Below are 57671 nucleotides of genomic sequence, written 5' to 3'. Positions count from 1 at the left end.
GCCTTGCTGCGCACGCCCGAGCATGTCCTCCCGTTTGACGATCGCATCCTCCGCTCCTTCTTGCGCAAGACGCTTCTTCTGCTGGATGAACACGCGGCGATAGTGAGGCGCCTCCGTCGCTTTGACGCCGTAGGGCATTGTGCGCTGGACCTGGACAAGCCACTTCATGACCACCTCGTGCTCCTCGGGCGAGATCATGTCCTTCTCCATCCCCCGGCCGGTCGGCACCAGGAAGAAGACGCTCCACAGAACGGCGCCCAGTTGCTTAACCTTCTCCGCGGTCGCTGCGAGATCGTGAAGGTTGTACCTCGACACCGTCGTATTGATCTGGATCGGAATGCCGTGCTCCTTCAAATATTCGATTCCCCGCATCGTCAGATCGAAGGACCCCTTCGTTCCGCGAAAATAATCGTGGATGTCCGCACAGGAGCCGTCGAGGCTGAACGCCCAGCGGGACAGCCCGGCGTCCTTCGCCTGTCCGACCGCCGCCCTCGTCACCCGGGGAGTCGCGCTTGGCGTCATCGACACCGACAGCCCCTTCTGCCGCACCGCATACCTCGCCAGCTCGAACAGGTCCGGCCGCATAAGCGGGTCCCCTCCCGTGAACACGAACAGCGGATTGTCCATCTCCGCAATGCTGTCGATCAGCCGGCATCCTTCCTCGAACGTTAGCTGCCGCGGATCGGCGCGATACTGGGCTTCGGCGCGGCAGTGAAGACACTTCAGGGCACAGGCGCGCGTCACCTCCCAGATCACAATAAACGGATTGACCCGATAATCTCTCTCCATCGCCGTTGGTCTCACTATTATCCCTCTCTTCTGCGAATCGGCCTTTTTTGTCGGAACGATGACATTATCGCGGCTGTGTCCCCCGTCACAATGGCCGCCGCCGCATTGCCGTATCTTAAACCTAATCCTAATTGAATCGATGGGGGGCTTATGCCATGCCGTTGCATCCATGGAAGTTCGCTGTTCTGTTAGCCGCCGCTTTGTCGTTAGCCGCTTGCCGCAGCGATGCCGGAACGGAAGCGGAGGGCGCATCCGCGGCACCCTCCGCGCAGGTTATCGACCAGGCTCCGGTAGAGCCGATCGTCACGCGCGAGGGCGATGTCGTTCATATCGAATTGACCGCTCAGGTAACGAACGTCGAGATTGCCGAGGACGAGTACTACCGGGCGTGGACGTTCAACGGAACCGTCCCCGGACCCGTTCTTCGCGTGCGCGAGGGCGACACGATCCAGCTCACCCTGCGCAATCTCGATCCGAACATGCCGCATTCGATGGATCTCCATGCCGTCCAAGCCTCCCCGAGCGGCAAGTTCGTCGACATCATGCCCGATGAGCAAGGCACCTTCACCTACACGGCGGACTCGCCCGGCGTCTTCATGTACCATTGCGGGACGAAGCCGGTTCTGCTGCATATCGGCAACGGCATGTACGGCATGATTATCGTGGAGCCGAAGAACGGCTATTCGACCGACGCCGGCGTCGATCGCGAATATATGCTTGTCCAGAGCGAGTGGTATGCGGACAACAGCATCGACGCGATGCTGCACGGAGAGTCGAAGTACGTCGTGTTCAACGGCAACGATTACGCGCTTAACGAACAGCCGCTGCTGGCGAAGGTCGGAGACCGAATCCGGCTCTATGTCGTGAACGCGGGGCCGAACGAGGTGTCCTCCTTCCACGTCGTCGGCGCGATCTTCGACCGCGTGTACGAGAGCGGCAATCCCGCCAACGTGCAGCGGGGCATCCAGACGACACTTATTCCCGCGGGAGGCGGCAGCGTCGTCGAGTTCACCGTGCAGGAAGCCGGCGATTATCCGATCGTCAGCCACCAATTCGATCAGGCCACCAAGGGAGCCGTTGCCACTCTCCGCGTGACGGAGGACGGACGCGACAACGGCGAGCCGGCGATGGGGCATTAGGCACGAGGCATTGGAAAAGACGGGGCATTGGAGCTAGAGCAGCCTGATCTCGTATTCGCAGCGTTCGTCCCCGTTCACGTTGCAGCGAATCTCCTTCACGCTGACTTTGCGCTCCAATATTCGGGACAAGGCGCCTTCCATGATAGCTCCTTCGAGGTCGCACACCAGCTTCTCTTCCATGACGGGAAGGCCCTTGCAGAAGCAATCCTCGATCGCTACCCGCAGCAACCGTTCCTCTTGATGAACGATCTCGGGCAGCCCGATCCTCAGGTCGCGGAACAGTTGGAACAGCTCCAGCGGAACCTGATCGCCCAGTTGCTCTCTCTTGATCTGCTTCATGTCTTCGAATGTAAATTCTTGCATGGCGGACCGCCTCCTTGAATTGCCCTTTGCTTTGCTGTCCAGCCCATCGTACCACCGAAGCCCGGGCCGAATTGTGAGGCCTGTCACAGTTCGCCGGCCGAAATCGCTGTAGAGTTAGAGACGACACAACAATGAGCAGAGGAATGAAGGAGGATCACCCATGATCGTTAAAGTGGATACGGATCTGATCAAGGAGAAAATGCAGGAGCTTTGCACCGAGCTGTTGCAGCAGGAGTCCTATCAGACCATGAGAAACTCGATCGACCGATTCGCCGAGGACGAACGTTCCGTTGAACAATACGACAGCTTTATGGCGAAGCACCGCGCCCTGGAACAGATGGAGACGCGCAACGAAGAGCCGACCGACGACGAGATGAACGAATACGAGCAAGCCGAGCAGGCGTTGTACGAGAACGAGGTCATCCGCAAGTTCCTGTATGCCCAGAGGGAGTTTAACCAGTTGCACGATCTGGTCAGCCAATACTTCCGGTTAACCGTTCAACTGAACCGCCTTCCGGAGTCGAGCGAGCTCCCGAAGGGAGGCTGCGGCTGCGGCGGAAGCTGCGGCGGGCATGGGCATTGACCCGAACACTAACTAACCATCGCCGCTTGCCGCCACCCCTCCCCAGTCCGATTTTATGCGAAATTTCACATTCATCACGTCGTCATTGACGCCTTTCAGCCGGTTTTATGTGATTTTTCGCATTCATCGCGATGTATCGGCGCCTTCCGGCTCCATTTTATGTGAAATTTCATATTTATCGCGTCATACGGGGCCTTTCAGCTCGTTTTTATGTGAAATTTCACATTAATCGCGTCGTGCGGGCGCGAAACTCCAACAACGAGGCTCGAGCGAGGCTGATGGTGTGCCGGTGACGGGTTGGAGGTTTGTGTCTTGCGGTTTGAGTGTTGCGATTTGTGTGTTGCGATTTGTGTGTTGCGGTTTGTGATACGGAGGCAGTGATACGGAGCCTAGTGCTTAGAGGTTTGTAAGTGAGGTTAGCGGCGCCGCTCCTGCAGCGGTGCCCGAACGCAGGAACGGCGATGCCCGGGAGAGTCTCCCTGCACCGCCGTTCCCGCGTTATCGCCGCTTCGCGCCCTAAGGCTTCTGCGCAAGCAGATTCGCCTGCACCCACTTGGCCAATCCGTCTGCATCCGCAAGCGGGAAAACAGGAAGCTCCCCGCCGCCCCCCGCTCCAGGGAACCAGGAGACGACAGCCCTCACATTCGTCAGGCGGTGCAGCAGCTCCTCGTCCTCCTGCGTCCGGAGCATGACGATCTTGGCGTAGTTGTCCTGCTTGAACCCTTCGACAACGACCGCATCCATATCGGTCATTCGGCGCACAATCTCCTCCAGGGGGACCGGCCGCTCCTCCATGAACGCCGTCCGGCAATCGCTCGTGATCGCCGTCATGCAAGCTCCCGCCTCGCGGTGGCGGAACGTATCCGTGCCCTCGCGGTCGACATCGAAGCGGTGCGCGTCATGCTTCACCGTTCCGACAGCAAGCCCCGCCGCGGTCAGCGTCCGCACCAGATGCTCGACCAGCGTTGTTTTGCCGCTGTTCTTGTAGCCTACCACTTGAATGACGTCCGTCAGCTTCGCCCTCTTCCCGATTGGTTCCCTCAAGCATACATCGGAAGCAGGAATACCGCCAGCAGCACGAACTGCACGGAGCCTGCGATCTCGATGATCCCGACCTTCATCGGCCTCACCAGCTTGCCGGCGAGGGAGAACGCGCGAGCGGCGGAGAACAGATAAGCCGCGCTCATCCAAGGGTATCCGAGCGCCAGCGGCAAGGCAAGCAGCAGCGCATGATACACGTACGAGCAGACGGCCCAACGCTTGTTTTTCCTCTCGCGGAATACCGACTTCACGAAGAAGACGCTGCCCGTGAAGTACAGGAAGCTGAACGCGACAACCGCGGCCATCGTGCGGTCCCAATCGCCGTCTCCCAGCAGGTACGCGGCGGCGCCGCCGATGGCGAAGGTCAGAATGGCGCATAAGTCGTTCACCAGCGCTCTCTCGGAACGGCGCTTGGCGTGCCACAGATTGACCGCCAGCAGCGCCAGCAGCGGAATCCCGAACAGGAACAGGCGCGGCATCGCGATAAGCGGCGGAATGAGGCAGACGACGGCGACCGCTCCGTACAGCACGCCCCAACGCACCCAATGGCTCCTGTTCGAGCTTCGTTTGACGGCTTGCAGCAGCGGATATGAAGATAAGTACAGGAAGAACCAACCCAGGAACAGCGGAATGTGCCACACATTCGGAGCGCCGGCAACCGTCCCGATCAGGAACGGAACGGTCACCATCGCCCAGCCTCCGTGCTCGTGCGGGATGACGATTTTCTTCGCCTTCATGGAACGATAACCCCTCCCAACCGGATGGCCTTCACCAATTCCCCCCGCCTGATGCCCGACTTCGTCGGGGGAATGACGATCAGGCAATTGGCATCCTTGATCGACAGAACCGCGCTCGACTGGTCCAGGCCGATCGGCCTCGCTTCGACCCGGCCCTCGCGAAGCTCCGCCCGGCCGCGGACGTAACGGGCGTACGCGTTCACCTTCAAGTAATCCTCCGCCAGATAGGCGGCGAACTCCCAATCGGCGGCAGCGTACGACCTCTGCATCGCCAGCAGCGCCGGCCGCACGAACAGCTCGAAGCCGACGAAGCACGCCGACGGGTTGCCGGAGAGGCCGAACAGCAGCTTCTCCTTCCAGACGCCGGCCGTTGTCGGGCTGCCCGGCCTCATCGCGACCTTGTTGAACAGCGTCGTCCCTTCCCATCTCAGGAAGTAGTCGGCCATAATGTCGTAATCGCCGACGGACACCCCGCCCGTCGCCACAACCGCGTCGGCATCCGACGCCAGCAGCTCGCCCAGCAGGCGCTCCGCCCGGTCGCAGTCGTCGGGCACCGTGCCGGCCGGCACGGCTTCGCCGCCCGCCGACGCGATCAACGCGGCGAGCATATAGGCGTTGCTGTTGCGCACTTTGCCCGGCTCGAGCGGAGCCGCGACATCGAGCAATTCCGTGCCGGTCGACAGAATCGCAACTCTCGGCTTCCGGAACACCTTCACCCGGGAGCTTCCCAGCGTCGCAAGATCAGCCATCTCGCCCGCGCCGATAAGCTGCCCGGCGCGAAGCAGAATCGTCCCTTCCGCGGCTTCTTCCCCGATCGGCGTAAGATGAGTGCCGCGCGGGTCCGCCTTCCGGATTCGGACATATTCGCGGCCGTGCCCGCACGCCGCCTCGGCCATCTCCTGCATCACGACGGCGTCCGCGCCTTCGGGCACCATCCCGCCCGTCATAATTCTCGCGGCTTGGCCCCGCTCGAGCTTGCGCAAGGGCACCGCTCCGCACGGAATATGCTCGACGATCTCCAGCTCGCACGGCTCCTCGGAAGAAGCCGCCGCGACATCCTCGAGACGCACGGCGTAGCCGTCCATTCCCGCCCTCCGGAAGTGCGGGATCGGCTCCTTCGTTGTCGCATCGACAGCGAGACGGCGTCCGATCGCTTCGGCAAGCGGAACCTCCTCGAAGCCGGTTCGGGGACGAACGCACGCCAGCAAGCGGTCCGTTGCCTCCGCGGGCGTCAGCGTCCTACGGTTCCATTTATCATTGATTGTGCCGTTTTGCCGCATCTGAGCTTCCAACGGTCAGCCCCTCTTCCCTTTGCCGATCCAGCAGCAGCGATCGCTCGTATTCGTTCGGCGTATTGACATTGAGCACGAATTGCGGGTCGATTCCTTCGCTCAGGAAGGTTCGCTCGGTTATCCATTCGCAGCGAACCGATTCCAGGAATTCATTGGCCTTCAGCCGCCCCGTCTCGAGCCATATCGCGATTCTCTCGGCGCAATTCTTGTCATAGATCGCATGCAGCGGATGAGGCCGCCCATCGATGCAAGGAACGACCGCATCGGCGGCCGTCGCCGTCTTATGCTTATCCATCAGCAATGCGGCGCGCGGCGAGAGGAACGGCATGTCGCACCCTACAACCCACGCCTTCGATTCGCGTGCCAAGGACAACGCCGCATGAATTCCTGCCAGCGGACCTTGCCCGGGATAGAAATCCGTGACGATCCGAACCCGGCTGCCCAGAATGGGCAGATAGAGCCGCGGCTCGTTCGTTACGAGAATAACCTCCGAGCAGACCGTCCGCAACTTGCGAATCTGGCGATGAACCAGCTTCTCATGACGATAAGAGAGCAGTGCCTTGGGCGAACGGCCCATTCTCCGATTCTGGCCTCCGGCCAGGATAACTCCCGATAAGCCGATTCGCTCATCGCTCGGCAGCGGCTTCACCATATCCAGCATCGTAAGCCTCCATAACCTCAGTTTAATCGCTGTTGCTTTTACCAGTATCGTCTTCGCCGGGAGGCCGCTCAGTGATATCGCTCACAGCACGAACGCACCTGATGCCATTATTTTAAATATAGAGAATCTTCGGCTCTTCAAACTTCGGATCTTCAACTTCGAATCATGGAGGATTGCTATGACTGCCGATAAAATTGCCGAATTCCTGCGTCAGGCCCCCTTGTTCCACGACCTGAACGAGCGGGAGCTGCAGCGGATCGAAGAGATTACCGTCTCCCGGTCCCTGCCCAGGAGAGCGACCATCTTCATCGAAGGCAGCGAGAAGGAAGCCGTCTACTTCATTCGCAATGGACTGGTCAAGACGTATAAGACGGACGAGAACGGACACGAGCAGATCGTCTCCTTCCTGAAGAGCGGGGATATGTTCCCTCACACCGGTTTTTTTAATCAGAACCCGTACCCGGCAACGGCCGAGACGATCGCCGAGACGAATCTGCTGGCCATCCCCGTCCGGCAGTTCGAGCACCTGATGACGAGCACCCCGTCGATCGCGATCAAGATGATGCGCGTGATGGGGGACAAGATTCGGGAATTGCAGGAGCGGCTCCAGGTGCTGTCCGGACAGGACGTCAAGCACCGGGTGCTGATCTTCCTGCTTCAGCTCGCCGACCATCACGGGGTGTGGAGAGGCAGCAAAATCACGATCAATCTGCCCATGACCCACCAAGAGCTCGCCAATTCGATCGGAACGACCCGGGAGACGATCAATCGCCTGCTTAATCAGATGCACAAGGACGGGATTCTCGAGGTCCACCGCAACCGCATCGTCATTATCGACCTGGAGTCGCTGAAGCAGATGAGGGATCTGAAGTAATCCTCGGGAACAAAATATTGTTCTCCAGATGAACATGCTCGAACATATCCGACTCCAGCTCCTCCAGCTTGCGGAAGGCCAAGGTGTAGGTCTTGCAGGCTTCGGGCGGCAGCTTGAAGTCATTCGTAATCATGCGGATCGCCTTCAGGTATTCCCCGACGGAGCTGTGATCCGCTTCCAGCTCGCGCAGTCCCTGCACAGCCCGGACATGAACCTCGGCCGCAGGCTCGGACTCGTATTGCTTAAACAGGGGGAACAGCGTCTCCTCCTCCTCGATGAGATGCTGGTCCAGCTCGAGCTTCATCTGGTGGAAAATCTTATGAACGGCAGCCAGCTCGGGGTGGCCGCCGCCGTGGACCCGGAGGATCTTCGTGACGAATCCGCTCAGCAGCGGCAGCTCCTTCCGCAGATAGCCGTGATGCCGCTGAACGATGTAGTCGATCAGAGTCGCGATCTTCTCTTCTTGCCAATTCCGCTCCGGCTCCCCGGCTCTCGACCGGATAGCCTCGTAGCTGGCGTTAAGCCGGCTCAGCACCTCCCGCTCGTCCAGCTTCCGACTGCGGACGGCCTCCAGCAGACTTCGATCCCCGCCGCAGCAGAAGTCAATCCGATATTCCTTGAGCAGGTTGCTCGCACCCGGGAAGTCGGACACGATCGCCCCGATCCGTTCCTCGCCCGTGAATCGCTGTTCCATGACGCTTCATCCTCTCCTTGTAGGCTCCCCTTAGTATAAAAACGTCGGCCGAGACTAACTGTGACGGAGCACACAGTTCGCAAGAATGCCTTTATAAGGGTGAGTATAATCACAATTCCGCCTCCTTCGCTCTGCTATACTGGCCTCAACGCCATGGAGGTGGCCCTTATGTCCCTTATATCCAGCATTGCTAAACAGCCGAAGCCCCGCTCGCTGCGCAACTCGTTCTGCTTCTCGGAAGACAATCTGGAGCGCTTGCGGCAGATCATGTACTTCAGCGCGGCGGAGGCCGGCAGCTATCTGTTCCGGGAAGGCGAACGCTCGAATCGCCTGCTCTACGTTCAATCGGGCAATGTGAAGGCGACGAAGCTGATGGAGAGCGGCAAGGAATATATTTTCGGCCTCTCCCGCGCCGGAGACTTCATCGGGCAGCTCGATCCCCTGCAGGAATCGAGGCATTTCTATACCGCGCAGACGATGGATGCGTGCGAGATCGGCGTCATCCAGAACCAGGATCTGGAGGTTCTTCTCTGGCAGCACGGCGACCTGGCCGTCGAATTCGCCGCGTGGATGGGCTACATGCACCGGCTGACCCAGACGAAGCTGCGGGATCTTCTGATGCTGAGCAAGCCCGGCGCACTCTGCTCCACGATCCTCCGGCTGGCCAATACGTACGGAGTCGAAGGCAATGACGGAACCCGCATTGCGTTCAGGCTGACCAACTCCGAGCTGGCCGATTACATAGGCTGTGCGAGAGAGAGCGTCAACCGCATGCTCGCCGACTTGAGAAGGGCCGGCGCCATCTCCATCCATGACAATCTCATCACGATCCTGGACAAAGCCTACCTTCGGCACATATCCCGATGCGAGCTGTGCCCGGCCGAGCTGTGCCGCCTATAGCGCTCCCGCAGATTCGCCGCCGTACGCTTATCCGCTCTTCATGGCGGCGTGGCTCGCCTTGCTGATGTCGCTGAACATGCCGGCGTAATACTTCACTTCGCCGGCATCGTTGCGAATCGCCGTGATGTTGAGCCATTCGAGGTACACTTCCCCGTTCTTGCGCCTGTTCCAGATCTCGCCTTGCCAGTAGCCCTTCTCCCGGATGGATTGCCACATCTCCGCATAGAAGTCCTTGCCCTGCCTGCCGGATTTAAGCACGCTCGGCTTCTTGCCGACCACTTCCTCCGGCGAGTAGCCGGTTACCGCCGTGAAGGCGGGATTGACGGAGCGGATGACGCTGTTCGCATCCGTGATCAGAATCGCTTCGATCGTGCTCTCGATAATCGTGGACGAGAGGCGCAGCTTCTCCTGATAGAACGTCCAGATCACCAGCACGAAGCTGACGAGGGCGAATTCGGAGAGCGCCATGAAGCCGATCGCGTAATGGCCGGTCATCTGCATCAGCGCCGTCAGCACAAGCGGCGGGAAGAAGCCGCCCAGGCCGCCCATCGCGGAGACGATGCCGTTCACGATGCCCCCCTGCTTGGAGAAGTACAGCGGCACCATCTTGAAGACCGCCCCGTTCCCGAGGCCCGCGCAGAGCGCGACGAGCAGCACGCCGACCGTGAACTGGCCGAACGACAGGGAGAACGAGAGGAAGACGCCGGACAACGTCAACCCTCCGAAGACGAACATCAGCACGATGAAGGCGTTCCAACGGTCGGACAGCCAGCCGCCGATCGGGCGGGCCAGCGTCGCCAGGGCGATGAAGCCGGCCGTGCGCAGGCCGGCATCCGCCTTGGTCAAGTCGAAGTTCGAGACGAGGAAGTTCGGCAGATAGACGGTGAACGCAACGAACGAGCCGAACGTGATGAAGTAGAACAGGCTGAGCAGCCACAGCTTGTCATTGCGATAGACGGCGCCGATCTGCGTCTTGAACGAGACCTTCGCCCGATTCTCCTTCTTGTCGCCCAGCAGAAGGTTCGCTGCCGCCACGGCGACCAGCAGGACGAGGTAGAGCTGGACCGTCGATTGCCAGCCGATCCGGTCCGCGACGACCGGGGCCGCGAACGCGGTGATCGCCGTCCCGACGTTGCCCATGCCGTATATCCCGTTGATCACGCCGTGCTTCTGCTTCGGATAATACTTGGGCAGCGAGGTGACCCCGATCGAGAAGGTGGCGCCGCTGAGGCCCAGGAGGAAGCCTCCGAGGATCAGATCCGCGAACGAGTCGGCGATGCTGATGAAGGACACCGGAGCCAGAAGGGCCAGGAAGCTGACCGCGAAGTTCCATCTGGCCCCGAACCGGTTCGTCCAGAAGCCGAGCGGAATTCGCAGAATGGACCCCAGAATGACCGGCACGGCCGTCACCCATGTCGATTGCTGCTGCGTCAGCGAGATGTCCTCCTTGATATAAGGCAGCAAGGAAGACAGAATTACCCATGACATGAATCCTGCTACCAAGCTTAGCGTCTGCAGCGGAAGCTGCATTCTGCCGCTGTTTCTCATCCTAAACAGCTCCTCTCCGCCCATTCTTCCGAGAATAAACGTTGCCGCCTCTGCGGCGGTAAACGACGTAGCTGCGCTTCAAGTAACCGAGCGGCAAGCTGAAAATATGAACGAGACGCGTAAACGGAATAACGAGGTACAGGACGAAGGTGGTCGTGATGTGGATCTTGAAGCCGAGCGGGATGTCCTGCATAAGCTCGGGCTGCGGACGGAAGACGAACAGGTTGCGCAGCCACGGATTGATCGTGGTCCGGTAATCGAATTCGGAGTGGCCCGCGGCGTTCATCGAGGTGGCCAGCAAGCCGGTGAACAGGACAACCGTCAGCACGACCAGCGCCAGCCGGTCGCCGAAGCTGCTCGTCGCGCGAATCCGCGCCGATGCGAAGCGGCGGTAGCACAGAATCAGGATTCCGACGAAGGTCACGACGCCCGCCGGCAGCCCGCCGGCGACGGCCGCGATATGGTAAGCCTCGTCGCTTACCCCGAGCGAGCGGTACACCGACACCGGAACGAGCAAGCCGGCGACGTGGCCGCCGAAGACGGCGATGATGCCGAAGTGGAACATCAGGCTGCCCCATCGCAAGATCCGCTTCTCCAGCAGCTCGCTCGACTTCGACGTCCAGCCGAACGGATTCGTCTTGTAGCGCAGCACAATCGCCGTCAGGAACACGGCAACGACGATGTAGGGCACGACTGCCCACAGGAACCATTCCGCCTTGTTCATCGCTGCCCGCCTCCCATCGAGGCTTCCGCCGGCTCGGGCTCGGCCGGTCTGTCCGGAACAAGCCGCAGCAGCAAGCCGACCGGAGGCGCGTACGGGCTGTTTGTTCCCGCCAGCTCGTTATGGATGGACCCGATCGCGGGCTTCACGCCGGACAGCGCGCCTACTGCCGCGCCCCAAGGGGCCGCCGAAGCGAATTCCAGCATAAGCGGCAAGTAATCCGGAAGCTCGGTCGTCTCCAATTCGAAGCCGGCTTCCTGGTAAAGTCTCTTCAAGCTCAGCAGCGCCGTCCCCCGCTCCCGGTCCTCTCCATGCTCGGAGTAGGTCGCGTACAGATTGGATTTTTTGCCGAAGTCGAACGTGCGAACGTAACGATCCTGCCATTCCCGCTCCTCCGTCCGTTCCGCCAAGTCCAGGAAGTCCGTTATCGTCTCCCGGTCTTCCGCGTCGGCAAGCTCCTCCGCTTCCTCCCGCAGGTCGGACAGCCGGCGCCTCCATTCCTCATCCGGATATTGGAGCAGAACGGACACAATCCCGTATAAACGCTGTATGGTTGCGATATCCAATCGAATTCCTCCTCGCTCAGAATACGCCGCAAGCGCCCGGTCCGCCGGCGAAGATCAGCCCGCAGGAGCCTTGCTCGTTGTACAGATCGGCCACTTGCTCGCGATGCGCGGCGGGAATAACGAAGCGATCGTTGTACTTGGCGATGGCCAGCAGCCGGTACATGTCCTCGACCGTCCGTTCGTCCATGCCGATCGCCTCGATCAGCGACGGATCGCCGGCGCGTCCGGTCTGCTTGTTCCGCATGTGAATCCGCATGACCGCCATCTTGCGAAGCACCTCCCGAATGTGCCCGGTATCGCCCGCGGTCAGCAGATTGGCGAGATACTCCACCGGAATTCGCATCCGGTCGATCGCCGGGAAGATATCCATCGGGTCCAGCGAGCTGCCTTGCCCCTCGACCCGGTTCGTGATCGGGCTAAGCGGCGGCACGTACCAGACCATCGGCAGCGTCCGGTATTCCGGATGGAGCGGGAGCGCGATGCGCCAGTCCATGACCATCTTGTAGATCGGCGATCGCTGCGCGGCTTCGATCCAGTCCTCCGGGATGCCCTCCTTGCGCGCTTCCCTGATCACCTCCGGGTCGTGCGGATCGAGGAAGACGCCGAGCTGCGCCTCGTACAGATCGCGTTCGTCCGGAGTCGAAGCGGCTTCCTTCACCTTGTCGGCGTCGTAGAACATCAACCCGAGGTAGCGGATGCGGCCGACGCACGTCTCCGAGCAGATCGTCGGCAGCCCGGCTTCGATGCGCGGGAAGCACAGCGTGCACTTCTCCGCCTTGTTCGTCTGCCAGTTGAAGTACACCTTCTTGTACGGACAGCTCGACACGCAGAACCGCCACGCCCGGCAAGCGTTCTGGTCGACCAGCACGATGCCGTCCTCGTCCCGCTTGTACATCGCTCCGGACGGGCAGGAGGAGACGCAGGAAGGGTTGATGCAGTGCTCGCAGATGCGCGGCAGATACATCATGAACACCTGCTCGAAGTCCATCTTGATCGCATCCTCGATGCCCCGCATGTTCGGGTCTTCCCGTCCGGTCACGTGCGCCCCGGCCAGGTCGTCCTCCCAGTTTGGTCCCCAGTCGATCTCCATGTACCGGCCGGTAATCTGGGACTTGGGCCTGGCGACCGGTTGGTGCTTCCGCTGAGGACTGTTCGTCAGCTTCTCGTACTCGTAGGTCCAGGGCTCGAAGTAATCGTCGAGCGTCGGCTGGTCCGGGTTGTGGAAGATGTTCAGCAGCCGGTTCGCCCGGGCGCCGGACTTCAGCTCGAGCTTGCCGTTCCTCAGCACCCAGCCGCCGCGGTACCGCTCCTGGTCCTCCCATTGCTTCGGGTAGCCGATGCCGGGCTTCGTCTCGACGTTGTTGAAGTACATGTATTCCGCTCCGGGGCGGTTCGTCCACGTGTTCTTGCAAGTGACGCTGCACGTATGGCAGCCGATGCACTTGTCGAGGTTCATGACCATGCCGACCTGCGCTTTAATCTTCAAGCCAATCGACCTCCTGAAGCTTGCGAATGATGACGTGCAGATCCCGCTGGTTGCCGGTCGGCCCGTAGTAATTGAACCCGTAGCTCAATTGCGCGTAGCCGCCGATCATGTGCGTCGGCTTGACGTGAATGCGCGTCGGGCTGTTGTGCGTGCCGCCCCGCGTCTCGGAGATCGGCGAGCCCGGCACGTTGATGTGGCGGTCCTGCGCATGGTGCATGAACGCCATGCCGCGCGGAATGCGGTGCGAGACGACCGCCCGGGCGACGACGACGCCGTTGCGGTTGAAGCACTCGATCCAGTCGTTGTCGGCAAGCCCCGCTTCTTCCGCGTCCTCGTTGTTGATCCACACCGTCGGCCCGCCGCGGAACAGCGTCAGCATCGGCAGCGAGTCGAAGTACATGCTGTGGATGGACCACTTGTTATGCGGCGTCAGGTAGTTGAGCACGATCTCCTTGCCGCCTTCGACGGGGCGCCTGCTCTTCGGATGGAACGGAGCGGTCTTGAGCGTCGGCTTGAACGTCGCCAGCGTCTCGCCGAACTCGCGGAGCATCTCGTGATCGACATAGAACTGCTGTCGGCCTGTCAGCGTCCGCCATGGAATGAGCCGCTCCACGTTCGTCGTGAACGGGGAATACCGGCGTCCTCCCTGCTCCGACCCGCTGAACGCGGGCGAGGTGATGACCGTCTTCGGCTTCGACGTAATGTCGTCGAACGTGAACAGCTCCTCCGCCCGCTCTTCCGCCAGATCCTTCAGGTGAAGATGGGTTTTCTTCTCCAGCGATTCCCAGGCGCGAACGGCCATGTGGCCGTTCGTCGTCGTAGAGAGCGTCAGAATCGCTTCTGCGACGTTGCGGTCCGTGCTGATGTCCGGACAGCCCTCCGAGAGGCCCGGCCTTCTGGAGACGCCCAGAACGCGCCTGAGCTTCTCGTATTCCGGCGCCGCCGACCAGGAGATGCCCTTCGTGCCGATCGGCTTCTCCTTCACATTCGGCCCGAGCGAGATCATCTTCTCGTAGACGGCGGCATAATCCCGTTCGACGACTTGAATGTGCGGCATCGTCCGGCCGGGAATCGGCTCGCACTCTCCCTTGCTCCAATCGCGGATCAAGCCGAACGGCTGCGCCAGCTCGTCGGGCGAATCGTGCAGCAGCGGCGTCGCCACGATCTCCTTCTGCAGACCGCTGAACTGACCTGCCGCCATATCCGAGAAGGAATGAGCCAGCTCCTTGAAAATATCCCAGTCCGAACGGGATTCCCACTGAGGCGGAACGGCCGGGTTGAACGGATGCACGAACGGATGCATGTCCGTGCTGCTCAGATCGCTCTTCTCGTACCAGGTGGCCGCCGGAAGGACGATGTCCGAGTAGAGGGCGTTGCCGGCCATCCGGAAGTCCATCGCGATCATCAGGTCCAGCTTGCCTTCGGCCGCCTTCTCCTGCCAATCGACCTCTTCGGGCCGCAGGCTTGGCTCGTCCTCGTTGAGCAGCCCGTTCGAAGCGCCGAGCAGATGCTTCAGGAAGTATTCGTGCCCCTTGCCGGAGCTCGAGATCAGATTCGATCTCCAGACGAACAGGACACGCGGGTAGTTGGCCGGATCGTCCGGCGCTTCGATGGAGAACCGCAGGCTTCGGTCCTTCAGCTTCCCGGCGACGAACGCTCCGATCTCCTCCTTGGTCGACGCTCCCGCCTGCACGGCATCCTTGTAGAGCTCCAGCGAATTGCGGTCGAACTGCGGATAGGAAGGCAGCCAGCCGAGCCTTGCCGCCATCACATTGTAGTCGGCCGCATGCCGGAACCTCGCCTGCCCCGCGAGCGGCGAGATCAGGTTGTCGACCGGCGTCTCCTCGTACCGCCATTGATCCGTCGCGAAGTAGAAGAACGAGGTGCCGTTCTGCAGGCGCGCCGGTCCCGTCCAGTCTCGCGCGAAGGCGATCGTCTGCCAGCCCTCGGCCGGGCGAAGCTTCTCCTGCCCGACATAGTGGGCCCAGCCGCCGCCGTTGACGCCTTCGCAGCCGCACATCAGGACCAGATTCAGAATCGCCCGATAGATGACGTCCGAGTTGTACCAGTGATTGATGCCCGCTCCCATGATGATCATGGACCGGCCCTTCGTATCGATCGCATTCCGCGCGAACTCGCGGGCGATCTGCACGGCCGTCTCGGCGGGGACGCCGGTGAACTTCTCCTGCCATTCGGCGGAGAACGGCCGGTCGGCCGGATCGTCGGAGATATGGACGTCTCCCAGGCCGCGATCGACGCCGTACTTCGCGAGCACCAGGTCGTACACGGTGGCGACGATCATCGTCTTGCCGCCGCAGACGAGCCGCTTCACGGGAAGGGCACGCTCCATCACATGGCCGCCATCGTCGTCGAAGTACGGAAGCCTCACCTTCACCACGTCGCTGTGCACGCCGAGCAGCGACAGCCGCGGATCGATCGGCCGGCTCTCCTCCGCCGTCTCCATGCGCAGGTTCCAGGTTCCCTCTTCTCCCCAGCGGAAGCCGAGGCTGCCCTTCGGGACGGCGAACGCGCCGGTATTGTCGTCGTACACGACCGTCTTCCACTGCATGTTGTTGCCTTCGGCTCCGAGGTCTTCGGCCAGCAGGAACCGTCCCGCCGTGCAGCCGCCTTCCCCTTCTTCGATCAGGAGCAGGTTCGGGAAGTCCGTATACTGCTTGGCGTACCGAACGAAGTAGTCCGTCTCGTTGCCGACGTAGAACTCCTTCAGGATGACCTGGCCCATCGCCATCGCGAGCGCGGCGTCCGTGCCTTGCTTCACCGACAGCCACGTGTCGGCGAACTTGACGAATTCGGCGTAATCCGGGCTGACGGAGACGACCTTCGTGCCGCGGTAGCGGACTTCGGCGAGGAAGTGAGCATCCGGCGTCCGAGTCATCGGCAGGTTGGAGCCCCACACCACGATATAGCCGGAGTTGTACCAGTCGCTGCTCTCCGGCACGTCGGTCTGGTCGCCCCAGATCTGCGGGGAAGCGGGCGGCAGATCCGCATACCAGTCGTAGAAGCTGAGCAGCGGCGAGCCGATCAACGACAGGAAGCGCGAGCCGGCGGCATAGCTGACCATCGACATGGCCGGGATCGGCGAGAAGCCGATGATGCGGTCCGGCCCGTATTGCTTGATCGTATGGATCATCGAGGCCGAGATCAGTTGCTTCACCTCGTCCCAGGAGGTCCGGACGAGCCCGCCCTTGCCGCGGGCGGACTTGTACCGGGCCGTCAGCTCCGCATTGTCCGAGATGCTGGCCCATGCGCGCACCGGATCGCTCTCCCGCCGCAGCGCATCTCTCCACAGATCGAGCAGAGCGCCCCGCACGTACGGATACTTGACCCGCAGCGGGCTATATAAATACCAGGAGAAGCTGGCCCCTCTCGGGCATCCCCGAGGCTCGAAGTCCGGCATGTCCGGCCCCGTCGTCGGGTAATCCGTCGCCTGGTTCTCCCAGGTCACGATACCGTCCTTGACATAGATCTGCCAACTGCACGAGCCCGTGCAGTTCACCCCGTGCGTCGACCGCACCACCTTGTCGTGCGCCCATCTTCTGCGGTAGCCTTCCTCCCAGTCCCGGCTTGCGGGCGACATCTCGCTCCAACCGTCCGAATGGCGCTCCCGCCTGGCGAAGTACTTGAGCTTGCGCGTCAGCTTCGATTGAGTACGGCTCATGTATACCCTCCTTGTCTTCCTCGTCGTCCTCGTCATCCTCGTCGTTCGTCGTCCTCGCCTTCCTTGCGTTCCAATCGGCGCCGGGAAGCCGCCGCCTCAGCCCCCGATCTGCGACATTCGCCGGTTCGTCGGCTGGCGCGACATTCGCTCCCCGGACAGCGCCTTGGCCATCTCGTGCGACTCCGGCTTCGAATCCAGCGCCCGCAGGAACAGCGCTTCGACGGCCGCCGGATCGCCGATCAGGCTCCGCACGTTGTATTCGTCCGACCAGTAGAGGCACGGCTTGATATTGCCGTCCGCCGTCAGCCGAAGCCGGTTGCACGTCCCGCAGAAGTGCTCGCTGATCGGGCGGATCAGCCCGAACGTTCCGGCCGCCCCGTCGAGCCGATAGCTCGCCGCCGGCCCGTTGCCGTAGACGTCGCCGCACGGGGAATAGCCGAGTCCCAGCCGCTCGCACGTGTCCAGCACATGCGTCAGGGGCATGTAGCCCGCGCTCCAATCCGTTCCGCCCGGAATGCCGATCGGCATATATTCGATAAACCGGATATGCAGCGGCTCCTCGTTCGTCAAGCGAAGGAAGCGCTCGACCTCGTCGTCGTTGATCCCCTTCATCAGCACGACATTCAGCTTGATCGGAGCGAAGCCGACCCGGCGGCTTGCTTCCAGCCCCTGCAGCACCCGGCGAACGTCTCCCCCTCTCGTGATCCTCGAATATCGTTCCGGCACAAGCGAATCCAGGCTGATGTTCACGCGGGTGAGGCCGGCATCCTTCAGCGCATCCGCGAACGAGGCGAGATAGATGCCATTGGTGGACAGCGCGATATCCTCGATTCCCGGAACGGCGGACAGCATGGCCACCAGCCGATCCAGGCCCTTGCGGACGAGAGGCTCCCCGCCGGTCAACCGCAGCTTGCGCACCCCCAGAGGAGCCAGCGTCCGGACGATCTCCGCGATCTCTTCATAGGACAAGATGCGGTGACCCGGCTCGAAGGTCATCCCCTCCTCCGGCATGCAATACACGCACCTCAAGTTGCAGCGATCCGTCACGGATATTCGCAAATAATCGTGTACCCTCCCGAAGGAATCCATGAGCCGCTTCGGCATGTTCGCCTCTCCCCCTTGCTGCCTGATATGCCTCCAAGCACCGTTTGAACTCCTGACCAAGTATAGAAATTCGCCATGCGAGCGGACAGTGACACCCGTCACACTTCGCAGGATCGTCATAACCTTGCCCCACTTGTCTTGCTTTCTCGTTATTTGTGATGCCGCTCACAAATTCGCGGCGCATGGCGGCTTATAATCGGCCTCGTAAGTCCACTAACCGTTCGGGAGGAATGGCGCAATGAATACGTATGCCGCAACCGTCAATGCAACCGAATATCCGCCGCATCTGAAGCACAAGGTCATCTTCGAGACGTTCGATAGGCTGCAGCCCCAGGAAGCCATGCTGCTCGTGAACGATCACGACCCGGTGCCGCTGAAGTTCCAGTTCGAGAGCCAGCACCCCGGCAAGTTCGTCTGGGAATATATCGAGAGAGGCCCCGACGTCTATCGGGTTCGCATCGGCAAGTCCGAATAAGAAGGCGGTGCTACCCGGCTATGGCCAGGATCGACATTATCGACGAGAAGACGATCAAGATATCGGTGACATTGGAGGACGCCGTCTCGATGGTGCGGGAGGCAGCCCGCGATCCGGAGGAATACGCCGCCGAGATCGTCACCATCTGCGAGAAGATGCCCGAGTTCCAATACACGTATTTTTGTTTCTACGCTTACGACAGCGCCCGACTGTTCGAGAAGATGCTCGGCATCGACCCGAAGATGTACTTGAGCTTCTCCTTGGAAGCTCCGGACAGCTTCTTCTATTCGCTCTACGGAGGAATGGCCGGCCTGTACGAAGCGGCGCGGGGAGGTGAATCGAGATGGAGAGAAGCGAAGCCCGAATCGTCGAATTGGACGTAAGACCCTGCCTGAGCAAGAAGATAGAGCCGTTCCAGTTGATCATGGAGACGGTGAAGAAGCTCGATGTCGACGATATCTTTGTACTGCACGCCCCCTTCAAGCCGACTCCGCTGTTCGGGGTGCTGAAGATGAAGGGGCTCTCGGGTCACGCGGAGCAGCGGGAGAAGGATCATTGGGTGTCCACCTTCGTCCATAAGAGAAACAAAGGCTGGCTGCAAAACCCATCTGCGGACGAGGAGAAGATCGGCGAGGCGGAGGCGCGGTCAAGCGATCGTCCTTCGGCCGAGGGGCGGGAGCCGGCGATCGTCCGGCTGGACAATCGGGGGCTGGAGCCCCCGAAGCCGATGATTCGTACGCTGGCTGCCTTGGAGAGATGTTATCCCGGCGACCGGGTTGTCATTCATAACGACCGGGTGCCGATGTTCCTGATCGAAGAGCTGCACCAGTTGGGCTACCCGTATGAGGTGGAAGAACAGGCGGACGGCTCCGCGAAGGTTACCATTCACAGAACGTAAGGAGGCGAGCGCCGTGTCCCGTCTTCCCTTTCTCTTTATCTTCACGGGGATCATCGGCTTCGCATGGTATCAGGCGGTCTCGCTGGCCGCCTTCACCGGATGGCTGACCGGGGAATTGCGCGGCCCGGACGGCTGGTTCCATGTCCACCTGTTTATTCTGGGCTGGGCGACCATGCTGGCGATGGGCGCCGTCTACCAGCTCATCGGCGTCATTCTGCAGTCCCGACTCTACAGCGAGCGGCTCGGCTACGTTCAATATGCGATTTTCACCGTTGGGTTGGCCGGCTTGCTCTACGGGTTCGATCAAGGGGTGATCGCATGGATCGCCGGCTCCGCCGTCCTGGCGCTCGTCGGCATTGCGCTCTTCGGCTGGAACATCGCCGTCACGCTGATTCGCGCCGCCCGCTGGAACGCGATCACCGTCAGCGCCGCATGCGCCGTCCTGTATCTCGCCCTGACCGGCCTGTCCGGGCTGGCCATGGGCCTCAACTTCGCGACCGGCGATTGGACCGGGCTCGCCGAGCGGCTGTTCGGCGCCCACATCTGGATGGGAACGGTCGGCTGGTTCGGCCTGCTCATCACCGGCTTCAGCTACAAGCTGCTGCCGATGTTCTATCTGGCGCACGACTATCCCGTCAAGCTGCAAGCCGTCGTCCTCGTTCTGTGGAACGCTTCCGTGCTCGTCGGCGCTCTGGCGTTCCTGCTGGACGCAAGCGTCTGGCTTCTGTGGTTCGCGCTTCTCCTGCTGACAGCCGCCATCGTTGTCTATAACGTGCATCTGCTGCAGATCCGCCGGCATCGGCACAAGCGCAATCCCGGCTCGGGCATCCGGTGGTCGCTGCTTAGCAGCCACATGCTCGCCCTCTCGGCCGTCGCCATGCTGATCTATGCCGCCCTCTATCCGGACCGCTGGCTGCAAGCGGACGCCGTCCGGCTCGCGGGCTGGCTTTATCTGGCCGGTTGGGTCAGCTTCACCATTCTGAGCTATGTATCGAAGATCGTGCCCTTCCTCTGGTGGACGAGCAAATACGGGAAGCACGCCGGCAAGCCGGGAACTCCGGTCATGGCCGATCTGCTGAAGGAACGCCCGGTCGGCATCGGCCTCGCGTCGATTGCGGCGCTCCACCTGCTGCTTGCCGCGGGATTGCTGACAGGCTGGGAGACGCTGACGGGCGCGGCCGGGTCCGTTCTGTCCGTCTGCTCCGTCGCCTACATTGTGCTGATCGGTCGAGTGTTCACGCGTTAATTATGTGACTGGGGAAAATGGGGGGTTGAACATGGAAACGGTCGAACATCTGCGCGAGCTGCTGAAGGAGGTTTACGATCCCGAGTTGGGCATCAACATCGTGGACCTCGGGCTGGTGTACGAGATTCGCGACGAGCCGGACCGGATCTACGTCCGGATGACGCTAACCACGCCCGGCTGCCCGATGCACGATATGATCGCCGGCGGCGTGAAGTGGGCGCTGACGGAGAACACGGGCAAATCCGAGGTGGAGGTCGACATCGTGTGGGAGCCACGGTGGCAGCCCCGGATGATGTCGGAGGAGGCGAAGGATAAGCTGGGCTTCTTCTGAGAGGCCGGCTTGCCGACCGCTTACTCCCGCTCCAGATGCCGCTTCAGGACAATCGCATGATTATGCCGCTCGTCCTTGGCCGCATACAGCAGGGTAAGCCCGTCGCCGGCCGCCAAGCGGCGGAGGCGTTCGAGATGGGGCCGAACCGCAGGAGCGGCCAGCTCCTCCGTGTAACGGGCCTGGAATTCGTCGAACCGTTCCGGCCGGTGTCCGAACCAGTCCCGCAGCTCCGGGCTGGGCGCGACCTCCTTCAGCCATAGCGTCAATTGCGCCGCTTCCTTGGTTACGCCTCGCGGCCAGAGCCGGTCGACGAGCACGCGCGCGCCGTCCGACGCTTCGGCCGGATCGTAAATCCGTTTAAGCCGGAGCCTGCCGCTCATTCGAACTTGTCCCTGTGCAGCACGCGCTCGAGCGGATACATCTCCTTCTTCGGAGGCTCCTCCTGCGGGTAGCCGAAGCCGAGAATGGCCACCACACGATAATCGGCCGGGATGCCGAGCCGCTCCCGCACGAACTCTTCGCGGCGCTTCGACTCCTCTTCCTCCTCCGAATGATAGACGGCTCCCCAGGCGGCTCCGAGGCCGAGCGACGCCGCGTTCAGCCACGCATAGCCTCCCGCGATCGATGCGTCCTGCAGCCAATACTTGCTCAGCCCCGGGTTCGCGACGATCACGACACCCGCTGCGGCGTGCTCCAGCCACTTCATGTAAGGCGTGGCCGGCGTCAGCTCGCGCAGCTTCGCCTTGTCGGTGACAAGAATAAACTCGCGGGAAGGCAGATTGTTGCCGCTGGGCGACAAGTACAAGGAGCGAATCAGCGAATCCAGCAGGTCCGGCGCAATGGCCCCCGGCTTAAACTTCGTGATCTCGCGGCGTTTCTCGATGGCCGTCAGAACATTCATGAGAAGTCCTCCCTTCCTGATTAGCCTAAAGCTAACATACGGCAGGAGGAGGCGCAAGGAAGAGAAATGAATAGCTTCCATAAGAACGCCTTATATCCCGCCAAGAAGAACCTTCCGGGGAGATCGCCCCGGCAGCCTTGACAGATCTGACAGACCGACAACCCGGCAGCCCGACACCCTGGCATCCCGACACCCCCGCTCGGCGCGTTGGCTTTGGCGATTTATATGAATTTTCACATTCGTCGGCGCGGCTTGGCGGGAATTGCGGCGTTTTATGCGATTTTTCGCCTATATGCACCAACTCGATCCGGAATTTTCTCCACGAACGCTATTTTTCACATATAATCGCCCAAACCACCCGGCCATCCCCTCCGCGAATGCGATTTTTCGCATATAATCGCCCAACCTGCCCCCAACCGCGCTGCGCCAATGCGGTTTTGCGCCTATATTCCGGCATCCGGCGCGAGAGCCGCGCCCCCTCCTGCCCGAACCCAACAAAGCGCCCCTCCGCGAAGACTGGTTGTCCGCAGAGAGGCGCTTGCGCGCACGCTTATCGATTAGAAAATCTCCATGCTCAAGTATCGCTCGCCCGTATCCGGGGCGATGCAGAGCACGCGCTTGCCCGGCCCAAGGCGGCGGGCGATCTGCAGCGCCGCCCAGACGGAGGCGCCGGACGACGGGCCGACGAGCAGCCCTTCGAGACGGGCCAGCCGGCGCGTCGTCTCCAGCGCATTCTCGTCCGTCACGCGGATGATCTCGTCGTAGACGGACGTGTTGAGAATGGCCGGGACGAAGCCGGGGCTCGTCCCGACAAGCTTGTGCGGACCGGGCTGGCCGCCGGACAGCACCGGGGAGCCGTCCGGCTCGACAACGGCAACGTGCAGCCCCGGCAGCTTCGCCTTCAGCGTCTCGCCGGTGCCCGTCACCGTGCCTCCGGTGCCGGAGGTGGCGACGAATGCGTCGAGTCGGCCTTCCGTCTGCTCGAGAATCTCGAGCGCGGTCGTCGTCCGGTGGATATCCGGGTTCGCCGGATTCTCGAACTGGTTCGGCATGAAGCTGCCCGGATTCGCGGCGATCAGCTCGCGAGCCTTGGCGATCGCGCCCGGCATCCGCTCGGCCGCCGGCGTGAGCACGACCTCCGCGCCATAGCCGCGAAGCAGCGAGATGCGCTCCTGCGTCATGTTGTCCGGCATGACGAGAATCAGGCGGTAGCCCTTGGCCGCGGCGTTCATCGCGAGGCCGATGCCCGTATTGCCGCTCGTCGGCTCGACGATCAGCGAGCCCGGGCGGATCAAGCCGCGCTGCTCCGCATCCGAGATCAGTCCCCATGCCGCACGATCCTTCACGCTTCCGCTGGGGTTCATTTTCTCCAACTTAACGAGCACTTCGGCATCTCTCTCGTCCACCAGACGATTCAGGCGAACCGCCGGCGTGTCTCCGATCAGTTCCGTCACCGAATGAACCATTCTGCTCATGCTGCAGCTTCCTCTCTGTCTACTCGATCCGGGATCTCGCCAGCTTCCGAATCAACTCCGTGCGGCTCTCCTCGGACAACGCGTGCTGCACCGTGAAGCAGGACGGGCAGACGTAAATCTTGAGCGCAGCCGGAGCCTCCAGAATCGGGGAGCCCAGAGACTCGGGCACGCGGGGCGAGAAGCCCGCGGCGGGGATTGCCGTCTCTCCCGCTTCCAGCATGTATTCCCGGCACGACGGGCACTCCGGCACGACATCCTGCGAGTCGAGAAGCTTCTCGACCGTCTCCTCGTACGCTATAAGCGCCTCGTCCTTCACATGAAGCTCGTCGTCCGACTCGAATTCGATATCCTCTTCATCCGAGAGAATCGCCCCGTAGCCGTCCTCATCCTCTTCGTCTTCCAACTCGTCGCGATCGGAATCATCCTCGTCGCCGAGCTCGATCCGCAGCGTGCGATAGCCGTCCAACTCATTGTCGCAGACGGGGCAGATCTTGTCCGGCTCCTGGCCTTCCTCCTGCGGAATCTCGCTCTGACACCATGGACACAACACCTGCGCCATGTTATCCCTCCTTCACCATATAGATAATCCCGCAAACAAAAAACAAAACGGCAACCACGAACAGCGTGCCCCATAAATACTTCATCCGTATCCTCCCGTATGCCTGCTAATCTCCGAACGTGATGGACGCCCCGATGACAAAGGACAGCGACACCGACACGAGGAACGAGATCAGCCCCACCGCCCGGTTGTCCTTCGCGATCTCGTCGTCGACGCGGAGCACCGGCGTCACAAATTCGAACAGGAAGTACCCCGCCAGCAGCAGAACGAAGCCGAGCACGGCCCACCCGATGCTCTCGTAGATCGCGTTCTGCGCCTGAATGGCGTAACGGAAGACGTTGCATATTCCGAAAATTTTGCCTCCCGTCGCCATCGCCACCGCCGCGTTGCCCTTGCGGATCTCTGCCCAGCAGTTGTAGCGGGTCACCCATTCGAAGCATGCCAAGCATACGATCAGCAGCAGAATGCCGACGGAGAAGTAGGCCAGCGTCGCGGCAATCGGGTAACTCATCAGCGTATCCAGCGCATGGCTGTCCTCATGGTTCGACATTCCCCGGAAGCCCCCCTCCCCTCGATCTATCTCCCAAGCCGGCTGCAGCTCAGCCAACCGTTCTCAAGCCGGCGGATCTCTCAAACCCGCTGCATCTTAACCGTATTGATCGGCCCGGCACCGCTTGCTTCCGCTACTTCAATTCGGCCACCGTAACCCCTGCGCCGCCTTCTCCGTAATTGCCGAGCCGGTAGCTCTTCACATGCTTGTGCCGGCGCAGGAATTCCTGGATGCCCGCGCGAAGGGCACCCGTCCCCTTGCCGTGAATGATGTAGACGTTGCCGATATTCGCAAGGAACGCCTCGTCGAGGAAGCGATCCGTCTCAAGAATCGCCTCGTCCAGCGTCGTGCCCCGCAGGTCCAGCTCGCTCGACGTATTCTCCTCCCGCGAGCGCTTCACCGTCGCGATCGGAACGTGCTTCTTCGGCGCCGAGCCCGCAGCGCTCTTGTTCGCCGCCGGCTCCAGGTCCGCGAGCGCCACCTTCATCTTCAGGATGCCGAGCTGCACGAGCGCTTCCGCATCTCCGACCAGCTCGACGACATGCCCCTTCTGACCGCCGAGGCTGTGCACCTTGACCTCGTCCCCGGCTGCGATCTTGACGGCCTTGCCGCCCTGACTCTTCCTCGGCTGCTGAACCGGGTCCGGCACGGAATCGTCCAGCCGGCGCTTCGCCTCGATCAGCTTGTGCTCCTTGACCGAAGCGCCTTCCTCGAGCGCCATGCGGCGCAGGTCGGCAATGATCTCCTCGGCCTCCCGCTTCGCCTTGACGACCGCCTGGCGCGCTTCCTCGCGGGCATCCGCGAGCAGCTTCGCCTTCTGCTCCTGGAACTTGAAGCGCTCGTCTTCGATCTGCTGGCGAAGCGTCTCCACTTCCTTGCGCAGCCGCTCGGCGACTTGCCGCTCCGATTCGGCGCGGCGGCGGTCCTGCTCGAGCGAGGCGATCATCGTGTCGACCTTCAGCTCTTCCTCGCTCACTTCGCCCCGGGCATGCTCGATAATCTCCTTCGGCAGCCCGAGCCGGGACGCGATGGCGAACGCATTGCTTCGCCCCGGAACGCCGACGAGCAAACGGTACGTCGGACGAAGCGTCGCGACGTCGAACTCCATGCTCGCGTTGATGATGCCGTCGCGGTTGTAGGCGTACGCTTTAAGCTCGCTGTAGTGCGTCGTCGCCAGCAAGCGGCAGCCGATCCGGTGAAGGTGCTCGAGGATTGCGATGGCGAGCGCCGAGCCTTCCGCCGGGTCCGTTCCCGCGCCCAATTCATCCAGCAGCACGAGGCTTCGCGGCGTCACCTCGCCGAGCATGGCGATCAGGTTCGTCATGTGGCTCGAGAACGTGCTGAGGCTCTGCTCGATGCTCTGCTCGTCGCCGATGTCCGCATAGACGCCGTCGAACACGCAGATTCGGCTGCCGTCGTCGGCAGGAATGAACAGGCCGGACATCGCCATCAGGCTGAGCAGGCCGACCGTCTTCAGCGATACCGTCTTGCCCCCGGTGTTCGGTCCGGTGACGATGATCGCCGAGTAGTCGTCGCCCATGTCGATGTCGATCGGAACGACTTGCTTGGACGGAATCAGCGGATGCCTCGCCCGCTTCAGCCTAAGCTTCCCTTCGTCATTGACGGCCGGAAGCGTGCCGAACATGGAATCCGCCAGCCCCGCCTTGGCAAAAATAAAATCGATATACCCGAGCGACTCCGCGTCCGAGCTAAGCAGTTCGGCCTTCGTCCCGACGAGCTCGCTGAGACGGCGGAGAATCTTCTCGATCTCCTTCTGCTCCTTCAGCTTCAACTCGCGCAGCTTGTTGTTCACCTGAAGCGCCGCTTCCGGCTCGATGAACAAGGTCGCGCCGCTTCCGGACTGGTCGTGGACGATCCCGCCGAAGTGCGAGCGGTATTCGGCCTTGACCGGAATGACGTAGCGGTCGTTGCGGATCGTGATCAGCACGTCCTGCAGCATCTTCTGGATCGAGGTCGAACGGATGAGACTGTCCAGCTTCTCGCGGGCTCTGCCCTCGTTTACGCGGATATCCCGGCGAACGGAGGCAAGCTCGGGGCTCGCCGAATCCATCACGTCCCCCTGCTCGTCGACGCAGCGGCGAATGTCGTCCTCGATCGCCTTGGCATCGATAAGCGGCTCGACCAGATCGGCCAGAATCGGAATGTCCGCCTCGTCCGCCACGGCTTGAATGTATTTGCGGATTCTCCGCGAGCCCATGATGAGCCCGGCGATATCCATAAGCTCCGACGGGCCGAGCACGCCTCCGAGCTTCGCGCGCCCGAGCGCAGGCCGCACGTCGGTCACGCCGCCGAACGGCGGGGAGCCCTTCAGCGCTGCGGACCGAACCGCTTCGTCGGTCGCCGCGAGCCGGCGCTGCACTTCGCTTGCATCGGACGACGGCCGCAGCTTCGCGGCCTCTTCCTTGCCCAGCGAGGTGGCGGCTTTCTCGGTCAGCCGGAGAATGATTTTGTCATATTCCAATGTATAGAGCGCCTTGTCGTTCACGGCGAGGTCCAACTCCTCTCGCCTCTATTATAGCTCAGCCGCCGCTCCTTGCGAAACCTTCCAGACATAGCCGCAGACGGCGAGGGTACACTAACCCCAATACCGGCGGCATCGCTGGCATCCAATTCGAACACGGGAGGATTGCGCATGCAGTTCCTGGGTCATGTCGTTAGGTTCGTCGTCTCGGCCATCGTGCTGATGATCGTCGGGTTCCTTGTTCCGAAGTTCTCGGTCGGAGGTTTCTGGAGCGCCCTTATGCTTGCACTGGTCATCGCCGTTCTGGGATGGATCATCGAGGGCATCTTCGGCAAAAGAGTTACCCCCTTCGGGCGAGGAATCGTCGGATTCATCGCCAGCGCAGTTGTCATCTGGGTCGCTCAATTCATCGTCGGCGGGGTAGCGGTCACTTGGCTGGGTGCGATCCTCGCTGCCATTGTCATCGGGATTGTGGATCTGTTCATCCCGATCGCGAGCCCGTTCCGCGCCGCGACGAGCCGGAACCGCGATTAAGAGCGATTGAAGGCGATTGAGGGAAGCGATTGAGAATGCCGTCCCGAAGGTGTTTAGCACCTGGGGCGGCTTTATTATGGAGGAGAGCCTGCGGCCTTCCAATCGACGAACCATCTCCGGATCGAAGGATGAGGCTCCGCCCCCCACTCCCGCCGCACCATCTGCTGCAGCAGCCCATACTGCTTCTCGACGGAATGACGATCCTTCAGTCTGTCGTATATTTTCATCAGCTCGAAGTAGATGCTCTCCTCCTGCGGCAGAACGCTCTGCACGCGCCCGTAATGCGCCGCCGCTTCCGCTTCCATCCCTTGCTCCGCATAGCAGCTTCCGATTCGCTTGGCATGCTCGAGCCATAACGCCCGCAGGCGCTGTCGCTCCGTCTCCGCCCACAGATAGGCGTGCTCCCCGAAGTAATCCCCCTGGTAGAGGCCGAACAGCCGCTTGTGGCACTCGAGGGTGTCCCTCGTGAGCGCGGGCGCGGCACCCAGTTGCTCCTCCCACCTCTGCACATCCATTCGGTGCCCGCGCGTCTCGAGCCGATAGCCTTCCTCCCCGCTGACAATGCGGATATCGATGCCGGCCTCCTGCAACAGCTTGCGTACCTGGTACACCGCCGTGTATAGCTGCATCGTCCCCCGCTTCCAATCCGCGTCCGGCCAGAGCTGCTCGAGCAGCGTCTGCTTGCGCACATATCGCTCCCTATGGTGCAGAAGGAACGCGAACAGCTCCTGCGCCTTGTACGTCTTCCAGCGGACGGGAACCGACCGGCGCTCCGTATCCTCGAATCGCAGGCTGCCGAGCGTGCAGATCTGCAGCGACGGCTTGGCCGCCGCCGAGGCGGTCAGAATGCGCTCCCGCCCCAGCAGGCGTCCCACGGTCAGCTTCAATCGCGCGGGATCAAGCGGCTTCAGAATGTAATCGACCGCATTCAGGCCGAACGCCTGCACCGCGAAGTCGTCGCAACCGGTCACGAACACGAGCAGCGTGCTCGGGTGCTTCTCCAGAATAAGCTCCGCCTGCTCGATGCCATTCAGCTCGGGCATCTCGATCTCCAGGAACACCGTCCTTGGACGAAGATCGTCCATTCGCTCAAGCGCAAGCTGCGGCTCCAAGAAGCTCCCGATGATGTCGAGCCCGCCGATCCGGTACAGCTCTTCGGCCAAGCGGCTTAGCGCGATCGGGTCGTTGTCAATCAAGATCGTTCTCATCTATCGCTATCGCCACTCTCTCTCGAAGCCATATCGCAATCTCGGTCCCGCTCCCCATCGACTGTTGAATTTCACCATATTTCCATTATATCGGATATTTCCGCTTGCCGCATAACTAATAAAACTCTCGCTCGCGAACATCCCCCTCTTTCTTCCGCTCACAATCTCCCTCGCGGTCTCCCCGACGATTCTCCTCCCGAATTCCGCCGGCAATCCCTCCCGAGTCTCCCCCGCCAACCTGTTCGCCTCCTTGGCCCAATGACTTTTGCGATTTTATACGATTTTTCACATTCGTCGGCTTGAATCGGAGGCAATCGAGGCGTTTTATGTGGTTTTTAGCATACATACGGCACCTCGGGCCGAAAATTCCTCCACGAATGTGATTTTTCGCATATAACCGGGCAAAGTGCCCGTTTTCGAGCAGTACCAATGTGGTTTTTCACATAAAATCCGGCGGTGTCGGGTTCAATGAGTCCATCGGTCGGTCGTTTCGGCCGGATCTGGCCCAGCGGGTTCGTTGGGGGTGCTGGGGGTGCTGGGAGGCTGGGGGTGCTGGGAGGCTGGGGGTGCTGGGGGTGCTGGGAGTGCTGGGTTCCTGGAGGGCTGGGAGTGCTGGGGTTCGGCGGCTTCTGCGGAATTGTCGAACTTGGCGGTTTATTGAGTTTCTGGTTTGTTGGGTTCGGCGACTTCTGCGGAATTGTCGAATTTGGCGGTTTATTGAGTTTCTGGTTTGTTGGGTTTGGTGGTTTGTACGGTTTTGACGAGCTTGGCGGTTTATTGGGTTTCTGGTTTGTTCGGTTTGTACGGTTTGTTCGGTTTGGTGGTTTGTTCGGTTTGTTCGGTTTGTTCGGTTTGTTCGGTTTAGTGGTTTGTATGGGTTTGACGGGGTTGGCGGGTTCACCTACTGCATCGACAGCCTCCGTCCCTCTTGTCCTCGCTCGAATCACAGCAGTTGAGCGGTCTCCGCCCGCGTCGCGGTTGCCTTCGATAAACCTAATGTTTGACGAACGTTCGCCCAACATTAAGTCGCGCAAGCCATCTTATTGACAATTGATTGACCGTTGGCTCGGCGCCGTGCTTCGTCCGCCCGGGATGTGATATGATAGGAATGTCGCCGTTTGGCGCGATTCGCATCATCGAATGGAGGGGAACGTCATACATAGAAAAATCGCTTTGCTGCTCTGCACTCTCGCGCTTGGAGCGGCGCTGTCGGCATGCGGAAGCAACGGGAACGGCGGGAGCAATAATGAAGCCTCGGAGCAAACTCCGCTTGTCGCCGAACAGGAACTTATTATCAAGGCGTCCAATTGGCAGTTCGACAAGACGGAATACACCATTCCGAAGGATACGCCGGTCGAGATCAAACTCGTCAACGACGAAGGAGCCCACGGCATCGAGATCAAGAAGGCGGGCGTGAAGCTGAACGCCTCCAAGTCGTCCAAGATTGTCCAGCTCGAAGCCGGCACCTACGAGATCAAGTGCAACATCGTATGCGGCACCGGTCACCTGAACATGACGGCCACGCTGGTTGTGGCCTGAGGTAAGGCAACAAACAAAACACCTTTGGCGTCCTCTGACGCTGAAGGTGTTTTTGATTTTATCCAAATAAAATTGGCAAAAAGTCCATGGCACCGCAAGCGGCACAGTAGTATGATGGGAACGTTCTTGATGAGAACGATTATCAACAGTTAAGAGGAGAGATACCATGCACGCCCCCCATTGGACCAAATCCGCTTCCGCCATCGCCGCCCTTCTGCTGTGTGTCCTGATGCTCGCAGCCTGCGGCTCCGGCACGAACAATAACGCTTCGCCGTCTCCGTCCGGATCGAACGGCGAAGGGGCCGGCGAATCTGCCGCCGCACCCGCTTCGGCAGCCGCGTCCGCCAGCCCGGAAGCGGAGCCCGCGACCCGAAGCTACACGGATGCGCTCGGCCGAACGGTCGACATTCCGACTCATGCCCAGCGCATTGTCGCCCACTACTACGCTTCGGAATTGACGGCTCTTGAGGTTCCGTTCGTCGGCACGAATTACAACAATGCCAAACTCTCCTTAAGCGAAACTCAGCTTCAAGGAACCGAAGACATCGGAGGCGAGAATCTCGTTCCCAACCTGGAGAAGACGCTCTCTCTGGCGCCCGATCTGATCATCGTCCCGGACTTTCTGGAAGCGCCGGACCTGGACTCCTTAAGCAAGATCGCTCCTACCGTCGCCGTCAAGTACAGCGACGATCCCTTCACCCATCTGCGCACGCTCGCCGACATTCTCGGGCAGCAGGAAGCCGCCGAACGCTGGATCGGCGCATACGAGGCGAAGATCGAGGAGAAGCGCAAGCTCGTTCAACCCGTCATTGCGGAGGGAGAGACGGCTTCCGCGTTCATCGTTTACGGCGACAAGCAGCTCTATGTCTATAACAAGCAGCGCCTCGGGCCAACCTTGTACGACGCCTTCGGATTCGCTCAGCCGGCCAAGATAGCCGAACTGTTCCAGGATAAGCCAGACTCCTTGTGGGAGACGCTGTCGCTGGAGCTGCTGCCGGAATATGCCGGAGACCGCGTCTTCCTCGTCACTCCGGACAACAACGAGGAAGCTGCGGCCGCAGCCAAGGACATTCTGAACGGACCGATCTGGGGTTCCCTTCCCGCAGTCAAGAACGGCAAGGCCTATATCGTGAGCGGACGTTGGGGATTAAACGATCCACTTACCTTGGATTGGCTGCTGGATCAAGCCGCCGATATGCTGACGAAGCCCCAACAATAAGCAATAACCGCGGCGGAATGACTCTTCAAATCCGAAGAGCGATCGCCTATAATGATAACGACTGAAAATCGTTATCATTACAAAGGTGAATCCAATGCCGCCTATCGTTCAATTAATCCGTATTCGGCCTCTAATGGACCCTCTGATAGACAAGGAACGGAATAGCGAGGCCGGCCCCCGCGAAGCTCTCTCCGCTTCATCGGAAGATCATCATCTTCTCGTCGCGACGGAGAGCGGCGGATGGATTGCGGCGGGCGGGGCTCCGCGGCCGTTCGCGCGGGGAAGGTGCCTGCTGCTTCCTCCGGGTGCCCGCATAGAATGGCTTCCGACCGATGCAAGCGCCCCGCCGTGCAAATATTGGGTGCAATTCAAGGTCGAGCAAGACGACGCGGGCTTGTTCGCCTCGCCGGCGGAGCTCCGCTTCGAGCCGCTCTCCCGACTGGAGGCGGATCTGCGAGAGCTTCTCTCCCCGGGAGGGGATAACGGCTCGCCGGAGCAACCCCCGCCGGAAGACGGCCTTGCCCGCTTCCACCGGCATATCCGCTTCCAGGCCATCCTGTACGAGCTGCTGGCGCAGCAATCTGCAGGGCGGCAGGAGCCCGAGAGCGATCCGGCGATCGAGCAGATCATCTCCTATCTCCATCAGGCGTATTCCGAGGAGATCGAGTTCGACCGGCTCGCCCAAGAAGCGAACCTCAGCCGTTGGCAATACGACCGAATGTTCAGGACGATAACCGGCCAGAGCCCTGCCCGCTACCTGAGCGCCATTCGGATCGAGGAAGCGAAGAAGCTGCTGGCCTCCTCCTCCCTGCGTGTCGGGGAGATCGCGAGCCGCGTCGGCTTCCGCGACGAGTTCTACTTCAGCCGGCGCTTCCGGCAATCGACGGGCTTGTCCCCCTCCGAGTATCAGGCGAGTCGGCAGGGGCCGCGAATTATTTCCATTCAATACTTGGGCGAGCTGCTGGCCTTGGGCATTCGGCCCATCGGCACGAACAGCGCCATGTTCGCCGCCTTGCCGGAAGCGGCGGATGCGGTGAGAGGCTTCGATGAGCCGTACGACATTCGTGCCCTCAGCGAGCTCCGCCCGGATCTTATTCTGTACCCGAGCTACATCGAGCGCCAGGTCGCCGAGCGACTGTCCCGCATCGCGACCGCCGTCGAGATCGATTGGTCCGCTGACGTCTATACGAGAATGCTTCGTCTGGGCGAGCTGCTCGGCAAGGCCGTCGAAGCCAAGCAATGGATCGCTGCCTATGAGGAGAAAGCGAAGAACGCGAGGCGGCGGCTCCAAGGAATAGCGGGGGACGGGGAGACGGCGACGGCATTCGTCTATCATTCCGGGGATCTCTACGTCTATGCCGGGCACCACTTCGGTCATACGCTCTATCGAGGCATCGGCTTCAAGCCGACGCGCCGCGTCCAAGCGATCATGGAGCAGGACCGGAACGCCAAGTGGGTGCGAATCGAACCCTCCGAGCTTCCGGAATATGCCGGGGACCGGGTGTTCCTCGCGCTGCCGGAGACGGGGTTCGAAGGAGAACGGGGGCGGAAGCTGCTTAACCATTCCGGGTGGTACGGGCTTCCCGCCGTCACCGAAGGCCGCGCCTACGTCATGAGCGACATGTGGGCGAACTACAATCCGATCACGCTCGAGAAGCATCTGGACGAGATCGTCTGCCGACTGATCGCCGATTAAGTCTCGTACGCTCCAAGCCGCTTCATCGCGCTCCATTCGAGCCGCTCTTCAATCGAGTATACCCCGGGCGGCATCTCGGTCTCGCAGAGGGCAACCGCCGCATCCAGGGCGCACTTGGCCGTCATCTCCGATTGCCGCCTGCCGTAGAACAGGCATTCCGCCGTCGCTTCGCTGCCGCCGATCTCGCCGAATGCCTCGACCTTGACCGCGAACCGCTCCGAACCGAGAGGAATGTTGGAGAAGGCGGAGATGGCGATGTTTCGGAAAATTTTCCAATTGAGCAGCTTCTGGAGTCCCGTGCGTCGAGTGAATGCCAGCAATCCTGCAGCCGCGCCGACGTCGAAGGTCAGCCTCGTCGAGACGCCGGGCACGCCGAGCGTCCGCGGAAGCGACAGTTGGTCAGAGAACGGGTAGCGGTAAGCCTTCCGCTTGCCCAGCTTCCCGCGGAAGTCGACCGTCCTCCCGTCGGTGAAGCTGCGCACCCTTGCTCGCTTCCCTCCCTGCATAACGTCGAATTCCGTATCCAGATTGTCTACCGTCCATTCGACGGCAGCTCTCCCATGGTGATCCCCGAGACCGAGCATAATCGCAATCTCGATCGCATGGGTACGCTCCAAGCGGCGATGGGCTTCGAGCGCGAGCAGGTTCGTCACGCCGGGCGCCAAGCCGACGCCCAGAATCGCCGTCGCCCCGCTCGCGATCGCCTCGTCCCGGTAAGCCTCCGCTTGGGACAGAAGCGATACGTTCGCGGAGATGTCGACGTAGTGAACCCCGTTCCTTAAACAGGCGCGAACAAGGTCCGTCTGCCGTTGGTCCAGGCACATGACGACAAGCCTGGCATCGGTTAGAAGCCCGGCGCTCGCCGCAGCGTCGATATCGAGCTCCATCGGCAGCACGCATCCTCCGGTCGATCGGCAGAAGCGCTCCGCCTTCCCCAGGCTTCTGCCCGCCGCGTAGACGCGCCCGGGATAAAGCGCCCCCAGCTCCCGGCAGATCAGACTGCCTACCGCCCCGTAGCCTCCGACAACAATGATTTTCTCCCTTGCCGCTCTTGCCTCTGTCATGTCGATCATCGCTCCTCCCCCGTGACCCGCGGCGATCTCTTGAAGAGGAAGGCCTCGATCAAGTAAGCGGAGAAATAACGAGCTCCCGTCTCCCATCCCGCTTGTTCTGCCAGCCCCAACAGCTCCTCGGAAGCGACGGGCTCCGAGGTCGACCCGATCGAGGATGCGAATCGCTCCCACTCCTCAAGCGGAATCCCGTTGCCCAGCATGTGCTCCTTCCACGCTTCCATCACGGCGCGGAACGGCTCCGTCCCCGGAGCTCCGTTCAGGGAGGCGAGGCACAGCGGGGCGCCGGGCTTCGTCCTGCGGGCGATCTCCCGAAGCAAGCCGAGCTTCGCTTCCCTCCCCCGGACAAAATGCAGCACAAGCAAACAGGCAGCCGCATCGTACCGTTCATCCTCCGGCAGCTCTCCGACATGGCCTCGGACCAGTTGGATTTTGCCATCCGTATCCTCCCGATACATCCGGCGTCTCGCGACGTTCAGCATGCGTTCGGAAGGATCGACACCCGTGAATACCGCATTCGGCAGCTTCGGAACGAAGACCGAGAGCTCCTGTCCTCCTCCCGCCCCGACAATCAGAATCGCAGGCCGTTCGGTTCCCCGAAGGCCGAGCTGGAGGAAGCCTGCCGTTAACTCGTATAGGTTCCGGTATCCCGGGATTTTGCGTTCGATTGTGTCCGTATAGCGCTCTGCGGCCGGATCGTCCCAGCCCCAGCCGTCGCGCTCCGGCAATGCCCTGTTCTCGTCCATGTTGCCTCGCTCGGCTCCCTTCATTATGCTAGATGAATAGCTACCCCCTCATTCTGACCGAAGGAGACCGGAGACGCCATCCCAGATATCTGGGGGTGCGCTCCGCTGCGACCCGCCATGAACAGAAGCACGCTCATCCGCAACCAAATCGAGAGGCTGGCCTACCGCTCTTCCGGCTCCTCCGAATTCCGCAGGGCCCTTATCGCCCTGCTTCGCGAAGCCTTCCCCATCGCCGGAGCCTGCTGCACCGCCGTCGATCCCCGCACGCTGCTGTCGGCCGGAGCCGTTACCGAGGACGGCATCGAAGCGATTCACTCGTCGCTGTTCGACTACGAATACGGGCGGGAAGACTTCAATCCGTTCGAAGAGCTTGTCCGGCTTCCCGATCCGGTCTCCACTCTCTTCCGGGCAACCGGAGAGGACCTGTCGAGAAGCCCGCGTTATCGGGAGATTCTTCGACCTGCCGGCTTCGGGGACGAGCTGCGAGCCGCGTTGGTCAGCGAAGGAAGCTGTTGGGGCTTCCTCATCCTGTTCCGTTCGGACACTCAGCCGTCTTTTGCCGAAGAAGACAGGGCCATGGTATCCTCCCTTGTTCCCTGCCTGGCCGCCGCGATGCGGAGATGGAGCCTGCTGCTGCCCGAAGAGGCGGAACGGCCGGAGAGCATGCCGGGAATCTTGCTGCTGGAATACGGCGCGGAGCTCCGCGAGGTCGCCGCGAATGAAGCGGCCGGACGCTGGATGGAGCTGCTTCGCGAGACGGAGGGCATCGACCGCAGCGTTCTGCCCCGGCCGATCCGGGCGGTATCGACGCAAGCCCTCTCGGGCAAAGAATCCGCGCTCGCGCGTCCGGCCCGGGCCTGCGTGCGGCTCCATTCCGGCTCGTACGTGACGATTCGGGCGAGCGAACTGGCCGGCGGGGCAAGCGGCCGCCTGATCACCGTCTGGCTGGAGCCGGCCGGCCCGGGCGACATGCTCCCGTTGATCGCGGCCGCCTGCGGGCTTACCGCCCGGGAGAAGCAACTGGTCGAAGCCGCCCACCGTGGCTTGTCGACCGAGGAGATGTCCGCGACGCTCCGCATCTCCGCCCACACGGTCCAGGACCACTTCAAGTCGATTTTCGCCAAGACAGGCGTATCGAGCCGCCGGGAGCTGGTCTGGAAGCTGTTCTCCCGCTTCGGGACTCCTTCCGTGTGAAGCCGGAAGCGGGCGGCGGCGGGGAGAACGACGAGAACGATGGAGACGAGGGGCGGAGTGTTCGGGCGGAGTTTGCGGGCGGAGTTTGCAGGCCGAGTGTGCGGGCCGAGTGTGCGGGCCGAGTGTGCGGGCCGAGTGTGCGGGCCGAGTTTGCGGGCCGAGTTTGCGGGCCGAGTTTGCGAGCGGAGTTTGCAAGCGGAGTGTGTAGGCCGAGGAATTTTATGTGGTTTTTCACATTCGCTGGCGAGATTCCATGCGATTTGTGGAATTTTATGTGGTTTTTGACATACATACGGGCTTTCCGAGGCGGGATAGTCTCCACGAAGGTGGTTTTTCGCATACAATCGCCTAAACGACTCGTTACCGAGCATCGTGAATGTGAAATTTCGCATAAAACTCCAGTAACCCTCGGCAACGTCACCTTCATCGTCAGTTTTCATCCCTCCCGCGGGTCGTTCGAAGCGCAATCAGACGATTTAGACACGCAGATTGTTTGCCACCCTGCCCGATATGCGAGCAAAAACGCCCTCTCCATACTTGCGGGAGGGGCGTTCTTCGGCATTGATCGATTCCTAGGGGCACGGGCAGGGGATTAAGTTACGTCTCCGTCTCCAGCATATCGATCCATTCGTTATATTCGTTCTGAAGCTTCGAATACTCGTCGAGCAACGCATCGTGCTCCCTGCGGATGGCCTGAAGCTCCGCGTTCAGCCTGTCGAGTTCTTCGTCGTTTCCTTTGTTCTTGTCCTCCGCGGCCTCGGCAAGACGGAGCTCAAGCTCCTCTTCCAACTCGGAGCGCAGGGACTCGATCTCTTCCTCGTGGCGCGCGCGGAGCTTCGCCAACTCGGAGGCTTGCTCGGTCTGGAGCAGCTCCAGTTCCTCCTGGCGCTGACCTTCCAGCGATTCGACGGCCGCAGCTTGCGCCCGCGCGATCTCCAGCTCTTGCTCTGCATGGATCGCCTGCTCTTGGCGGCGATCCAGCTCCTCGCGAAGTTCCTCGACCCGGCGCCCCAGCCCCTGCTCTGCCTGAGCCGCCTGCTCTTGGCGCCGTTCCAGCTCCTGGCGGAGCTCTTCGGTCCGACGCTCCAGCTCCTGCTCCGCATGGGTCGCCTGCTCTTGGCGGCGATCCAGCTCCTCGCGAAGTTCCTCGACCCGGCGCCCCAGCTCCTGCTCTGCCTGAGCTGCCTGCTCTTGGCGCCGTTCCAGCTCCTGGCGGAGCTCTTCGGTCCGGCTCTCCAGTTCGCCGATCTGGGCCTTCAAGGCCTGATGCTGTCGCTGGGCTTCTTGCTCCTGCTCGGCAAACTCGTTCAGCAAGAGGTTTGTCTCTTCCAGTTGCCGTTCCGCCTTCTCGCGGAGAGCTCGTTCCTCTTCGGTACGAGTCGCCTGGGCTTCGCAGCGTCTCTCGAGAGCGGCCAACTGCTCCGTGAGCTCGCTCGTCCTTCGCTTCGCCTCTTGCTCGACGATGAGCAGCTCTGCAAGAAGCTCATCTTGCTCGTTCAGCCGCTTCTCCAATTCGGACTTTGCTTCCAGCTCCGCCTGAAGTAAAGAAGCTGCATCGAGCTTCGCGGCTTCGTGCGCCCGCATGTTCTCTTCCGCCGATTGCTGAAGCTCCAGGCAATGGAACTCCAACTGTTCGACCGAGAGCTGCCACTTGTCCCGGTCCGCCAATTGGGCCGCCCTCAAGGAATCGATCTCCGCCTTGTGCTCCAACTTCATCTCGTTCCGAACAGCCTCGAACTCCTCAAGCTGCTCGTAGAGGGCGGCATCCTTCTCATCCCGCAACGCATCGATGCTCTCCGCCAGTTCCCTGCTTCTCGCTTCAAGAGCTTCGATCGCCGCGGCATGCCGAGCCTCCAGAGCTTCCCGTTCCCTCCGGTGCTCTTGTTCGAGCAGCTCGAACTTGCTTGCGTGCTCCAACTGCGTCTTCTCCAGCAGCGAAGAGTACTCCGACAGCAGTGCTTCCGCCCGTGCCGTCAGGATGGTGCGCTCCTCTTCGATTTTGCCTTCATAGTCGGACGATAGTGCCGCAAGCTTCGCCTCGTGTTCGGCAAGCGCCGCCTCGAGCGCCGCCTTCCCCGCCTCGCGCTCGGCGCGAACGGCTTCGCGAGCGGTGTCCCGCTCGGCCGTCAGCGATTGCAGAGCGGCCTCGTGTTCGGCGATCGTACCGAGAAGCTCGTCATCAAACGCGGTGCGCGCCGCTTGCAGTTCCCCTTCGTGAACGGTTTGCGCCGATCGAAGGGCTGCCTCATGCTCGGCGTCGGCTTCGCGAAGAGCCTCTTCGAGCTTGGCGCGCGAAGCCTCTTCCAGCTCCGCCAGCTTCGCTTCGTGCTCGGCGTTAACCGCTGCGAGAGCGTCCTGCTTCTCGGCGTTCAGCACCCGAAGCCGCTCCTCGTATTCGATGCTCGCTGTCAGTTGAGCTTCCTCATGCTCCGCTCGCGCCGCCGCGAAAGCTTCTTCGCGCTGGCCCCGCTCGGCCCGAAGAGCTTCCTCGAATCCGGCTTGTGCAGCGCGGAGAGCCTCTTCGCGTTTGGCTTCCTCCGCTTGCAAAGCTTCCTCATACTCCGCTCTCACGGCTTGAAGATCCGCTTCATACTCCGCTCTCACAGCTTGAAGAGCCGCCTCATGCTCGGCCCGCACGGCTTGAAGAGCTTCTTCATGCCCCGTTCGCGTCGCTTGAAGAGCCGCCCCGTGATCGGATAGCGCGGCCTGAAGGGCAGCCTCGCCTTCGGAGCGGACCGCTTGGACCCGTTCCTCCCGCTCGGCTTGCACTGCCCGAATCGCAGCCTCATGCCTCGCTTGCGCGGCTTGGAGCGCCGCCTCGTGCTCGGCTTGCGCCGCCTGAAGCGCCGCATCCCGCTCGGCAATCGCCGCCTGCTTCTCCGCTTCGCTTGAAGCGGCCAGCTCTTGCAGCTTCGCCTCGTAGCCGGAGCGCAGCGCTTGCAGCTCTTCCTCGCCGGACAGGTTCAGCAGCTCGACAATCTCGTCATGCTCCGAGGCGAGTCTTGCAATCTCGCTCTCATGCGCGCGCCGAAGCTCGGCGAGCTTCGCCTCCGAAGCCGCGGAGATCTCGCCGCGCTCCTTCTCGTGCTCGGCTCTCATGAGCTCCAGCTTGGCTTCCAGTTCGCCAATCCCCTGCAGGTACGCGGCTTCCGCCTCCTCCAGCTTGGCCTCCAGGGCGGCACGCTCGGATTCGCGCCTGGCGAGCTCGCCGTTCGCCGCCTCCAGCTTGCCCTGCAGGTCCGCTCGCACGGCCGCCAATTCGTTCTCGGCTTCCTCAAGAAGCTCGTTCTGCTCCTGCTCGGATCGCTTCCGAAGCTCCTCCAGCTCTTGCTCGAATCGCTCGCGGAGCTCCCGCAGCTCTTGCTCCGACTTCCCGCGAAGCTCTTCCAGTTGCTGCCCGGACTGTTCGCGAAGCGCTTGCAGTTCCAGTTCGGAATGCTCGCGTTGCTGCCGAATATTCCGTTCCGACTGCTCCTGCAATTGCCGAAGCTCCGACTCCGAACGCACGCGAAGCTCCTCCAGAGCCTTGTCCGCATCCTGACGCTGACGCTCGGCTTCGCTCAGGAGCTGCTGGCGCTCCAGCTCCGCTTCCTCCAGCAGCTCCAGCTCCCGAAGCTCCGCTTCTTCGCGCAGTCTTGCCGCTTCAGCCTCGTGCTCCGCCTTCGCCTGTGCAAGCGCAGCTTCCTTCCCGGCGCGTTCGGCCTCCAGGCGTTCGCTGTGTTCGCGAGCCGCTCGAGCCAGCTTGTCTTCGCTCTCGGCCCGAAGCCTGCTCGACGCCGCCGCATGACGCGAGTTGATCTCCTCCAGCTCGACCCGATGGTTCTCCGCGAGCAGATCCACCTCTTGCCGGCTCGCCTCGACGAGAGAATCGACCGTCGCCTGATGGCCCTCCCGAAGCATCTCCAGCTCTTGCGCACTCCGCTCCCGAACAGCCTCCAGCTCTTGTCCGCTCTGCTCCCGAAGCATCTCCAGCTCCTGCTCGCTCCGCTCCCGAACAGCCTCCAGCTCCTGCGCACTTTGCTCCCGAAGCGCCTCCAGCTCTTGCGCGCTCAGCTTCCGAGCAGCTTCCAGCTCCTGCTCGTTCTGCTTCCGCAGCGCCTCCAGCTCCTGCTCGCTCAACTGCCGCAGCGTCTCAAGCTCCTGCTCGCCGAATCGCTTCGCGGCCGCCAGCTCGCTGTTCACCTTGATCAGCTCTTCGGACAGGCGGATTCGCTCGGCCTCCTCGTGCAGCAGCCGCTCGTTCTCCCGGCGGAGACGCAGCAGCTCGTCCGCCATGTTGACGGAAGCGAGCACCCCGAGCTTGGAGAGGTCGAGGCGCGGCGAGCCGTTCGAGATCTTGAACATCTGCTCGTTCACCATGGAGGCGACACGGCGCATATGCTCGGGATTCGTGTGGCCCGTCAGCGTATATTGCGTCCCATATATGTCAACCGTTACGCGAGTACGATCATCAGCATTCACGGTTTGTTCCTCCCAATTCGACAAATAAGAAAAATCGCAGCGAACTCATCAAGCGCCGCTAGCGCTCCGCCACAAAATCGGCACGCCTAAATCATGCGTCATGAAGTATTCGCTGCTGTTTAGAAGGTTTCCTGCTTATTTTCTCAGTTCGGCTCCGAAAGTTTGTTCCAATTTTGTCAGCACGCGGTTGTGGGCTTCCGTCACTTCCTCATCCGTCAGCGTACGCTCGGGATGACGGTAAACCGTCGAGAGGGCGACGCTCTTCTTGTCCGCGCCGAGGCGTTCCCCGGTGTAGACGTCGAACACGCCTGCCGACTCCAGCAGCTCGCCCACCGCTTCCTTGATCGCCGCCACGAGCGCTCCGCCCTGCGTCTCGATTCCGACGACAACGGCCAAGTCCCGCTCGACGGAAGGATAACGCGGTAGCGTGCGATACTTGATCGCCGTGTCGATCTCCGGATACAGCGCAGCCAGCTCAAGCTCGGCGACGAACGTGTCGCCCAGATCAAATTCGCGCTGGAGATCCGGATGAAGCTGGCCGACATAGCCGATGGACACCGCTCCGCCCGCAAGCTCGAGCGTAAGCTCAGCCGTGCGGCCCGGATGGAAGTGCTCCGGCTGAGCCGCCGAGTAGCCGATCCGATCCGCGAGGCCGAAGCGCTCGAAGACGGAGTCGAGAATGCCCTTCGCATCGTAGAAGTCGACCTTCTCCGCCTTCCGATTCCACGCCTCCGCCGCGCGGTTGCCGGTCAGCAGCAGCGCAACGCGCGTCTTCTCGGTCGGAAGCTTCGTCAGCGTCTCTTCCGCCGTATGGATCACGCTCGCGATCTCGAACAGCGCGACATCGTTGCTCTTGCGCGCTTGGTTATAAGCGGCCGCTTCCAGCAGGCTCGGCAGCAGCACCGTGCGCAGCACGCTGCGCTCCTCGCTCATCGGCATCGCCAGCGGGATCGGCTTCGCCCCTTCCGCGCTGCCGTTAAGCTGCGGGAACAGCGCGGCGCGAGCCGGCGAGACGACGTTGTAGCTGATCGCCTCGTACAGCCCGGCGCCCGCCAGCAGCTTGCGCAGCTCGCGGCGAACCGCCTGCGGCTTCGTCAGCGCGCCCGTCGTCGTCGGCCCTTCGATCGGCGTCGTCGGGATCTCGTCATAGCCGTGCAGACGGGCGACTTCCTCGATAAGGTCGACGTCGCGGCTGATGCCGTTGCGGCGGGACGGAACAGTCACTTGCCACTGCGCTTCCGCCGTCTCGACCGCCGGGAACCCGAGGCGCGACCAGATCGTCTTCACCTCGAGCGACGGAATCTGCGTGCCGAGGAAGCGGTTGATCCGCTCCAGTCCGATCGTCACAACAACCGGTTCAAGCGACGCGCTTCCCGCTTCGACCGCACCGTCCAGAACGGTTCCGCCCGCGTACTTCGCGATCAGAACGGCCGCGCGGTCGAGCGCCTCCAGGACGCGAGCCGGATCGACTTCCTTCTCGAAGCGTGCCGAAGCTTCGGAGCGAAGCCCGAGCTGCCGCGACGTCCGGCGAACGGAGCCGCCGTCGAAGCGAGCGGATTCGAGCACGATGTCGACCGTGTCGTCCGTCACCTCGGAGTTCAGGCCGCCCATGACTCCCGCAAGCGCGATCGGCTTCTCCGCATCCGCAATCACCAGCATGTGCGGCTCAAGCGCGCGCTCCTTGCCGTCCAGCGTCACCAGAACCTCGCCCTCGCGCGCCAGGCGAACGTCGATTGCGCCGCCGGCTACCTTGGCCGCGTCGAACGCGTGCAGCGGCTGGCCGTATTCGAGCATGACATAGTTCGTAATGTCGACGATGTTGCTGATCGGACGCACGCCCGCCGCGATCAGGCGGTTCTGCATCCACAGCGGGGACGGGCCGATCTTGACGCCGCGAATATAGCGCGCCGAGTAATGGGCGCACAGCTCCGGATTGCCGATCGTCACCTTGATCTTGTCCGCCGCCCGTTCGTCTGCAGGAACAAGTTCCTTCGCAGGCTCCGGCAGCGTCAGCGGGCGGCCCGTCAGGGCCGATGCCTCGTAAGCGACGCCCAGCATGCTCAGGCAATCCGAGCGGTTCGGCGTCAGATCCAGCTCCAGAATGGAGTCGTCCAGCGCCAGTACATCCAGGATGCTCGCCCCGAGCTGCGTATCCGCCGGCAGAATGTACAGCCCTTCCTGCTGCTCCTTCGGCAGCAGCTTGTCATTGATGCCAAGCTCCTTCGCCGAGCAGAGCATGCCTTGGGATTCGACTCCCCGCAGCTTCGCCCGCTTGATCTTCAGGCCGCCCGGCAGCTCCGCGCCGACCACGGCGACCGGAACCTTAAGGCCGGCCGCCACGTTCGGAGCGCCGCAGACGATCTGCAGATCCTCGCCGGTGCCGGCGTCCACGGTGCAGACGCTCAGCTTGTCGGCATCCGGATGCTTCTCCTTCGTCTTGACGAGCCCCGCCACCACTTGCGTGACGCCCAGATTGCGGGAAGGAACCGAATCGATCTCGATGCCTCCGCGGGTCATCATCTCGGCCAGCTCGGCCGCTTCGATGCCTGTCAGGTCGATATAGTCTCTCAGCCATTGATAGGATACATTCATGTTCGTTGTCGTCTCCTTTCCTTCAGAAGTTACATTCGGGCGAACTGCCCGAGGAATCTCAGGTCGTTGTTATAGAAGTGGCGAATGTCGTCGATGTCGTACTTCAGCAGCGCGATCCGCTCGACGCCCATGCCGAACGCGAAGCCGGTCACTTCCTTCGGATCGTAGCCGCCGTACTCCAGCACCTTCGGGTGCACCATGCCGCAGCCGAGAATCTCGATCCAGCCGGTATGCTTGCACATCCGGCAGCCGCTGCCGCCGCATTGCGCACACGTCACGTCGACCTCGGCGCTCGGCTCGGTGAACGGGAAGAAGCTCGGACGCAGGCGAATCTGCGTGTTCTTGCCGTACATCGCCTGGACGAACTGCAGCAGCGTTCCCTTCAGGTCGCTCATCCGAATGTTCGGTCCGACGACAAGCCCTTCGATCTGATGGAACATGAACGAATGCGTCGCGTCGTCGTCGTCGCGGCGGTACACCTTGCCAGGGCAGATGATCTTGAGCGGCGTTCGGCCGTTCGCTGCCCGCATCGCGCGGATCTGGACCGGGGACGTGTGCGTGCGCAGCAGAATCTCGTCGGTCAGATAGAACGAATCCTGCATGTCGCGCGCCGGATGGTTCTTCGGCAGGTTAAGCGCTTCGAAGTTGAAGAAGTCGGTCTCGACCTCCGGCCCTTCCGCAATCTCATACCCCATCCCCAGGAAAACATCCTCGATCTCCTGAGTCACCTTCGTCAGAGGGTGAATAAGCCCTTCGGCGCGCTTCTTGCCCGGCAGCGTGACATCGATCGTCTCCGAGCGCAGGCGGCGGGCCGTCTCCTCGCGGTCGAACGCCTCCTGCTTCTCCGCGATAACCGCCTCGATCGCGCCGCGAACGTCGTTCGCCACCTGTCCGATCACCGGACGCTCCTCCGCGCTAAGTGCTCCCATTCCTCGCAGAATCTCGGTCAACTGGCCTTTTTTGCCCAAGTAATGCACTTTAAGCTCGCTTAACGCGTTCGGATCGCTCACTTCCTTCAGCCGCTCCAGCGCCTCGACGCGCAACCCTTCCAGCCGTTCCTTCATCGTGCTCTCTCCTTCTCTTGGCAAAATAAAAAAGGCCCTCCTCCCGTAAAAGGGACGAAGGACCGTGGTACCACCCTTGTTGGATCGCTCCTCTCGCTGCATCGCGCAACAAACGAGCAATCCCGCTCATGCGGCATAACGGGCCGCGGCCGGTAGCCTCTACAGCCGCCGCTTCGGCAGGTTCAAGGCACAGCTCCGGAGTGAAATTCAGCAACCTGATTTCTTAGGAACGCTCCCAGTCTCCGGCGTCCCCTCCCTGGCAAGAAGGCGTTGCGTACTTGTCTCCATCTAAGCATTTGCGTTACTAACCATTATAGGGGATGCCCGGAATGATCGCAAGTGCGGCAGATGCCGCTGTTGTTCGCAGTCATCTCTCCCGCTCATCCTCCTGCCGGCCGCTGTACGCAATGTTCTCTTGCACATCGTCGCTCCGATCGTCGACCCGCCCCTGCGGCCCGCGAGTACGAACGATTGTCTGCAGACGATCAATGCGTCCGCGCAGAGCCTGACAGATCGCATGGCAGCGGGCATCGTCGACAAAGAGCGAACCATGGACAATCGTCCGCACCTCTTCTTCAATTCCGTCCAGCAGACGCAAATCCAGCCACTCGAAGGAAGTGACCAGCTTGATCTGTTCGCTGTGCTCCTGCTTAAACGGCTTGCAGATCAGCTTGCCGTCGGCACGAATCAACCCGAGCGGCTTGGAGAACCACAGAGACGATCCGCTATCGTAGATCGGCGCCGGTCCGAGCCACTCCAGCGTCTCCGCATGGCGAATCGCGCCGAAATTGTTCTGATGCCGATCTTCATTGGCAATCAAATAATCCACGACGATCATTCGATCAAGCGCTTCAACAATGCCGGGAATGCCGAGCGCCTCGCAGCAGTCCACATAATGCCGATACACCGATACATGATTCGGCTTTGGCCTGGTGTGCATCACATACCAAGCTGTAACGAGCTCCGTCTGCGGAGTAACAAAATTTTCGCACACACTGTAGGGATATTCGTCCTGCACCATCAGCGTATAAGGCACATTAGGAATGCCCAGCCGCTCCATGATTGTGCTTGCAATGACTTCATTGTACGGTTCCTGCCTGATAGCCCCGCTTCCGCCTTTAACCAGACAACGCTTGCCATCTTGAATCACCCACTTCTTCCGCAGCCAGCCATCCGAGGTGTTGTCCGGCGACATCAGACTTATGGCCTCGGATGAGCCTTGCCCGAACAAGACATTGCCCACATCTTCCGAGAAGGAATTGTCGAAGAAGTTAACGGAGCTCCACACCAACTTCGATGCAGACGGGGCAATCCAGTATTGATCGGACAAGCTGAGTCCGTAGCTCCTGTCCAACAGCTTCTGCGTCGCAGACAAGTTCAGTTCAAGCAGCGCTTCTTGAATCCCGTCCCGGCTGGCCGGAATGGCCCGACCTCGCCACCATTCATTGAGTGCCGCACGGTCTATCTTGCCCCTTCTTACGGGTATCCCTACCGGCACATGTTGCTGACTGTAAACTTGTCCAATCCCTGCAATGGAGGCTGTCGCTTCATCCAGCTCAATCTCAGCCACAGGTTCATTCTTGTGCATGAGTGTGTAGGATTTATTAGAGGATTCAGCCAATATCGATCCCTCCATTTCCTGGTTTGCCCAATTTATTTTGCATATTGAAGTTCACATTTGTTAATTATGTGAATTCCATTATACCAAGTCTGCGGGGGTGTCGTCATTCGTTCCGCTCAACTTCCTTGCGACGCGAACCTCTCCGGGGAGAACGGAGCAAGCCTGCCCGCGGTTCGGTCCGCTCTTCCTTCCAGCCAGTCGCAGGCGGCGGCTGCCGTTGCCGGGCTGAGCAAGATGCCGTTGCGATAGTGGCCGGTTGCCAGGAAGACGTTCGGCATGGTCGGCAGCGGGCCCAGAAGCGGCCATCCGTCCAATGTCGCCGGTCGAAGTCCGGCCCAGCGATGCGCGGGCTCCGTCTCCCGGAGGCTCGGGAACAGCTTGCCGCTCCAGCGAACAAGCCGGCCGATGCCGGCTGCGGTAACGCTCTTGTCGAAGCCCGAGACATCTTCCGAAGCGCCGCAGATCAGACTTCCGTCCGACTTGCGAACCCAATAGGCTTGGGAGCTAAAAATCATATGGCGAACCTCGAACGGCATCGAGCGGTAAGCGCAAATTTGTCCGCGGATCGGGTGCACGGGAACGGGCACGCCCAGCCGTTCGCCGTGCAGTCCGCTCCACGCCCCCGCACACCAGACGGCGAGCTCGGCGGTATGACGCCCCGCCGCCGACGCGGTCACCCGCACGCCCGAGCTCCCTCCCGCCTCCACGCTCAGCAGCTCGCCCGCCTGCGCGACAAGGCGAACGCCGACGCGAAGGCAAGCCAGCTCCAACGCTTCGACCAGCTTGGGCGCATGAACATGACACTCTTCCGGGCAATACAGCGCGGAGACGGCAGCCCCGGTCAGCCCCGGCTCCAGCCTCCGCAAGGTATCGCCGCTCACCCGCTCGAAGGCGCTTCCGAACGGCCTCTGCCACTCCGAACGCCTGACCAGAGGAAGCTCGTCGGCTTCATGCAGCGCCACCTGCAGGCTGCCGGTCCGCAGGAATTCGACCCGCCGTCCGGAGGCTTCCTCCACTCTGCGCACCCATTCGGGATACAGCCTAAGGCTGTCCAGCCCTAACCGGAAGAAGGCGTCGGGCCCTTCCGCATTCTCCGAGAACGGCGCAAGCATGCCCGCCGCCGCTCCGGACGCTTGGCCGCCGAAGTTTTCCCGCTCCAGCACCGTAACGGCGAAGCCGTGCGACGACGCCTCGAAGGCGCAGGAGAGGCCGATAATTCCTCCGCCGACGACAAGAACGGACGGCTTCATGTCGGCCGCCTCCGGGAGTCGGCGTCGGCGTCCGCGCTCCCGAACAGGACGCCGTTCGCTTCGCTGCTGGCGGTCGCGTAGCGCTTCGGCGGAATGCGGCCCGCTTGGGCCGACAGCCGTCCGGCTTCGAGCGCGAGCCTCATCGCCTTGGCCATCGCGACCGGGTCCCGGGCCCGCGCGACGGGCGTATTGGCGAGGATGCCGTCCGCGCCGAGCTCCATCGCCTGCGCGACGTCCGCCGCCGCGCCGAGGCCCGCATCGACGATGATCGGCACGCGGGCTTCCTCCGCGATCAGCCCGAGATGGTAAGGATTAAGCAGCCCGAGTCCCGTCCCGATCGGAGCTCCGCCCGGCATGACGGCCGCCGCCCCCGCTTCCTCCAATCGCTTGCACAGCACCGGATCGTCCGAGGCATACGGGAGAACGGTGAAGCCTTCCTTGACGAGCCGCTCCGTCGCCCGCAGCGTCTCGAGCGGATCGGGCAGCAGCGTTCGCGAATTCGCGCTGATCTCTACCTTGACCCAATTGCCGAGCCCGGCTTCCCGGGCCAGCCGGGCGATGCGGACCGCTTCGTCCGCATTGCCCGCTCCCGACGTGTTCGGCAAGTAGATAAGCTTCCGGTCCGCGAAGTGCGACAGAATCGAGTCGTCCTCCGCACATTCCAGATTAACGCGCCGGACAGCGAACGTAACAACCTCCGCACCTGAAGCTTCGAGCGCCATCAGCATCACCGCCGGACTCGGGTACCGGCCCGTGCCGAGGAAAAACCGGGAACGCAGCCGCGTCCCTCCGATGACAAGCATGTCCTTGTCCGTTGTCTCGTTTCTCATCCTCCTGCTCACCCTCCTCCGACGAATTGAACGAATTCGATCCGATCGCCGCCTGCGAGCGGAGTGATCGGCCAGATCGCCTTGCGCGCCACTCGCCCGTTGCGCTCCGCCACGGCGTTCTTGTCCGCCAGCCCGAATTCCGCCGCCAGCTCCAGCAGCGTCGCCGCCTCGGTCGTCCTCCGGACGCCGTTGACGGTCACTTCCTTGACTTGCTTGACTTCATTGACTTGCTTGACTTTTTTGACTTCCTTGACTTCCTTGACTTCCCGGGCTTGCCCCGGATTAACGCCCTCTCCGAGCGGTGCCGCCTCTCCGAGCGATGCCGCCCTCTCGCTTCGTTCGATCAAGCTGCGCAGCTCCCGGCAGGCGGCGCCGGGGTCCGGGCTCCCGACGACGGCCGACACCGCGCACAGCCGTCGCGCTCCGGCGGCCAGCACCTCCGCCGCATTGCCCGGATGAATGCCGCCGATGGCGAAGAACGGGATGCGGATCTCCGCTGCGGCTGCGGCGACGAAGGAGGTCGTGACGGCCGCCCGTCCCGGCTTCGTAGCCGTCGGATACACCGGTCCGACCCCGATATAGTCGGCTCCGGCCCGTTCGGCGGCGCGCGCCTGAGCGATGGAATGGGTCGAGATGCCGACGATGCGATCCGGGCCGAGCAGCTCGCGCGCCGCGGCAATCGGCGCATCCTCCTGCCCGAGGTGGACGCCGTCCGCATCCGCGGCCAGTGCAATCTCGGGATGGTCGTTGACGATCAAGGGGACGCCGTGCTTCCTCGTAAGCTCCCGCAGGGCGCGGGCTTTCTCCAGCAGCTCGCGCACAGGGGCGTCCTTATCCCGCAGCTGCACAACGTCCGCGCCGCCGGCAATCGCCGACTCCATCACCTCAAGCAGCTCCCGGCCCGGATGATACGTCTCCCCTGTTATGACGTAGAGCTTGCACCGGTTTACGTTCGACATTGGTATCCCTCCTCCCGACGGGTCACGCATAGAGGCTGCTCCCCGCCGCCTTGAACGCTTCCGCCTTCTCCTTCATGCCGGCGTTGATCGCCGCCGCGTCGTTAAGGCCCCGCTCCTCGGCGTAAGCGCGAATATCCTGCGTAATTCGCATGCTGCAGAACTGCGGCCCGCACATCGAGCAGAAGTGCGCCGTCTTCGCCCCCTCCGCCGGGAGCGTCTCGTCATGGTACGCCATCGCCCGTTCGGGATCGAGCGAGAGATGGAACTGGTCCCGCCAGCGGAACTCGAATCGCGCCTTGGACAGCGCGTCGTCGCGAATTCGGGCTCGCGGATGGCCTTTGGCGAGATCGGCCGCATGAGCGGCAATCTTGTACGCGATGACGCCTTCCTTCACGTCCTCCCGGTTCGGCAAGCCGAGATGCTCCTTCGGGGTTACGTAGCAGAGCATTGCCGTTCCGAACCAGCCGATCATCGCCGCGCCGATAGCGGAAGTCAGATGATCGTAGCCCGGCGCGATGTCCGTCGTCAGCGGCCCAAGCGTGTAGAATGGCGCTTCCTTGCACACTTCCATCTGCCGATCCACATTCTCCTTGATCAGATGCATCGGCACGTGGCCCGGGCCCTCGATTATGACCTGAACGTCATGCTTCCAGGCGATAGCCGTCAGCTCGCCGAGCGTCTCCAGCTCGGCGAACTGGGCTTCGTCGTTCGCATCGGCGATCGAACCCGGCCGGAGGCCGTCGCCCAGGGAGAACGTCACATCGTAAGATTTCATAATTGCGCAGATCTCCTCGAAGTGCGTATACAGAAAATTCTCCTTATGATGGGCGAGGCACCAGGCGGCCATAATCGAGCCGCCGCGCGATACGATGCCGGTCACCCGCTTGGCGGTAAGCGGGATGTAGCGCAGCAGCACGCCGGCATGAATCGTGAAGTAGTCCACGCCTTGTTCCGCCTGCTCGATAAGCGTGTCGCGGAACACCTCCCAACTGAGCGCCTCCGCCTTGCCGCCGACCTTCTCGAGCGCCTGATAGATCGGCACCGTTCCGACGGGCACGGGGGAATTGCGCACGATCCATTCCCGCGTCGTATGGATGTTTTTGCCGGTGGACAAATCCATAATCGTATCCGCTCCCCAGCGTGCGGCCCAGGTCATCTTCTCCACTTCCTCCTCGATGGAGGAGGCGACGGCCGAGTTGCCGATGTTGGCGTTGATCTTGACGTGGAATTGGCGACCGATAATCATCGGCTCGAGCTCCGGATGATTGACGTTGGCGGGAATGACGGCGCGGCCCGCCGCCACCTCCGCCCGCACGAACTCCGGACTCATGCCTTCGCGAAGCGCAATGAATTCCATCTCCGGTGTGACGATGCCTTTGCGGGCGTAATGCAACTGGGTAATGTTGCATCCCGCCGCTGCCCGCCGGGGGCGGCGCTGCAGTCCCGGGAACTCCTCCGCCCCTTGGCGAAGCGCCTTCTCCGCCGACTTGAATCCGTTGTCCGTCGGCTTGACCGCCCGGCCCTCGTACGCTTCCGTATCCGCGCGCTCGGCGATCCACCCGTCGCGCAGCGCCGGCAAGCCCCTGCGGACGTCGGCATCGAATGCGTCGTCGGTATACGGGCCGCTGGCGTCATAGACGCGGATCGGCTCGTTCGGAAGCTCGGCTCCGTCCGGACCTCCGCTCGGCCCCAACGCAATCTCCCTCATCGGAACCCGGATATCCGGACGGGAGCCCGTCACGTAAACTTTGCGGCTTCCCGGCAACGGCGTCGTTAAAATTGGCATCAAAAAAACCTCCATACGGGTTCGATTGGAATCCCCCTGGAGGTCGCTGACTAGCATACGGAAATTGGACAATTGTCGACGCGCGCCGGACGGTTCGCCCGTACTCCTGCCGCGGAAGCGGCAAGCTTGCGCCGATGGCCTCCGAGCGCGGCAACGCCGCAGCATCGAAGAAGCCGCCCCCGGAAGGAGCGGCTGAAGTGTGCGTCCGCAAGCGATGCGCGGATGAGCCTTCCGGGACGGACATCCGCGAAGGAGCTTCCGCCGACGTTAGGCACGCCGCTTGCGCCCGGAACGCCCGCTGCCGCGGCACCGTTCCGATAGACGCATCGCCATATGACACCCATTTGCCCACTTTCCTACGCTGGCATGACCCAGATCAGGTTCTAAGGGACCAAGGCAAATCGCCTTATCTCAGCCCTTGCGGGCGCCCCTAGTGGATTTCCTAAACACACTTTACATGTTGGCGGCAAAGCTGTCAACCGCACCCAGCGGCCCATTGGCGCCGGAGCAATCGGATTGGCGGCATCGATGACAGCTTGGAAGGAACGACAACGCCGATAAAAGTGTCGATAAGCACGTTGACAAACATATTGACAAATAATTATTTTTGTGTTATAATATTTAATTTTATTATTTACACCATTTCATTGCTCCGTTATGATAGCTAACAGACCCCGGCCGGGCTCTCATACCTGAACAGGAGCGTGATCCCTCTGAATATCGCCCCCGGCATTGCCATGCTCTCCATCGCCGCTCCGGTTCTCGGACGAATGGATACCGTCCATCCGGTGCTCGTCTGGGACGAGCGGGACGTCGTGCTTGTCGATACGGGATTCCCGAGACAACTGCCGCAACTGCTCGAAGCGGTCGAATCCCTCGGCGTCCCTCGCGGCCGACTGAACCGAATCATCATGACTCATCAAGATATCGATCATATCGGCAACCTCCAAGCCCTTGTCGAAAATACGACTGTTCCGATCGAAGTGACCGCGCACGCCTTGGAGAAGCCTTATATCCAGGGGGAACGCCGGCTGCTCAAGTTTACCGACGAAGCGATCGCCAGCATCGACCGCCTGCCTCCGCAAGTGCCGGAATCGTTCCGCCAAGGGCTGAAGGCGCTTATGCTGAATCCGCCGAAGGCCCCCGTCGACCGCGTCGTCGCGGACGGAGACCGCTTGCCCTGGGGCGGGGGCCTGCTCGTCATCGCTACGCCCGGCCACACGCCGGGGCACATCAGTCTCTTCCACGAGCCAAGCCGAACGCTGATCGCGGGCGATGCGCTTGTCGTGCGGGACGGCCGCCTGCTCTGCTCCGAGCCGGAGACGACGCTCGACATGGAGGCGGCCCGTGCATCCGCCCGCAAGCTGTCGGGCTGCGGCGCGGAGAGAGTCGTCTGCTATCACGGCGGCTTGTTCGCCGGAGACATCGCGCGGAGTCTGTCCGAACGATAAATCGGCACTCCGTTGCGATGTGCGATTCCGCGTTCTGCGTGCCGTTAGACGTATTTCTGGACTCAACTGGCCTCTCCAAACGGTGGACGGGGCGTTCAGATGAGTCATGGTGACTCAACCGTCCCCGAACAGCGCTGCATGGAGCCTCAAGATGAGTCATGGTGACTCAACCGTCCCCGAACAGCGCCGCATGGTGCCTCAAGATGAGTCGTGGTGACTCAACTGGCCCCGAACAGCGCCGCATGGTGCCCCAAGATGAGTCGGGGTGACTCAACCGATCTCGCCAACCGGCGGGCGTGGCGTTCATCCCACACTCTGAACAGAAGGGATAAGACATATAGCGGCATCATCGTAACACAAGCGCGAATGCGCCGCCCTCAACGTCCCGTGACGCGAGTTCGGCGCATTCCTTCGTCCTTCAACCGTTTCCCCTTAAGCCTTCCGGCGGCGGGTCAGCGCCACAATCAGCGCCAGCGCGCCCAGCACGACGCCGGCGATTCCGAGCCCGAGGGCCAAGCCGTCGCCACCGTCCGACTCTTCCGATGCAGCGTCGCTCGACGTCGAAGCTCCGTGGCCGTGGTCGTCGCCGGCCACCTTCGCCGTCACCGCCGTGACCGAAGCCGGCTTGTCGGCGTCGGATGCGCCGATCCAGTCGACCGAGCTTCCGTCGGACATGATCTGGTGCGCCTTCCAGCTCAGCTCGGTCGCGTCGTCCGCCACCTTGCCCTGGAAGTTGAACTGGGCGAACTCGGTGCCTGAGAGGCCGACGCCGTCAGCCGCCTTCCACGTGAAGGACGTGATCTTGCCGTCGCCGTTCTTCTCCGTCTCGTACGTCCAGCCGGCCTTCGGCTCGAAGCGCGAGATGTCCACCGCGTCCGGAACCTCCACCTTCACGGCCGTCGTCGTCAGCGTATCCGACTCCGTCGGCACGCGAAGCGTGAATACCTGGTAGGAACCCGCCGCCACCGAGCTAGGCTGCACCGTAACGTGCGCGCTTGCGACGCCGGCGAAGCCCAGCGCAAGGAAGAACGCCGCCAGCATCGTAATTGCTTTTCTCATCGTAACCCCAACCTCTCTTGGAATTCCCTAGGGAATATTCGGATATCCCAAGTATAGGGCAGGTCCCCCGGCCGAGCATGACTACAAAGGGCTATTCCCCGTCACGAATTTGTGTCCATTCCGTGCCCCCGCCGGTCTTACGAATCGACAAGCCCCTGCTCGTAGGCGTAGCGGGTCAGTTGTACCCGGTTGTCGAGATGCAGCTTCTGCAAAATGTTCTTCAGATGGTTCTTCACCGTATGCTCGGATAACCCGAGCGCCAGCGCAACCTCCCGGTTCTTGAGTCCGCGCGCGACTTCCTGAAGAATCTCCTTCTCCCGCGCCGTCAGCGGCTCGCGATAGCCGCCGCCCTCCCGCCGGGACGGGCCGCCCGCCGCGGCGTTCCCCGGACCTGCAGAAGCCTCGCGGCCCGCGAACTCCCGCAGAATCGACAGCGCCAGCTCCGGATTCAGCGGCGCTTCGTCGCAGGCGATCGCCCGGAGATACTCCCGCCAGGAGGACGGGTTGAGGTTCTTCAGCAGGAAGCCCTGGGCCCCCTTCTTCAGCGCCTCGAACAGGTGCGCGGGATCGTCGGACACGGTGACCATGACGATCTTGACCTGCGGGAACGCTCCCTTGATCGCCTTCGCGGCCTCCAGCCCTCCCATCCCGGGCATCTGAACATCCATCAGTACGATATCCGGCGTCGTCCGCGCGACCCGTTCGATCGCTTCTTCTCCGCTCGCCGCTTCCCCGGCGACGACGAACTCTTCCCCTTCGGAGACGATCTCCCTCATCCCTTGACGCGCGTGCTTGTTATCGTCGACAATCAGCACCCGGAACGTCTCGCTCATGCATCTGCACCTGCCTTCCTCAGCTCCACTACCGTAAGCTCCCCTCGCCTCTCAGCCGAGAACGTCCAGCCGATTTTTGCGGCTCGGTCCCGGATCATTTTCAGCCCGAAGCGTTCCTTCGCCTTCATCGGATCGCCGTCAAACCCGACGCCGTCATCCTCGACCGAGCAGCGGAAGCCGCCGCCCTCCTCGCTCTCGCCGACCACATACACGCGGCTCGCCCGCGCATGCTTGCGGACGTTGATCAGCGCCTCGCGCAGGCACGCGTGCAGCTCCACCTTCTCCTTGCCGGTCAGGCGGCTCTCCGGGATCGTCCAGCGGAACTCCGCCTTCGCCTCGAGAACGCCCGCCGTGTCGCCGAGCAGTTCGCGCAGCGGAACGACCCAGGCGTCGCTCGCCGGGGACGGCGGCTGCTGCAGATTCGCGATCGCCTGCCGAACGTCGTCGTGCACCTCGCGCACCGTCTCGCGAAGCTGGCCGGACAGCTCCTTCACCGCCTCGTCCTGCGCCGTCCGGTCCAATTGATCGAGCTTCACCGCAAGCAGGAAGAGCGACTGCGCAATCCCGTCGTGAAGCTCCCGGGCCAGGCTCTCCCGCTCCTCGAGCGAGGCCGTCGCGGCCTGCTGCCGGCGCAGCGCCCGCTGCGACTGCTCCAGCCTGCGGAACAGGCCGAGCACAAGCGTCAGCGTTACGGCGAGCACGATGAACGGAGCCAGGAAGTTGCCCAGCTCCATCGACAGATACGGCAGCAGGAACGCATGCCGGGTATATTCCCACAAGCCGATCGTGACGGTCGGCGTCAGCAGGATCAGCCATTTGATTGTCCGATCGCTTGATCTCTTCATGCGAATGCCTCCGATTGCCTCTTCACGGACGGCCGGGCTCCAATGCCCGCACCGTCAATAGATCCGGAACGTCGTCTCCCTCACCAGCTCGTTGTCCGCCGAATCGACGACGCGAATCTGCGCCTGCCACTTGCCCGCGAACGGCAAGTACGGCCCTTGCGCCTCATAGGCGGCCTTGACGAATCCGGGGAAGTCGTCCAGCTCCTGGTCCTCGTATGCCGCAAGAGGAACGTCGATGAACCCGACATCGTCGCGGTCGACCGGCTGGAGGCGGAGAACGACGCTCTTCGGAGCGCCTTGCTCCTCCGGCAGCCACACCTTGAGCTGAATCGAATTGTCGCCGGGCGCGTTCGGGGAGATGCGCAGCGTCACGTGCATGTCCTCGCCCATCTCGTGATAATGCAGCGCCTCGTTCGCCGGCAGCGGGTTCTGGTACGTCAGGATGCCGACGACGAAGACGATCGCGGACAGGAGGCCGATATCCGACCAGAGCAGGCCCTTCTGCGGCAGATTGCCCTTGCGCAGCCGCAGCCGAATGAAGAAGGCGACGAAGACGACGAGCAGGGACAGGGCGACCTTGGCGATCAGCCACAGGCCCCAATTCGTGTACAGGATATATTCCCACGACGGCAGCATGTGCAGCGTACTCAGCACCCCGGTCACCCACAGCGCCAGGAACGAGAGGAGCGCCCACTTGGAGAACAGCAGCGCGAAGCGGCCGGCTTCCGGCCTCTCCTTCCGCCAGACCAGCGCGAGCAGGATCAGCCCGCCCGTCCACAGCGAGGCGGCGGCCAGGTGCACGTAATCGAGCGCGATCGTGTACGACAGCGGATCGAACGCCGCCGCGTGCCCGTTCCACGCCTCGACGAACAGGGCGACCGCCACCCAGAACAGCCGTCCGGCCTTGCTCAGACTCGCTGCGAGAGGTGCCGCCAGCGCAAGCAGCAGCCCGGCCGCATACAGCTTGCCGACCGTTGTCCCGGTCAGCACTCTGCCCCACTCGGAGAACGGCTCGTCCTGCGTCAGGTTGTTCAGGCTAAGCACGACATAGACAAGCGTCGCGCACAGCATAAACTTACCGCCGAAGCGAATCGCCGCCTCGCGCACGTCCCGCACGACCGGCGAAGCGGAGCGCTGCACGCTCCACAGCAGCAGCCCGGCGAGCCCGAGCAAGCCCGCGTAATACGCGATCCGCGCCGCATAGAGCAGGAAGGAGGCGACGGTCAGCTCCCCGGAGCCGCCGTGCGAATGGTCGTGCCCGACCTGCGCGTGCGGGTCGAGGCTGGCCGAATCGGTCAGCGGCGGCGGATTGCCCACCGTGAACACGTAGGCGCCGGACACCGGATGCCCGTCCGCCGAGATGATGCTGTAGCTGACCGTGTAATGGTCTTCCTTCAGCGAGGGCAGCGTCAGCCGGATGCCCTTGCCTTCGTCGAAGCGCTCGACTTTGCCGTCCGCCACCTTGTCCGACGCGCTGTTCAGCACGACGATCTTCGGCGTCGAGGTCGAATCGAGCCGCTCGTTAAACCGAAGCTCGACGACAGGAGGCGAGGCTTCCAGCTTCTCGTCCTGCGACGGCGTCGCCCGCTCCAGCACCGCATGGGCGGACGCCTCGCCCGGAGTCAGAACGAGCAGCAGCAGCGCCGCCAGCAGCAAGACGAGCAGCCTTGCGGAGGCGGTATATCCGGAGCGCAACAGGCGCTTGTGCTTGTTGGGCGCTGGCTGCGTTGTATGCGCGGGTTGCGCTGGCTGCGTTGTATGCGAAGATTGCGCTGTAAAGGCTATATGTGCTGTTTGTGGTATATGTGGTATATGTGGTATATGTGGTATATGTGCTGTATGTGCGGTATTCGCGGTCACCCCGACAACCTCCCATTTCCTGCGATAATCCAACCGGCCAGGCACCAAACTAACCAGAAATCCGACTAGCCGGACGTCCAACTAACCTGAACCCTAACCAGAAACCTAACTAGAAAGCCGACCAAGCCGACTAAACCGACTAAGCCGACCAAGCCAATCAAACCGACTAATCGACCAAACCGACTTTGCCAACCAAACCGACCAAGCCAACTAACTAATCGTAACTCGATCTCTCCGCAAGTTCAACTGACCGAAGACCCGCGCGGTGTGCGCAGACCCGCGAACGAACGCGAACCTCGCGCATAATGCCTGCGCACAGCGCCTGTCGGCAACGCTCAGTCGGCAAGCGCATGGCTGGCTGATGCCTCCCCGCCGAAGCCGCGACAGCGATTTTATGCGATTTTTCACATTCCTGCCGGCGCAATTTGACGATTTTGCGGATTTTATACGGTTTTTCACACTTATCGCGCGTCCGCCGAGGTTCCTCCCCTTCATAAATGTGATTTTTCGCATAAAAACCTCATAATCACGGCAATCGCAAGATTTATATGTGAAAAACCGCATTCGTGCAGCCCTATCCTCTCCTCGTTCTCCCTTCGCGACCTCCCCCATCTCGCTCTCCTCCATCTTGCTCTCCCCCTCGTATAGTATGTTTTGAAAGCACTTGAAGGCTAGTTCCCAGCCCCCGAGGGGGCTGGGAATCGGTCGCCAAATTCCCAGTACTTCGTTCTTTGAAAATCAAAAAGGGACTGGACTTTCC

The 57671-nt window shown here is 61.9% G+C and carries 51 protein-coding genes and 1 riboswitch (1 of these 52 running past the window's edge); of the genes, 16 read left to right on the top strand and 35 right to left on the bottom strand.

Annotated elements, in window-relative coordinates; genetic code table 11:
• A protein-coding gene (locus tag E6C55_RS20075) for a TIGR04053 family radical SAM/SPASM domain-containing protein (protein ID WP_136371641.1) crosses the window boundary here: on the bottom strand, positions 1-789 show its 5' portion. The gene continues 285 nt to the left of window position 1, outside the view; the window shows 789 of its 1074 coding nt (coding positions 1-789); it begins with the start codon at positions 787-789; its stop codon lies off the left edge, out of view.
• Between the two features lie 155 nt (positions 790-944).
• Here E6C55_RS20075 and E6C55_RS20070 point away from each other — a divergent pair, with 155 nt between their 5' ends.
• A complete protein-coding gene (locus tag E6C55_RS20070; RefSeq protein WP_136371603.1) occupies positions 945-1928 on the top strand; it encodes a multicopper oxidase domain-containing protein in 984 nt (327 codons plus the stop codon).
• A 33-nt stretch (positions 1929-1961) separates the two neighbouring features.
• Here the strand turns inward: E6C55_RS20070 and E6C55_RS20065 are convergent, their stop codons facing one another.
• Positions 1962-2291, bottom strand: a complete 330-nt coding sequence (locus E6C55_RS20065) for a V4R domain-containing protein (RefSeq protein ID WP_136371602.1) — start codon at positions 2289-2291, stop codon at positions 1962-1964.
• Positions 2292-2451: 160 nt separating this feature from the next.
• On the opposite strand from E6C55_RS20065, the gene E6C55_RS20060 reads away from it, so the two are divergent.
• Entirely contained in the window at positions 2452-2874 is a 423-nt protein-coding gene (locus E6C55_RS20060; RefSeq protein WP_136371601.1) for a YlbF family regulator, read from the top strand.
• A gap of 516 nt (positions 2875-3390) precedes the next feature.
• On the opposite strand, the gene mobB is transcribed toward E6C55_RS20060, so the two are convergent.
• From mobB to mobA, 4 genes are read right to left on the bottom strand one after another with little or no spacing between them, the layout of a single operon-like run.
• Positions 3391-3918, bottom strand: coding sequence for a molybdopterin-guanine dinucleotide biosynthesis protein B (gene mobB / locus E6C55_RS20055; RefSeq protein ID WP_230986771.1), 528 nt, complete (start codon positions 3916-3918; stop codon positions 3391-3393).
• Positions 3915-4652: a YwiC-like family protein gene (locus tag E6C55_RS20050; protein ID WP_136371600.1), complete on the bottom strand. Its 738-nt coding sequence runs from the start codon at positions 4650-4652 to the stop codon at positions 3915-3917. The genes mobB and E6C55_RS20050 overlap by 4 nt, the downstream gene beginning before the upstream one ends.
• Positions 4649-5944 (bottom strand): molybdopterin molybdotransferase MoeA, encoded by a 1296-nt coding sequence (locus E6C55_RS20045; RefSeq protein ID WP_230986770.1) that lies wholly within the window; start codon positions 5942-5944, stop codon positions 4649-4651. Before E6C55_RS20045 ends, E6C55_RS20050 begins: the two co-directional genes overlap by 4 nt.
• Positions 5907-6605, bottom strand: coding sequence for a molybdenum cofactor guanylyltransferase (mobA, locus tag E6C55_RS20040; protein ID WP_136371599.1), 699 nt, complete (start codon positions 6603-6605; stop codon positions 5907-5909). Before mobA ends, E6C55_RS20045 begins: the two co-directional genes overlap by 38 nt.
• 178 nt (positions 6606-6783) lie before the next feature.
• Between mobA and E6C55_RS20035 the strand changes: the two genes are divergently transcribed.
• On the top strand, positions 6784-7479 hold the full coding sequence (locus E6C55_RS20035) for a Crp/Fnr family transcriptional regulator (RefSeq protein ID WP_136371598.1): 696 nt from the start codon (positions 6784-6786) through the stop codon (positions 7477-7479).
• Here E6C55_RS20035 and ric read toward each other — a convergent pair.
• The gene (ric, locus tag E6C55_RS20030) at positions 7436-8173 is read right to left on the bottom strand and encodes an iron-sulfur cluster repair di-iron protein (RefSeq protein ID WP_136371597.1); all 738 of its coding nucleotides are present in this window, start codon (positions 8171-8173) and stop codon (positions 7436-7438) included. The two genes, E6C55_RS20035 and ric, sit on opposite strands and share 44 nt — an antisense overlap.
• Before the next feature lie 168 nt (positions 8174-8341).
• Here ric and E6C55_RS20025 point away from each other — a divergent pair, with 168 nt between their 5' ends.
• Positions 8342-9073, top strand: coding sequence for a Crp/Fnr family transcriptional regulator (locus E6C55_RS20025; protein ID WP_136371596.1), 732 nt, complete (start codon positions 8342-8344; stop codon positions 9071-9073).
• Between the two features lie 27 nt (positions 9074-9100).
• Here E6C55_RS20025 and E6C55_RS20020 read toward each other — a convergent pair whose 3' ends face one another.
• The 6 genes from E6C55_RS20020 to moaA form a co-directional block, all read right to left on the bottom strand.
• Positions 9101-10621, bottom strand: a complete 1521-nt coding sequence (locus E6C55_RS20020; RefSeq protein WP_136371595.1) for a nitrate/nitrite transporter — start codon at positions 10619-10621, stop codon at positions 9101-9103.
• 1 nt (position 10622) lies between these two features.
• Entirely contained in the window at positions 10623-11345 is a 723-nt protein-coding gene (narI, locus tag E6C55_RS20015; RefSeq protein ID WP_136371594.1) for a respiratory nitrate reductase subunit gamma, read from the bottom strand.
• Complete coding sequence (gene narJ / locus E6C55_RS20010; protein WP_168735771.1) at positions 11342-11908, bottom strand: nitrate reductase molybdenum cofactor assembly chaperone; 567 nt, start codon at positions 11906-11908, stop codon at positions 11342-11344. Before narJ ends, narI begins: the two co-directional genes overlap by 4 nt.
• A gap of 16 nt (positions 11909-11924) precedes the next feature.
• Positions 11925-13394, bottom strand: coding sequence for a nitrate reductase subunit beta (gene narH / locus E6C55_RS20005; RefSeq protein WP_136371592.1), 1470 nt, complete (start codon positions 13392-13394; stop codon positions 11925-11927).
• A complete protein-coding gene (locus tag E6C55_RS20000) occupies positions 13384-17073 on the bottom strand; it encodes a nitrate reductase subunit alpha (protein WP_136371591.1) in 3690 nt (1229 codons plus the stop codon). Before E6C55_RS20000 ends, narH begins: the two co-directional genes overlap by 11 nt.
• A gap of 96 nt (positions 17074-17169) precedes the next feature.
• The gene (gene moaA, locus E6C55_RS19995; protein ID WP_136371590.1) at positions 17170-18177 is read right to left on the bottom strand and encodes a GTP 3',8-cyclase MoaA; all 1008 of its coding nucleotides are present in this window, start codon (positions 18175-18177) and stop codon (positions 17170-17172) included.
• Positions 18178-18415: 238 nt separating this feature from the next.
• On the opposite strand from moaA, the gene E6C55_RS19990 reads away from it, so the two are divergent.
• From E6C55_RS19990 to E6C55_RS19970, 5 genes are read left to right on the top strand one after another with little or no spacing between them, the layout of a single operon-like run.
• Positions 18416-18652 (top strand): DUF2249 domain-containing protein, encoded by a 237-nt coding sequence (locus E6C55_RS19990; RefSeq protein WP_136371589.1) that lies wholly within the window; start codon positions 18416-18418, stop codon positions 18650-18652.
• Between the two features lie 20 nt (positions 18653-18672).
• A complete protein-coding gene (locus tag E6C55_RS19985; RefSeq protein WP_136371588.1) occupies positions 18673-19035 on the top strand; it encodes a hypothetical protein in 363 nt (120 codons plus the stop codon).
• The gene (locus E6C55_RS19980) at positions 18996-19550 is read left to right on the top strand and encodes a DUF2249 domain-containing protein (protein ID WP_136371587.1); all 555 of its coding nucleotides are present in this window, start codon (positions 18996-18998) and stop codon (positions 19548-19550) included. Before E6C55_RS19985 ends, E6C55_RS19980 begins: the two co-directional genes overlap by 40 nt.
• A 13-nt stretch (positions 19551-19563) precedes the next feature.
• Entirely contained in the window at positions 19564-20796 is a 1233-nt protein-coding gene (locus E6C55_RS19975) for a hypothetical protein (protein WP_136371586.1), read from the top strand.
• A 31-nt stretch (positions 20797-20827) separates the two neighbouring features.
• Positions 20828-21127, top strand: coding sequence for a metal-sulfur cluster assembly factor (locus E6C55_RS19970; protein WP_136371585.1), 300 nt, complete (start codon positions 20828-20830; stop codon positions 21125-21127).
• 20 nt (positions 21128-21147) lie between these two features.
• Here E6C55_RS19970 and E6C55_RS19965 read toward each other — a convergent pair whose 3' ends face one another.
• From E6C55_RS19965 to E6C55_RS19940, 6 genes are all read right to left on the bottom strand, one after another.
• Positions 21148-21507, bottom strand: coding sequence for a DUF488 domain-containing protein (locus E6C55_RS19965; RefSeq protein WP_136371584.1), 360 nt, complete (start codon positions 21505-21507; stop codon positions 21148-21150).
• Entirely contained in the window at positions 21504-22028 is a 525-nt protein-coding gene (locus E6C55_RS19960) for a nitroreductase family protein (RefSeq protein WP_136371583.1), read from the bottom strand. Before E6C55_RS19960 ends, E6C55_RS19965 begins: the two co-directional genes overlap by 4 nt.
• A gap of 557 nt (positions 22029-22585) precedes the next feature.
• A complete protein-coding gene (gene cysK, locus E6C55_RS19955) occupies positions 22586-23503 on the bottom strand; it encodes a cysteine synthase A (RefSeq protein WP_136371582.1) in 918 nt (305 codons plus the stop codon).
• A gap of 19 nt (positions 23504-23522) precedes the next feature.
• Complete coding sequence (locus E6C55_RS19950; protein WP_136371581.1) at positions 23523-24062, bottom strand: hypothetical protein; 540 nt, start codon at positions 24060-24062, stop codon at positions 23523-23525.
• A gap of 106 nt (positions 24063-24168) precedes the next feature.
• Positions 24169-24612, bottom strand: a complete 444-nt coding sequence (locus E6C55_RS19945; RefSeq protein WP_136371580.1) for a DUF350 domain-containing protein — start codon at positions 24610-24612, stop codon at positions 24169-24171.
• A gap of 133 nt (positions 24613-24745) precedes the next feature.
• Positions 24746-27118, bottom strand: a complete 2373-nt coding sequence (locus tag E6C55_RS19940; RefSeq protein ID WP_136371579.1) for an endonuclease MutS2 — start codon at positions 27116-27118, stop codon at positions 24746-24748.
• Positions 27119-27265: 147 nt separating this feature from the next.
• Between E6C55_RS19940 and E6C55_RS19935 the strand changes: the two genes are divergently transcribed.
• A complete protein-coding gene (locus E6C55_RS19935; protein ID WP_136371578.1) occupies positions 27266-27628 on the top strand; it encodes a phage holin family protein in 363 nt (120 codons plus the stop codon).
• A 74-nt stretch (positions 27629-27702) separates the two neighbouring features.
• Here the strand turns inward: E6C55_RS19935 and E6C55_RS19930 are convergent, their stop codons facing one another.
• On the bottom strand, positions 27703-28836 hold the full coding sequence (locus E6C55_RS19930; RefSeq protein WP_136371577.1) for a response regulator: 1134 nt from the start codon (positions 28834-28836) through the stop codon (positions 27703-27705).
• A 609-nt stretch (positions 28837-29445) separates the two neighbouring features.
• Between E6C55_RS19930 and E6C55_RS19925 the strand changes: the two genes are divergently transcribed.
• The 4 genes from E6C55_RS19925 (at position 29446) to E6C55_RS19910 (ending at position 33290) form a co-directional block, all read left to right on the top strand.
• Positions 29446-29883, top strand: coding sequence for a hypothetical protein (locus tag E6C55_RS19925; protein ID WP_136371576.1), 438 nt, complete (start codon positions 29446-29448; stop codon positions 29881-29883).
• Between the two features lie 126 nt (positions 29884-30009).
• A complete protein-coding gene (locus E6C55_RS19920; RefSeq protein WP_168735770.1) occupies positions 30010-30375 on the top strand; it encodes a cupredoxin domain-containing protein in 366 nt (121 codons plus the stop codon).
• Positions 30376-30541: 166 nt separating this feature from the next.
• Positions 30542-31594 carry an ABC transporter substrate-binding protein gene (locus tag E6C55_RS19915; protein ID WP_136371574.1) on the top strand — a complete coding sequence of 351 codons (1053 nt, stop codon included), beginning with the start codon at positions 30542-30544 and terminating at the stop codon, positions 31592-31594.
• 133 nt (positions 31595-31727) lie between these two features.
• Complete coding sequence (locus tag E6C55_RS19910) at positions 31728-33290, top strand: AraC family transcriptional regulator (protein WP_168735769.1); 1563 nt, start codon at positions 31728-31730, stop codon at positions 33288-33290.
• Here E6C55_RS19910 and E6C55_RS19905 read toward each other — a convergent pair.
• Positions 33287-34354 (bottom strand): saccharopine dehydrogenase family protein, encoded by a 1068-nt coding sequence (locus tag E6C55_RS19905; RefSeq protein ID WP_136371572.1) that lies wholly within the window; start codon positions 34352-34354, stop codon positions 33287-33289. The genes E6C55_RS19910 and E6C55_RS19905 overlap by 4 nt on opposite strands.
• Before the next feature lie 5 nt (positions 34355-34359).
• The gene (locus E6C55_RS19900; protein ID WP_136371571.1) at positions 34360-35106 is read right to left on the bottom strand and encodes a class I SAM-dependent methyltransferase; all 747 of its coding nucleotides are present in this window, start codon (positions 35104-35106) and stop codon (positions 34360-34362) included.
• Between the two features lie 117 nt (positions 35107-35223).
• Here E6C55_RS19900 and E6C55_RS19895 point away from each other — a divergent pair, with 117 nt between their 5' ends.
• Positions 35224-36300, top strand: coding sequence for a helix-turn-helix transcriptional regulator (locus E6C55_RS19895; RefSeq protein ID WP_136371570.1), 1077 nt, complete (start codon positions 35224-35226; stop codon positions 36298-36300).
• 597 nt (positions 36301-36897) lie between these two features.
• On the opposite strand, the gene zapA is transcribed toward E6C55_RS19895, so the two are convergent.
• The 9 genes from zapA to E6C55_RS19850 all read right to left on the bottom strand — a co-directional run bounded on the left by zapA (position 36898) and on the right by E6C55_RS19850 (position 51207).
• Positions 36898-40761, bottom strand: a complete 3864-nt coding sequence (gene zapA, locus E6C55_RS35090; protein ID WP_168735768.1) for a cell division protein ZapA — start codon at positions 40759-40761, stop codon at positions 36898-36900.
• A gap of 135 nt (positions 40762-40896) precedes the next feature.
• Positions 40897-43353 (bottom strand): phenylalanine--tRNA ligase subunit beta, encoded by a 2457-nt coding sequence (gene pheT / locus E6C55_RS19885; RefSeq protein ID WP_136371568.1) that lies wholly within the window; start codon positions 43351-43353, stop codon positions 40897-40899.
• Between the two features lie 29 nt (positions 43354-43382).
• Positions 43383-44417: a phenylalanine--tRNA ligase subunit alpha gene (pheS, locus tag E6C55_RS19880; RefSeq protein WP_136371567.1), complete on the bottom strand. Its 1035-nt coding sequence runs from the start codon at positions 44415-44417 to the stop codon at positions 43383-43385.
• A gap of 367 nt (positions 44418-44784) precedes the next feature.
• Positions 44785-46038 carry a HipA domain-containing protein gene (locus tag E6C55_RS19875; RefSeq protein ID WP_136371566.1) on the bottom strand — a complete coding sequence of 418 codons (1254 nt, stop codon included), beginning with the start codon at positions 46036-46038 and terminating at the stop codon, positions 44785-44787.
• Between the two features lie 116 nt (positions 46039-46154).
• Positions 46155-47288: a glycine oxidase ThiO gene (gene thiO, locus E6C55_RS19870; protein WP_136371565.1), complete on the bottom strand. Its 1134-nt coding sequence runs from the start codon at positions 47286-47288 to the stop codon at positions 46155-46157.
• Complete coding sequence (locus tag E6C55_RS19865) at positions 47285-48118, bottom strand: thiazole synthase (protein ID WP_330999641.1); 834 nt, start codon at positions 48116-48118, stop codon at positions 47285-47287. The genes thiO and E6C55_RS19865 overlap by 4 nt, the downstream gene beginning before the upstream one ends.
• 8 nt (positions 48119-48126) lie before the next feature.
• Positions 48127-49077: a thiamine phosphate synthase gene (gene thiE, locus E6C55_RS19860; protein WP_136371564.1), complete on the bottom strand. Its 951-nt coding sequence runs from the start codon at positions 49075-49077 to the stop codon at positions 48127-48129.
• Between the two features lie 22 nt (positions 49078-49099).
• A complete protein-coding gene (thiC, locus tag E6C55_RS19855) occupies positions 49100-50863 on the bottom strand; it encodes a phosphomethylpyrimidine synthase ThiC (RefSeq protein WP_136371563.1) in 1764 nt (587 codons plus the stop codon).
• Between the two features lie 50 nt (positions 50864-50913).
• Positions 50914-51207, bottom strand: coding sequence for a hypothetical protein (locus E6C55_RS19850; protein WP_136371562.1), 294 nt, complete (start codon positions 51205-51207; stop codon positions 50914-50916).
• Positions 51200-51305, bottom strand: a riboswitch (TPP riboswitch). (Overlaps the previous gene by 8 nt.)
• A gap of 262 nt (positions 51306-51567) precedes the next feature.
• On the opposite strand from E6C55_RS19850, the gene E6C55_RS19845 reads away from it, so the two are divergent.
• Positions 51568-52314, top strand: a complete 747-nt coding sequence (locus E6C55_RS19845; RefSeq protein ID WP_230986768.1) for an MBL fold metallo-hydrolase — start codon at positions 51568-51570, stop codon at positions 52312-52314.
• A 432-nt stretch (positions 52315-52746) separates the two neighbouring features.
• Here the strand turns inward: E6C55_RS19845 and E6C55_RS19840 are convergent, their stop codons facing one another.
• From E6C55_RS19840 to E6C55_RS19825, 4 genes are all read right to left on the bottom strand, one after another.
• Positions 52747-53373, bottom strand: coding sequence for a YcnI family copper-binding membrane protein (locus E6C55_RS19840; protein WP_136371561.1), 627 nt, complete (start codon positions 53371-53373; stop codon positions 52747-52749).
• Between the two features lie 137 nt (positions 53374-53510).
• Positions 53511-54206: a response regulator gene (locus tag E6C55_RS19835; protein ID WP_136371560.1), complete on the bottom strand. Its 696-nt coding sequence runs from the start codon at positions 54204-54206 to the stop codon at positions 53511-53513.
• Positions 54203-55051, bottom strand: a complete 849-nt coding sequence (locus E6C55_RS19830; protein WP_136371559.1) for a sensor histidine kinase — start codon at positions 55049-55051, stop codon at positions 54203-54205. The genes E6C55_RS19835 and E6C55_RS19830 overlap by 4 nt, the downstream gene beginning before the upstream one ends.
• 54 nt (positions 55052-55105) lie before the next feature.
• Complete coding sequence (locus E6C55_RS19825; protein ID WP_168735767.1) at positions 55106-56746, bottom strand: copper resistance CopC/CopD family protein; 1641 nt, start codon at positions 56744-56746, stop codon at positions 55106-55108.
• Between the last annotated feature and the right edge of the window lie 925 nt (positions 56747-57671).

Source organism: Cohnella fermenti (genome assembly GCF_004801405.1).
Lineage (GTDB): Bacteria > Bacillota > Bacilli > Paenibacillales > Paenibacillaceae > Cohnella > Cohnella fermenti.
The sequence above is the reverse complement of the archived record's forward strand: the minus strand, read 5'-3'. Positions and strand labels throughout refer to the sequence as shown.

Excerpts from the sequence above, each read along its gene's own strand:
- E6C55_RS19915 (WP_136371574.1), top strand. The coding sequence starts at position 30,542 with ATGCACGCCCCCCATTGGACCAAATCCGCTTCCGCCATCGCCGCCCTT.
- E6C55_RS20070 (WP_136371603.1), top strand. The coding sequence starts at position 945 with ATGCCGTTGCATCCATGGAAGTTCGCTGTTCTGTTAGCCGCCGCTTTG.
- E6C55_RS19910 (WP_168735769.1), top strand. The coding sequence starts at position 31,728 with ATGGACCCTCTGATAGACAAGGAACGGAATAGCGAGGCCGGCCCCCGC.
- E6C55_RS19945 (WP_136371580.1), bottom strand. The coding sequence starts at position 24,612 with ATGTCGAACCATGAGGACAGCCATGCGCTGGATACGCTGATGAGTTAC.
- cysK (WP_136371582.1), bottom strand. The coding sequence starts at position 23,503 with ATGAGCAGAATGGTTCATTCGGTGACGGAACTGATCGGAGACACGCCG.
- E6C55_RS20020 (WP_136371595.1), bottom strand. The coding sequence starts at position 10,621 with ATGAGAAACAGCGGCAGAATGCAGCTTCCGCTGCAGACGCTAAGCTTG.
- E6C55_RS19840 (WP_136371561.1), bottom strand. The coding sequence starts at position 53,373 with ATGAGAAAAGCAATTACGATGCTGGCGGCGTTCTTCCTTGCGCTGGGC.
- E6C55_RS19980 (WP_136371587.1), top strand. The coding sequence starts at position 18,996 with ATGGAGAGAAGCGAAGCCCGAATCGTCGAATTGGACGTAAGACCCTGC.
- E6C55_RS19965 (WP_136371584.1), bottom strand. The coding sequence starts at position 21,507 with ATGAGCGGCAGGCTCCGGCTTAAACGGATTTACGATCCGGCCGAAGCG.
- E6C55_RS19895 (WP_136371570.1), top strand. The coding sequence starts at position 35,224 with ATGAACAGAAGCACGCTCATCCGCAACCAAATCGAGAGGCTGGCCTAC.
- E6C55_RS20000 (WP_136371591.1), bottom strand. The coding sequence starts at position 17,073 with ATGAGCCGTACTCAATCGAAGCTGACGCGCAAGCTCAAGTACTTCGCC.
- E6C55_RS19985 (WP_136371588.1), top strand. The coding sequence starts at position 18,673 with ATGGCCAGGATCGACATTATCGACGAGAAGACGATCAAGATATCGGTG.
- E6C55_RS20025 (WP_136371596.1), top strand. The coding sequence starts at position 8,342 with ATGTCCCTTATATCCAGCATTGCTAAACAGCCGAAGCCCCGCTCGCTG.
- E6C55_RS19960 (WP_136371583.1), bottom strand. The coding sequence starts at position 22,028 with ATGAATGTTCTGACGGCCATCGAGAAACGCCGCGAGATCACGAAGTTT.
- E6C55_RS19935 (WP_136371578.1), top strand. The coding sequence starts at position 27,266 with ATGCAGTTCCTGGGTCATGTCGTTAGGTTCGTCGTCTCGGCCATCGTG.
- E6C55_RS19850 (WP_136371562.1), bottom strand. The coding sequence starts at position 51,207 with ATGGGTGTCATATGGCGATGCGTCTATCGGAACGGTGCCGCGGCAGCG.
- E6C55_RS19990 (WP_136371589.1), top strand. The coding sequence starts at position 18,416 with ATGAATACGTATGCCGCAACCGTCAATGCAACCGAATATCCGCCGCAT.
- E6C55_RS20035 (WP_136371598.1), top strand. The coding sequence starts at position 6,784 with ATGACTGCCGATAAAATTGCCGAATTCCTGCGTCAGGCCCCCTTGTTC.
- mobA (WP_136371599.1), bottom strand. The coding sequence starts at position 6,605 with ATGCTGGATATGGTGAAGCCGCTGCCGAGCGATGAGCGAATCGGCTTA.
- E6C55_RS19905 (WP_136371572.1), bottom strand. The coding sequence starts at position 34,354 with ATGACAGAGGCAAGAGCGGCAAGGGAGAAAATCATTGTTGTCGGAGGC.
- narI (WP_136371594.1), bottom strand. The coding sequence starts at position 11,345 with ATGAACAAGGCGGAATGGTTCCTGTGGGCAGTCGTGCCCTACATCGTC.
- E6C55_RS19970 (WP_136371585.1), top strand. The coding sequence starts at position 20,828 with ATGGAAACGGTCGAACATCTGCGCGAGCTGCTGAAGGAGGTTTACGAT.
- E6C55_RS19930 (WP_136371577.1), bottom strand. The coding sequence starts at position 28,836 with ATGAGAACGATCTTGATTGACAACGACCCGATCGCGCTAAGCCGCTTG.
- E6C55_RS20050 (WP_136371600.1), bottom strand. The coding sequence starts at position 4,652 with ATGAAGGCGAAGAAAATCGTCATCCCGCACGAGCACGGAGGCTGGGCG.
- ric (WP_136371597.1), bottom strand. The coding sequence starts at position 8,173 with ATGGAACAGCGATTCACGGGCGAGGAACGGATCGGGGCGATCGTGTCC.
- thiE (WP_136371564.1), bottom strand. The coding sequence starts at position 49,077 with ATGTCGAACGTAAACCGGTGCAAGCTCTACGTCATAACAGGGGAGACG.
- E6C55_RS19830 (WP_136371559.1), bottom strand. The coding sequence starts at position 55,051 with ATGAAGAGATCAAGCGATCGGACAATCAAATGGCTGATCCTGCTGACG.
- thiC (WP_136371563.1), bottom strand. The coding sequence starts at position 50,863 with ATGCCAATTTTAACGACGCCGTTGCCGGGAAGCCGCAAAGTTTACGTG.
- moaA (WP_136371590.1), bottom strand. The coding sequence starts at position 18,177 with ATGCCGAAGCGGCTCATGGATTCCTTCGGGAGGGTACACGATTATTTG.
- thiO (WP_136371565.1), bottom strand. The coding sequence starts at position 47,288 with ATGAAGCCGTCCGTTCTTGTCGTCGGCGGAGGAATTATCGGCCTCTCC.
- E6C55_RS19900 (WP_136371571.1), bottom strand. The coding sequence starts at position 35,106 with ATGGACGAGAACAGGGCATTGCCGGAGCGCGACGGCTGGGGCTGGGAC.
- pheT (WP_136371568.1), bottom strand. The coding sequence starts at position 43,353 with ATGAATGTATCCTATCAATGGCTGAGAGACTATATCGACCTGACAGGC.
- E6C55_RS19950 (WP_136371581.1), bottom strand. The coding sequence starts at position 24,062 with ATGGCGCAGGTGTTGTGTCCATGGTGTCAGAGCGAGATTCCGCAGGAG.
- E6C55_RS19865 (WP_330999641.1), bottom strand. The coding sequence starts at position 48,118 with ATGAGAAACGAGACAACGGACAAGGACATGCTTGTCATCGGAGGGACG.
- E6C55_RS20065 (WP_136371602.1), bottom strand. The coding sequence starts at position 2,291 with ATGCAAGAATTTACATTCGAAGACATGAAGCAGATCAAGAGAGAGCAA.
- E6C55_RS19835 (WP_136371560.1), bottom strand. The coding sequence starts at position 54,206 with ATGAGCGAGACGTTCCGGGTGCTGATTGTCGACGATAACAAGCACGCG.
- E6C55_RS20060 (WP_136371601.1), top strand. The coding sequence starts at position 2,452 with ATGATCGTTAAAGTGGATACGGATCTGATCAAGGAGAAAATGCAGGAG.
- pheS (WP_136371567.1), bottom strand. The coding sequence starts at position 44,417 with ATGAAGGAACGGCTGGAAGGGTTGCGCGTCGAGGCGCTGGAGCGGCTG.